This is a genomic window from Pseudomonas sp. MAG002Y, from assembly GCF_019400845.1.
GTDB lineage: Bacteria > Pseudomonadota > Gammaproteobacteria > Pseudomonadales > Pseudomonadaceae > Chryseomonas > Chryseomonas luteola.
The window spans coordinates 55,386-107,270 of the sequence record NZ_WOEJ01000018.1; the positions used below are offsets into that span (position 1 = coordinate 55,386).

At 55.4% G+C, this 51,885-nt stretch carries 49 protein-coding genes (1 of these 49 cut by a window edge); 17 read left to right on the forward strand and 32 right to left on the reverse strand.

From position 1 onward, the window contains the following. The 12 genes from GM154_RS21165 to GM154_RS21220 form a co-directional block, all read right to left on the reverse strand. Positions 1 to 1,873, reverse strand: the 5' portion of a protein-coding gene (locus GM154_RS21165; protein ID WP_219653269.1) for a hybrid sensor histidine kinase/response regulator. The gene continues 881 nt to the left of window position 1, outside the view; only the first 1,873 of its 2,754 coding nucleotides appear in the window; its start codon is at positions 1,871 to 1,873; the stop codon falls past the left edge of the window. A 93-nt stretch (positions 1,874 to 1,966) separates the two neighbouring features. Then, on the reverse strand, positions 1,967 to 3,250 hold the full coding sequence (gene purD / locus GM154_RS21170) for a phosphoribosylamine--glycine ligase (protein WP_219653270.1): 1,284 nt from the start codon (positions 3,248 to 3,250) through the stop codon (positions 1,967 to 1,969). Between the two features lie 123 nt (positions 3,251 to 3,373). Beyond that, a complete protein-coding gene (gene purH / locus GM154_RS21175; RefSeq protein ID WP_219653271.1) occupies positions 3,374 to 4,981 on the reverse strand; it encodes a bifunctional phosphoribosylaminoimidazolecarboxamide formyltransferase/IMP cyclohydrolase in 1,608 nt (535 codons plus the stop codon). 79 nt (positions 4,982 to 5,060) lie between these two features. Then, positions 5,061 to 5,381 (reverse strand): DNA-binding transcriptional regulator Fis, encoded by a 321-nt coding sequence (fis, locus tag GM154_RS21180; RefSeq protein ID WP_010795429.1) that lies wholly within the window; start codon positions 5,379 to 5,381, stop codon positions 5,061 to 5,063. Beyond that, positions 5,378 to 6,373, reverse strand: coding sequence for a tRNA dihydrouridine synthase DusB (gene dusB, locus GM154_RS21185; protein ID WP_122041869.1), 996 nt, complete (start codon positions 6,371 to 6,373; stop codon positions 5,378 to 5,380). The genes fis and dusB overlap by 4 nt, the downstream gene beginning before the upstream one ends. Before the next feature lie 178 nt (positions 6,374 to 6,551). Then, complete coding sequence (locus GM154_RS21190) at positions 6,552 to 7,829, reverse strand: DUF3426 domain-containing protein (RefSeq protein WP_219653272.1); 1,278 nt, start codon at positions 7,827 to 7,829, stop codon at positions 6,552 to 6,554. Between the two features lie 105 nt (positions 7,830 to 7,934). Continuing rightward, the gene (gene prmA / locus GM154_RS21195; protein WP_219653273.1) at positions 7,935 to 8,810 is read right to left on the reverse strand and encodes a 50S ribosomal protein L11 methyltransferase; all 876 of its coding nucleotides are present in this window, start codon (positions 8,808 to 8,810) and stop codon (positions 7,935 to 7,937) included. A gap of 80 nt (positions 8,811 to 8,890) precedes the next feature. Then, a complete protein-coding gene (gene accC / locus GM154_RS21200; RefSeq protein WP_019364327.1) occupies positions 8,891 to 10,237 on the reverse strand; it encodes an acetyl-CoA carboxylase biotin carboxylase subunit in 1,347 nt (448 codons plus the stop codon). Positions 10,238 to 10,253: 16 nt separating this feature from the next. Beyond that, positions 10,254 to 10,709, reverse strand: coding sequence for an acetyl-CoA carboxylase biotin carboxyl carrier protein (gene accB, locus GM154_RS21205; RefSeq protein WP_219653274.1), 456 nt, complete (start codon positions 10,707 to 10,709; stop codon positions 10,254 to 10,256). 87 nt (positions 10,710 to 10,796) lie between these two features. Beyond that, positions 10,797 to 11,249: a type II 3-dehydroquinate dehydratase gene (gene aroQ, locus GM154_RS21210; protein ID WP_019364328.1), complete on the reverse strand. Its 453-nt coding sequence runs from the start codon at positions 11,247 to 11,249 to the stop codon at positions 10,797 to 10,799. Between the two features lie 124 nt (positions 11,250 to 11,373). After that, complete coding sequence (locus GM154_RS21215; protein ID WP_219653275.1) at positions 11,374 to 13,155, reverse strand: protein-disulfide reductase DsbD; 1,782 nt, start codon at positions 13,153 to 13,155, stop codon at positions 11,374 to 11,376. A 90-nt stretch (positions 13,156 to 13,245) separates the two neighbouring features. Next, a complete protein-coding gene (locus GM154_RS21220) occupies positions 13,246 to 14,874 on the reverse strand; it encodes a PleD family two-component system response regulator (RefSeq protein WP_219653276.1) in 1,629 nt (542 codons plus the stop codon). Positions 14,875 to 15,082: 208 nt separating this feature from the next. Here GM154_RS21220 and GM154_RS21225 point away from each other — a divergent pair, with 208 nt between their 5' ends. The 4 genes from GM154_RS21225 (at position 15,083) to speA (ending at position 19,833) form a co-directional block, all read left to right on the forward strand. Then, the gene (locus tag GM154_RS21225; RefSeq protein WP_219653277.1) at positions 15,083 to 16,138 is read left to right on the forward strand and encodes a DUF2333 family protein; all 1,056 of its coding nucleotides are present in this window, start codon (positions 15,083 to 15,085) and stop codon (positions 16,136 to 16,138) included. A gap of 137 nt (positions 16,139 to 16,275) precedes the next feature. Continuing rightward, a complete protein-coding gene (locus tag GM154_RS21230) occupies positions 16,276 to 17,265 on the forward strand; it encodes an aldo/keto reductase (RefSeq protein ID WP_219653278.1) in 990 nt (329 codons plus the stop codon). 188 nt (positions 17,266 to 17,453) lie between these two features. Next, a complete protein-coding gene (locus GM154_RS21235; protein ID WP_010795418.1) occupies positions 17,454 to 17,825 on the forward strand; it encodes a translation initiation factor Sui1 in 372 nt (123 codons plus the stop codon). Between the two features lie 94 nt (positions 17,826 to 17,919). Then, positions 17,920 to 19,833: an arginine decarboxylase gene (gene speA / locus GM154_RS21240; RefSeq protein ID WP_010795417.1), complete on the forward strand. Its 1,914-nt coding sequence runs from the start codon at positions 17,920 to 17,922 to the stop codon at positions 19,831 to 19,833. A 35-nt stretch (positions 19,834 to 19,868) separates the two neighbouring features. Here the strand turns inward: speA and mtgA are convergent, their stop codons facing one another. Then, a complete protein-coding gene (gene mtgA / locus GM154_RS21245) occupies positions 19,869 to 20,564 on the reverse strand; it encodes a monofunctional biosynthetic peptidoglycan transglycosylase (RefSeq protein ID WP_010795416.1) in 696 nt (231 codons plus the stop codon). Between the two features lie 67 nt (positions 20,565 to 20,631). Here mtgA and GM154_RS21250 point away from each other — a divergent pair, with 67 nt between their 5' ends. From GM154_RS21250 to trmB, 4 genes are all read left to right on the forward strand, one after another. Then, complete coding sequence (locus tag GM154_RS21250; protein ID WP_010795415.1) at positions 20,632 to 21,003, forward strand: DUF423 domain-containing protein; 372 nt, start codon at positions 20,632 to 20,634, stop codon at positions 21,001 to 21,003. Between the two features lie 76 nt (positions 21,004 to 21,079). Continuing rightward, positions 21,080 to 21,280 (forward strand): sulfur carrier protein ThiS, encoded by a 201-nt coding sequence (gene thiS, locus GM154_RS21255; protein WP_219653279.1) that lies wholly within the window; start codon positions 21,080 to 21,082, stop codon positions 21,278 to 21,280. An 18-nt stretch (positions 21,281 to 21,298) separates the two neighbouring features. Continuing rightward, positions 21,299 to 22,093 (forward strand): thiazole synthase, encoded by a 795-nt coding sequence (locus tag GM154_RS21260; protein WP_219653280.1) that lies wholly within the window; start codon positions 21,299 to 21,301, stop codon positions 22,091 to 22,093. 113 nt (positions 22,094 to 22,206) lie between these two features. Beyond that, complete coding sequence (gene trmB / locus GM154_RS21265; protein WP_219653295.1) at positions 22,207 to 22,878, forward strand: tRNA (guanosine(46)-N7)-methyltransferase TrmB; 672 nt, start codon at positions 22,207 to 22,209, stop codon at positions 22,876 to 22,878. Between the two features lie 42 nt (positions 22,879 to 22,920). Here the strand turns inward: trmB and GM154_RS21270 are convergent, their stop codons facing one another. The 9 genes from GM154_RS21270 to GM154_RS21310 all read right to left on the reverse strand — a co-directional run bounded on the left by GM154_RS21270 (position 22,921) and on the right by GM154_RS21310 (position 31,282). Further along, positions 22,921 to 23,244, reverse strand: a complete 324-nt coding sequence (locus tag GM154_RS21270; RefSeq protein WP_010795411.1) for a DUF3392 family protein — start codon at positions 23,242 to 23,244, stop codon at positions 22,921 to 22,923. 13 nt (positions 23,245 to 23,257) lie between these two features. Further along, positions 23,258 to 24,415 carry a radical SAM family heme chaperone HemW gene (hemW, locus tag GM154_RS21275; RefSeq protein WP_219653281.1) on the reverse strand — a complete coding sequence of 386 codons (1,158 nt, stop codon included), beginning with the start codon at positions 24,413 to 24,415 and terminating at the stop codon, positions 23,258 to 23,260. Then, positions 24,412 to 25,005 carry an RdgB/HAM1 family non-canonical purine NTP pyrophosphatase gene (gene rdgB, locus GM154_RS21280; protein ID WP_125887769.1) on the reverse strand — a complete coding sequence of 198 codons (594 nt, stop codon included), beginning with the start codon at positions 25,003 to 25,005 and terminating at the stop codon, positions 24,412 to 24,414. Before rdgB ends, hemW begins: the two co-directional genes overlap by 4 nt. Positions 25,006 to 25,135: 130 nt before the next feature. Next, positions 25,136 to 25,735 carry a methionine biosynthesis protein MetW gene (metW, locus tag GM154_RS21285; RefSeq protein WP_219653282.1) on the reverse strand — a complete coding sequence of 200 codons (600 nt, stop codon included), beginning with the start codon at positions 25,733 to 25,735 and terminating at the stop codon, positions 25,136 to 25,138. Positions 25,736 to 25,745: 10 nt separating this feature from the next. Next, positions 25,746 to 26,885 (reverse strand): homoserine O-acetyltransferase, encoded by a 1,140-nt coding sequence (locus tag GM154_RS21290; RefSeq protein WP_219653283.1) that lies wholly within the window; start codon positions 26,883 to 26,885, stop codon positions 25,746 to 25,748. A gap of 106 nt (positions 26,886 to 26,991) precedes the next feature. Continuing rightward, the gene (locus GM154_RS21295) at positions 26,992 to 28,947 is read right to left on the reverse strand and encodes a dynamin family protein (RefSeq protein WP_219653284.1); all 1,956 of its coding nucleotides are present in this window, start codon (positions 28,945 to 28,947) and stop codon (positions 26,992 to 26,994) included. Positions 28,948 to 29,105: 158 nt separating this feature from the next. Further along, entirely contained in the window at positions 29,106 to 29,738 is a 633-nt protein-coding gene (locus GM154_RS21300) for a YggT family protein (protein WP_010795405.1), read from the reverse strand. Between the two features lie 9 nt (positions 29,739 to 29,747). Next, complete coding sequence (gene proC / locus GM154_RS21305) at positions 29,748 to 30,566, reverse strand: pyrroline-5-carboxylate reductase (RefSeq protein WP_219653285.1); 819 nt, start codon at positions 30,564 to 30,566, stop codon at positions 29,748 to 29,750. A gap of 11 nt (positions 30,567 to 30,577) precedes the next feature. Further along, the gene (locus tag GM154_RS21310; RefSeq protein WP_219653286.1) at positions 30,578 to 31,282 is read right to left on the reverse strand and encodes a YggS family pyridoxal phosphate-dependent enzyme; all 705 of its coding nucleotides are present in this window, start codon (positions 31,280 to 31,282) and stop codon (positions 30,578 to 30,580) included. Between the two features lie 73 nt (positions 31,283 to 31,355). Between GM154_RS21310 and GM154_RS21315 the strand changes: the two genes are divergently transcribed. Both GM154_RS21315 and GM154_RS21320 read left to right on the forward strand, forming a co-directional pair. After that, positions 31,356 to 32,390, forward strand: coding sequence for a type IV pilus twitching motility protein PilT (locus GM154_RS21315; protein ID WP_010795402.1), 1,035 nt, complete (start codon positions 31,356 to 31,358; stop codon positions 32,388 to 32,390). Then, positions 32,390 to 33,529 (forward strand): PilT/PilU family type 4a pilus ATPase, encoded by a 1,140-nt coding sequence (locus GM154_RS21320; protein WP_219653287.1) that lies wholly within the window; start codon positions 32,390 to 32,392, stop codon positions 33,527 to 33,529. The genes GM154_RS21315 and GM154_RS21320 overlap by 1 nt, the downstream gene beginning before the upstream one ends. Before the next feature lie 3 nt (positions 33,530 to 33,532). Here GM154_RS21320 and GM154_RS21325 read toward each other — a convergent pair whose 3' ends face one another. The 3 genes from GM154_RS21325 to GM154_RS21335 all read right to left on the reverse strand — a co-directional run bounded on the left by GM154_RS21325 (position 33,533) and on the right by GM154_RS21335 (position 36,931). Then, a complete protein-coding gene (locus tag GM154_RS21325) occupies positions 33,533 to 34,951 on the reverse strand; it encodes a UdgX family uracil-DNA binding protein (protein ID WP_219653288.1) in 1,419 nt (472 codons plus the stop codon). Between the two features lie 2 nt (positions 34,952 to 34,953). Beyond that, complete coding sequence (locus GM154_RS21330) at positions 34,954 to 36,165, reverse strand: putative DNA modification/repair radical SAM protein (RefSeq protein WP_122041883.1); 1,212 nt, start codon at positions 36,163 to 36,165, stop codon at positions 34,954 to 34,956. 97 nt (positions 36,166 to 36,262) lie between these two features. Continuing rightward, positions 36,263 to 36,931, reverse strand: a complete 669-nt coding sequence (locus GM154_RS21335; protein WP_010795398.1) for a C40 family peptidase — start codon at positions 36,929 to 36,931, stop codon at positions 36,263 to 36,265. Positions 36,932 to 37,139: 208 nt separating this feature from the next. Here GM154_RS21335 and GM154_RS21340 point away from each other — a divergent pair, with 208 nt between their 5' ends. Next, on the forward strand, positions 37,140 to 37,487 hold the full coding sequence (locus GM154_RS21340; protein WP_219653289.1) for a TM2 domain-containing protein: 348 nt from the start codon (positions 37,140 to 37,142) through the stop codon (positions 37,485 to 37,487). A 108-nt stretch (positions 37,488 to 37,595) separates the two neighbouring features. On the opposite strand, the gene GM154_RS21345 is transcribed toward GM154_RS21340, so the two are convergent. From GM154_RS21345 to gshB, 7 genes are all read right to left on the reverse strand, one after another. Further along, on the reverse strand, positions 37,596 to 38,867 hold the full coding sequence (locus GM154_RS21345) for a dihydroorotase (RefSeq protein WP_125887765.1): 1,272 nt from the start codon (positions 38,865 to 38,867) through the stop codon (positions 37,596 to 37,598). Beyond that, positions 38,868 to 39,866 carry an aspartate carbamoyltransferase catalytic subunit gene (locus tag GM154_RS21350; protein ID WP_019364347.1) on the reverse strand — a complete coding sequence of 333 codons (999 nt, stop codon included), beginning with the start codon at positions 39,864 to 39,866 and terminating at the stop codon, positions 38,868 to 38,870. A gap of 18 nt (positions 39,867 to 39,884) precedes the next feature. Next, the gene (pyrR, locus tag GM154_RS21355) at positions 39,885 to 40,397 is read right to left on the reverse strand and encodes a bifunctional pyr operon transcriptional regulator/uracil phosphoribosyltransferase PyrR (protein ID WP_010795394.1); all 513 of its coding nucleotides are present in this window, start codon (positions 40,395 to 40,397) and stop codon (positions 39,885 to 39,887) included. Further along, entirely contained in the window at positions 40,394 to 40,855 is a 462-nt protein-coding gene (ruvX, locus tag GM154_RS21360; protein ID WP_019364349.1) for a Holliday junction resolvase RuvX, read from the reverse strand. The genes pyrR and ruvX overlap by 4 nt, the downstream gene beginning before the upstream one ends. Next, on the reverse strand, positions 40,856 to 41,425 hold the full coding sequence (locus GM154_RS21365) for a YqgE/AlgH family protein (RefSeq protein ID WP_010795392.1): 570 nt from the start codon (positions 41,423 to 41,425) through the stop codon (positions 40,856 to 40,858). It abuts the gene before it with no gap. Positions 41,426 to 41,476: 51 nt separating this feature from the next. Continuing rightward, positions 41,477 to 42,370, reverse strand: a complete 894-nt coding sequence (locus GM154_RS21370; RefSeq protein ID WP_219653290.1) for an energy transducer TonB — start codon at positions 42,368 to 42,370, stop codon at positions 41,477 to 41,479. A gap of 108 nt (positions 42,371 to 42,478) precedes the next feature. Then, positions 42,479 to 43,441 carry a glutathione synthase gene (gene gshB, locus GM154_RS21375; RefSeq protein ID WP_010795390.1) on the reverse strand — a complete coding sequence of 321 codons (963 nt, stop codon included), beginning with the start codon at positions 43,439 to 43,441 and terminating at the stop codon, positions 42,479 to 42,481. Between the two features lie 229 nt (positions 43,442 to 43,670). Here gshB and pilG point away from each other — a divergent pair, with 229 nt between their 5' ends. The 6 genes from pilG to GM154_RS21405 form a co-directional block, all read left to right on the forward strand. After that, on the forward strand, positions 43,671 to 44,078 hold the full coding sequence (gene pilG / locus GM154_RS21380) for a twitching motility response regulator PilG (RefSeq protein WP_010795389.1): 408 nt from the start codon (positions 43,671 to 43,673) through the stop codon (positions 44,076 to 44,078). 39 nt (positions 44,079 to 44,117) lie between these two features. Beyond that, entirely contained in the window at positions 44,118 to 44,483 is a 366-nt protein-coding gene (gene pilH / locus GM154_RS21385; RefSeq protein ID WP_010795388.1) for a twitching motility response regulator PilH, read from the forward strand. A gap of 24 nt (positions 44,484 to 44,507) precedes the next feature. Beyond that, positions 44,508 to 45,044 carry a chemotaxis protein CheW gene (locus GM154_RS21390; RefSeq protein ID WP_074824906.1) on the forward strand — a complete coding sequence of 179 codons (537 nt, stop codon included), beginning with the start codon at positions 44,508 to 44,510 and terminating at the stop codon, positions 45,042 to 45,044. A 183-nt stretch (positions 45,045 to 45,227) separates the two neighbouring features. Then, on the forward strand, positions 45,228 to 47,258 hold the full coding sequence (locus GM154_RS21395; protein WP_010795386.1) for a methyl-accepting chemotaxis protein: 2,031 nt from the start codon (positions 45,228 to 45,230) through the stop codon (positions 47,256 to 47,258). Positions 47,259 to 47,288: 30 nt separating this feature from the next. After that, entirely contained in the window at positions 47,289 to 48,173 is an 885-nt protein-coding gene (locus tag GM154_RS21400; RefSeq protein WP_219653291.1) for a protein-glutamate O-methyltransferase CheR, read from the forward strand. A 19-nt stretch (positions 48,174 to 48,192) separates the two neighbouring features. Next, positions 48,193 to 51,885 (forward strand): Hpt domain-containing protein (locus GM154_RS21405; protein ID WP_219653292.1); only part of this gene is annotated, 3,693 nt, incomplete at its 3' end.

Here is a 51,885-nt window from a genome sequence, read left to right on the forward strand (position 1 = left end):
CTTGTGGAACGGGAAGGGTAAGCCAGACGGTCGAGCCAGCTTCAGCGCCGCTTTCAATACCCAGCTCACCCTTCATCAGCATGATCAGACGTTGCGTGATGGCAAGACCTCGATGAGCACCCGACACACCAGCTGCCAGAAATTCCCGGCTGTCCAACGTGCTGGAAACTAGTCGGTTGCGGGCCTCAGGCTCCAGGGGCGTACCGCTGTCCTGAACGGCGATACGCAGGCGAGGGTTTGGCGTTCCCTGACCTTCCAGAGCCACCACCAGCAGGATCTCGCCTATTTCAGTCCGCTGGAAGGCATTATCCAGCAGGCTTAGCAACACCTGGCGCAGACGCGTCGGGTCACCCGTCATCATGCGCGGCACCTGGGGCTGGATAAAGCTGATCAGTTCAACCTGTCGATGCTCGGCCTTGGCTCTGAAAATATCAAGGCTGTCCTCGATCAACGCATTGAAGTCGAATTGGACATCTTCCAGTTCGATCTGGCCAGACTCGAGCCTTGATATATCCAGAATTTCATTGATCAGGCTAAGCAGCTCATTACCTGCGCTGTGAATGGTCTGGACATAATCCCGCTGCTTGGGTGACATAGCGGTGCCTAAAAGCAGCTCGGTCATGCCCAATACACCGTTCATAGGGGTGCGTATTTCGTGGCTCATGCGTGCCAGGAAGTCTGCCTTGCCTTTGATTTCAGCCGTGTTGGCGGCTTGGTCACGGCTCATCAGGAAGTGCTTTTCAAGCAGATAACGCTGGCGCTCTCCTACGGCCACCGTAAACAGAAAGCCGGTAATCACGCTGACCATGACCAGTGCGCGTCCCAGCCATTCTGGTGAGGACCAGTAACCCATCATGCGGGGCAGGGCCAAACCACCCGCAATGATGGCCAGCAGATAGGCCAGTGCCAGCCAGCGTGCGGGCTTGAAGCCCTGTTGCCAGTATTTGACACTGATGGCGAAAAGGGTGAAAACGCTTAGGCCGATGAGGCTGTAAAGCACCTCGCCGATGTATACGTCCTTGGTCAGAATCAGGAACGCGGCCGCCAGTACAAGCGCGATGAACTCGACATAAAGCACCAGCTGCACGCGTAATGGCAGCTGCTGGCCGTTAAAGAAGGCGCTGGTAAAATAGAGCGCACACGCCATCGTTGCCAGGGTAGAGAGATCCATCAGCAACGGCGTCAGGTAGAGCTTTTCGACCAGAATCATGCTGGCCAGGCCGAAGATGTTAAAGGCGGCCACCATCTGCAGGCCGAGCAGAATGGTCAGGGCAATACCGGTACTGCTGCGCCGGTAGAAGAGCTGCATCATGTTGAAGATCATGAGCATGCACAGGCAGCCCAGCAGCGTGCCGAACATCAGTAGCCGGAAGGCGATGGTGATCTCGGCATTGGGCGCAATCTTTAGAAAGGCACGAATCGGACTTCGGCTTTCCATGCGGACAAAAACGTCCAGCGGGCCGGCGGTACTCGGCAGGGTAAACAGAAAGTCGCGGCTGGGCTGCTCACGGTAGTTACCGGGGCGTGCGATGCCGGTTCGATTGAGGGACAGGGTCCTGCCATCACTCAGGGCATAAAAATCGATATATGCCACGTTTGGTGCAATGGCCCGTAGAACGCGTGAGGCATCCGAGGCGGGCAGGCGGGTGTAAAGCCAGATTGCTCCCTCATCAGCGGGGCGATGGGTTTCCTGGCCTGGGAGCGATCTGAACTCAGAAAGCCGCTCACGCACATCGCTCAGCTGCAGGCTACCCTCTGGATCATCCAGGCGTGACCATGCCGCCATTTCGTCGGCAGCCACAGGAAACGAGGCATACAGGAAAGCCAGCACAACGCTGGCAAGCAAACAGATGGCGGTCCTGAGCCGGCGCACGAAAATTCCCTTCGTAAGTTGAATTCAGAGTATAGCGAGCCGACCAGCAGGGATAAATGCTGCCGGACATCTTCGTGACGTCCGGCAGTGGTATTAGCTGCGTTCGCGAGCTATCGCACGATAACCGATGTCGTTGCGGTAGAAGCAGCCGTTCCAGTTGATCTGTCTGGCTAGGGCATAGGCATTCTGCTGTGCCTGAGCCACGGAGTCACCTAGTGCCGTGGCGCACAGGACGCGGCCACCACTGGTCACGACCTGATCTTGGGCTAATGCTGTGCCAGCATGAAAGACCTTGCCGTCGGCAGTGACTGCCTGTTCCAGGCCGGAAATGACGTCTCCCTTGGCATAATCTCCAGGGTAGCCATCTGCTGCCAGTACGACACCCAGGCTGGGTCGAGGATCCCACTGGGCATCAGCCGTATCCAGCTGCTCAGCCAGCGCTGCTTCGACCAGTGCTACCAGACTGGATTGCAGGCGCAGCATGATCGGCTGCGTTTCAGGATCGCCAAAGCGGCAGTTGAACTCGATGACCTTGGGAGCGCCGTTCTTGTCGATCATCAGGCCAGCGTACAAAAAACCGGTATAGACATGACCTTCAGCAGCCATACCTTGTACGGTGGGATAGATCACTTCCTTCATGATGCGCTGGTGAATATCAGCCGTGACCACCGGAGCAGGTGAGTACGCACCCATGCCGCCGGTATTTGGGCCAGTGTCCGCATCGCCTACCCGCTTGTGATCCTGACTGGTCGCCATGGGCAGTACATTATGGCCGTCGACCATGACGATAAAGCTGGCCTCTTCGCCCTCCAGGAACTCCTCGATAACAACACGAGCACCCGCATCGCCAAAGGCATTGCCTGACAGCATGTCACGTACGGCAGCCTCAGCTTCTTCAAGCGTCATGGCGACGATCACACCTTTGCCTGCAGCAAGGCCGTCGGCCTTGACTACGATAGGTGCGCCCTTTTCACGCAGGTAGGCAAGGGCAGGCTCAATTTCAGTAAAGTTCTGGTATGCCGCTGTAGGAATCTGGTGGCGGGCCAGGAAATCCTTGGTGAAGGCCTTGGATCCTTCCAGCTGGGCAGCGCCTGCCGTAGGGCCGAAGCACTTCAGGCCACGTGAGTGAAACAGGTCTACGACGCCTTTTACCAGAGGGGCTTCTGGTCCGACGATTGTCAGGGCAACGTTTTTTTCGGCAAAGTCCGCCAGTTGCTCTAGGGCCAGAACATCAATAGCGACGTTTTCACATTTATCTTCGATGGCCGTACCCGCATTACCCGGCGCAACGAATACCTTTTCAACGCGAGGATCCTGTGCCGCCTTCCAGGCCAGCGCGTGTTCTCGTCCGCCGCTGCCAATGATCAATACATTCATGTTCGCTCCTTCTAGGGCTCATGCCGGCCAGGGCATGAGCCCGCAGTGATGCAAGATGTCCAGAGCCTCTCGTCTGCGCAGTGGCAGATCAAGGCTCCGGACAATACGGCAAAGCCGGTTTGATTAGTGACGGAAATGACGCATGCCGGTAAAGACCATGGCCATGCCTGCTTCATCGGCAGCCGCAATGACTTCCGCGTCACGCATCGAGCCGCCGGGTTGAATCACGGCGGTAATGCCGGCCTTGGCAGCATTGTCGATGCCGTCACGGAAGGGGAAGAAGGCATCGGATGCCATGACGGCTCCTTGTACGGCCAGTCCGGCATGTTCTGCCTTGATGGCAGCGATGCGGGCAGAGTTGACACGGCTCATCTGGCCAGCTCCTACGCCTACGGTCTGACGATGCTTGGCATAAACGATGGCGTTGGACTTCACAAATTTGGCGACTTTCCAGGCGAACAGCAGGTCTTGGATTTCCTGCTCACTGGGCGCGCGCTGAGTAACGATTTTGAGATCGGCCTGAGTGATCATACCGATGTCGCGGCTCTGTACCAGCAGGCCACCGTTTACTCGCTTGAAGTCCCAGCCGCCCACGCGATCGGTGCTCCATTCGCCGCATTCCAGCAGTCGAACATTGGCTTTGGCTGCGACGATCTCGCGAGCGGCAGCTGATACCTTGGGTGCAATGATGACTTCGACGAACTGGCGCTCGACAATCGCCTTGGCCGTTTCGCCATCCAGCTCGCGGTTGAAAGCGATGATGCCGCCAAAGGCAGACTCGCTATCAGTGGCATATGCCAGGTCATAGGCCTTGCGAATGCCGCCATCCTCTTCGGAGGCTACCGCAACGCCACAGGGATTGGCATGTTTGACGATAACGCAGGCTGGAGCATCAAAGCTCTTTACGCACTCCAGGGCTGCATCGGTGTCAGCCACGTTATTGAAAGAAAGCTCCTTGCCTTGAAGCTGGGTCGCCGTGGCGACACTCGCCTCCTGGGGCTTGCCTTCTACATAGAAAGCAGCGCTCTGATGCGGATTTTCGCCGTAGCGCATCTCTTGCGCCTTGATGAACTGGGTATTGAAGGTACGGGGAAAGCTGCCGCGGCCCTGGGTGGATAATACTTCAGCCGTCTGGTCAATCGTGCCCAGGTAATTGGCAATCATGCCGTCATAGGCTGATGTATGTTCGAAGGCCTTCAGGGCCAGATCGAAACGCTGAGCATAGGTCATGCCGCCATGCTTGAGGCTTTCGATGACCTGAGCGTAATCGCCGGCATTGACGACGATAGCAACGTCCTTATGATTTTTCGCGGCTGAGCGAACCATGGTCGGACCGCCAATATCGATATTCTCGATGGCAGTCGGCAGGTCGCAGTCTGGCTTGGCTACAGTTGCCTCAAAGGGATAGAGGTTAACGGCTACCAGATCAATCGGCTGGATGCCGTGCTGACCCATGACGCCATCATCCGTACCGCGGCGACCCAGGATGCCACCATGAATCTTGGGATGCAGCGTCTTGACGCGACCGTCCATCATTTCTGGAAATCCGGTGTAATCCGCCACCTCCACTGCCGGGACATTATTGTCGCGCAGCAATTTATAGGTGCCGCCAGTCGAAAGAATCTCGACACCTAATGCTGCAAGCTCTCGGGCAAAATCAACGACGCCAGTCTTGTCGGAGACGCTGATCAGCGCACGGCGAACGGGAAGGCGGGCGGTTTGGTCTGTCATCACAAAGTCCATCGGTCAGGCGAGAGGAAGGGCTGTCCAGAACCGGACCTTGCTCGACCGGCTCTGGACATCATGAGAATCAGAGCAGATCGTATTGCTTGAGCTTTTTGCGCAGGGTGCCGCGATTCAAGCCGAGCATCTCAGACGCCTTGGTCTGATTGCCCTTGACGTAATTCATTACGCTTTCCAGTAAGGGGGCTTCGACTTCACACAACACCATGTTGTAGACATCGGTAACCGGCTGGCCGTCCAGGTGAGCGAAATAGTTGCGAAGCGCCTTTTCAACGCTGTCTCGCAGGGTCTGGCCTTCCTGCAGCGGTGCCGTCAGGTGCTGCTTCAGATTGGCATTGTCGCTCACAGGCGTGATTCCAGTCATAGAGTTATCGGTCAACGAAGTCATGCCACTTCCTTCCCATCAGATGGGCACTGCGCGAAAAAGGCGCAAATGCTGGCGTGTTGTGCGTCCATATCTTGGAGACGGTTGAACTGAGCGCGAAAGTCCTGGGCGCCAGGAAGAGCTGAAAGATACCAGCCTACGTGCTTGCGAGCGATCCGTACGCCCATTTCGGGGCCGTAGAAACCATGCAACTCGGACAAATGGCCCAGCAGGATCTGTTCCACTTCGCCAAGGGTCGGTGCCGGCAGATGCTGGCCTGTACGCAGGTAATGATCGATCTCTCGGAAGATCCAGGGTCTCCCTTGCGCCGCACGGCCAATCAACAGGGCATCGGCACCGGTATGGTCCAGCACGTAGCGAGCCTTTTCCGGTGAGTCGATGTCACCGTTGGCAAAAATCGGAATGGAAACCGCCTGCTTGATTTCAGCGATGGTGTCGTATTCCGCTGTCCCGGTATACAGATCGGCCCGAGTCCGTCCGTGCACAGAGAGTGCCGCAATACCGGCCTGCTCTGCAATGCGGGCAATCGTCACGCCATTGCGGTGTTCACGGTCCCAACCTGTACGGATCTTGAGCGTGACGGGCACGTCAACGGCGGCTACGACGGCATCCAGGATATCGGCTACCAGCGCTTCATCTTTCATCAGCGCCGAACCGGCTGCCTTGTTGCAGACCTTTTTAGCCGGGCAACCCATATTGATGTCGATGATCTGTGCACCCAGCTCGACATTGCGCTGTGCCGCTTCAGCCAGCATGGCTGGATCGCCGCCGGCAATCTGCACCGAGCGCGGCTCGGCCTCACCGTCGTGAATCAGGCGTAGCCGTGACTTGCGGCTGTTATACAGACGAACGTCGCTAGTTACCATTTCCGATACGACCAGACCTGCACCAAGCTGACGACACAGCTGGCGGAATGGGCGATCAGTCACCCCGGCCATTGGCGCGAGGATCAGTGGGTTGGGCAATGTATATGGGCCGATGCGTACCATCGACATGAGTTTCCCTGGCCGAAATTACCTTATCCAATAGCAACTGCAGGCGCTTTGGAGGTACGGGTGTACTGGAAAAGGGTCGGCAATGATACCCGCTCGCCGTGTCCGGATAAAGGCTGAATTGAACAAAAACTGAACAGTTCAGCCTGGCCCGGACACCTTTGCCATATTGGAGTGTTTTTTACTCGGGCGAATGAAAGCTGAGGCTGTAATTTACAGCTCGGCTGCCTGGGTCAAGAATGTCCAGCGAGATATGGATAGGTGTCTGCGGTGGCATCTCGGTCTGTCCTTTCAATTCGCCGCCCAGGTATTCCCACGGCTTGAACCGACGGCTGGCAATGAGCTGCCCATTCAGGTCGGCAAAGCGCAGTTCCAGAAGCGGGAAGGGCTGTGAGAACGTTGCCCGGTTATACAGGATCGCATCGACCTGTAGCGCGCCTGAAAACTCTGGGTGACTGCGCACAACCAGGTTGCTGCTACGGATCTGTTTTACATCGACCTTGGACGGAACCTTGCAGTCCGCCCACGCGCAGAACTGAACAAACCAGGGACGATACTGGTCTTGACGCGCCAGCTCGTCGAAATGAAAGCCAACGTACTGAGCAAACAGACCAAACAGGGCAACCAGATTCAACAGCACCCAGCCGAGCCGCTTGGCCCACTGCTTCTTCGGCGGTTGCCAGTCGAGCTGCAATGGCTCGTCATGAAGGTCGAGCAACGTGTCGTTACGCAGAGCGGGCTCGGCACGTACAGGCGTGGCTTCCCGGTCAGAGGGCGCCGTGTCGCCCACATGAGGTTCGGCCGCTTCGATCGGCTGATCGTGATTGTCCTTTTCGTCAGCCCTCAGGGATGACTCAAGCTCGGGCTCGTCTGCCTCATGCGAGGCATGTAGCCCTAGCGAGGGCTCTTCATGAGCATGATCTTCCTCGATGGTGTCGAGCGTTAAGGTCGGTTCCTGGCGCTGCTCGTTGTCAGATTCTGCACTTTCCTCGCGCAGCAGTGCCTCAGCCCAGCTTTCATCATAAGCCGGTGTGGTTTTCGAGGCGGGTTTCTGCTGCCCAAATGTTGGCAGGGGAGGAAGGCGTTGCGCCGACTCCATGGCGTCCAACTTGGCCAGCTCTTCGTCCAGGTCAAGCCCGTCCAAATCCAGATCATCATGGATCAATAAAGTGTCCGAAGGGTACTTGGGCAGTGCTTCGGCGGCATCTGAAACATGGCTGATAGACTGGGGCTGCGTCGAAGGTGACTGAGCCATAGGGGGCGCAGGCTGAATGACGACGGCTGTCGACTCGATGACGGGCTTGAGCGGTGTCGGCAATCCTTCGAGATGCTGAGTGGCATCGAAGATTTCAAGGCAGGCGCCGCAACGCACGTTGCCTTGGGCAATCGCCAAATGCTCCTGCTTGACTCGAAAGCGAGTACTGCAATGCGGGCATTGAGTGACGTAGGTTTCAGTCATTATGGCGATCTGGTCTGGTCCTGCGGAAAAGCCGGCTAGTTTACTCTAACGCTCAAGGCTGAAAAGTGGCTCGTTGAAGCCACTTTTTGCCGCACGTCGTTCATCTTAGCGTTTTATGCCCGTAATTCTGATCCAGCCTTCGCGCTCGGCCGTAGGATCCAGCTCGAAATCGGCACTGTAGGCGGCGCGTACCTCTTCCGCCTGCTCCGCCAGAATGCCGGACAAGGCCAGTCGGCCGCCCGATTTTACCAGGCGGCTCAATTGTGGCGCGAGGCTTACAAGCGGGCCGGCCAGGATATTGGCAACAACGACATCAGCCGGTTCGTCCGGCATGTCGGCTGGCAGGTAGACCGGGAAGCGGGCTGGGTCAATGCCGTTTCGATTGGCATTGTCGCGGGAGGCCTCAAGCGCCTGTACGTCGATATCCGTTCCTACGGCACGCGTTGCGCCCAGTAGCAGTGCCGCGATGGCCAGAATGCCTGAGCCGCAGCCAAAATCGATAATCTGATAGCCTTCAAGTGGCTGTCCATCCAGCCATTCGAGGCACAGTGCAGTGGTGGGGTGCGTCCCCGTACCGAAAGCAAGCCCGGGATCCAGATGCAGGTTGACTGCACCCGGCTCGGGCGCTTCATGCCAGCTGGGTACGATCCATAGGCGCTGGCCAAAGCGCATGGGGTGGAAGTTATCCATCCAGCTGCGTTCCCAGTCCTGATCCTCGATATGCTCGATATGAAAATCAGCGTCGGTGCCTGCAATAAGTGTCAGGTGTTTCGCCAGGTCCTGCTCATCGATATCCGACTCGAATAGGGCCAGCAGATGCGTCTTGCTCCAAAGAGGCGTTGTGCCCAGGTCCGGCTCGAAAATGGGCTGGTCTTCTGCATCCATGAATGTCACGGAAACAGCACCCAGGCCGAGCAGGGCGTCTTCATAGGGCTCTGCCTGATCAGGGGTAATGGCGAGTCGGACTTGCAGCCACGGCATGGCGAAACCTTTCAAATACGTAAATGGGTAGTTTAAAAAGCAACGGGCCGCATGTGCGGCCCGGGCTTCAAGCAAGGCTATCAGTGTTTCAAGCCTAGCTTCTTCTCCAGATAATGGATATTCACACCGCCTTTGCCAAAGGCTTCATCGCGCGTAAGCATGCGATGCAGGTCAGCATTGGTTTTGATGCCATCGACAATCAGTTCATCCAGCGCGTTACGCATGCGGGCCATCGCCTCGTCACGGTCACGTCCCCAGGTGATCAGCTTGGCGATCAGCGAGTCGTAGTTCGGCGGAACCTTGTAACCGCTGTACAGGTGCGAATCGACCCGTACGCCATTGCCGCCCGGCGCGTGGAAGTGCTTGACCAGGCCAGGCGAGGGCATGAAGGTCTTGGGGTCTTCCGCGTTGATCCGGCACTCGATGGCGTGCCCGGTGATTTTGATGTCTTCCTGTTTGATCGACAGCTTATTGCCAGCAGCGATGCTCAGCATCTCCTTGACGATGTCAACACCGGTAATCATCTCGGTAACCGGGTGCTCCACCTGAACGCGCGTGTTCATTTCGATGAAGTAGAAACGGCCGTCCTCATAAAGGAACTCGAACGTACCGGCACCACGGTAACCGATCTCAACGCAGGCCTGAACGCAGCGGGCAAGTACTTCGGCACGTGCCTTTTCGTCGATCTGCGGGGCAGGTGCTTCTTCAATGACTTTCTGGTGACGACGTTGCAGCGAGCAGTCGCGGTCGAACAGGTGAACGGCATTGCCCTGGCCATCGGACAGAACCTGAACTTCCACGTGACGCGGGTTGCCCAGAAACTTTTCCAAATAAACCGTAGAGTTGCCAAACGCAGCGCCTGCTTCGGTCTGAGTCATGCTGATGGACTTGATCAGCTCGGACTCTTCGTAAACAACGCGCATGCCACGGCCACCGCCGCCGCCAGCCGCCTTGATGATGACCGGGTAGCCCACTTCGCGTGCAATACGCAGGCACTCGGCTTCGTCGGTTGGCATTGCGCCATCGGAGCCGGGAACCGTGGGTACGCCTGCCTTTTTCATCGCATCCTTCGCGGAGACCTTGTCGCCCATGAGGCGGATCACGTCTGCGGTCGGACCGACAAAGGTAAAGCCGGAGCGCTCGACCTGCTCGGCAAAGTCGGCATTTTCTGCCAGGAAGCCGTAGCCAGGGTGAATGGCAGTGGCGCCGGTAACTTCAGCTGCGCTGATAATGGCCGGGATGTTCAGGTAAGACTGAGGAGACGGGGCGGGGCCGATGCAGACCGATTCGTCGGCCAGGGACAAGTGCATCAACTCACGATCAGCGGTGGAGTGTACGGCCACCGTCTTGATGCCCAACTCCTTGCAGGCACGAACCACACGCAGGGCAATTTCCCCGCGGTTGGCGATCAGGACTTTTTCCAGCATCGCGGACTCCTGTCGATCAGACAATGGTGAACAGCGGCTGGTCAAACTCAACCGGCTGGCCGTTTTCGACCAGGACAGCGCCGATGGTACCGCTGGTTTCGGCTTCGATGTGGTTCATCATTTTCATGGCTTCAACGATGCAGACGATATCGCCTTTTTTCACGGCCTGACCTACTTCGGCGAAAGGCGCGGAGGTAGGAGAGGAGGCGCGATAGAAAGTGCCTACCATGGGCGAGCGAACCACGTTGCCTGTCAGTTGTTGCGCAGCGGGTGCTTCGGCAGCCGGGGCAGCAACCGGAGCGGGTGCAGCAGCCGGGGCGGCGACGGGCGGAGCAGCATAAACAGCAGCCTGTACAGCACGCTGACTCTGACGGCTGATGCGAACGGATTCTTCGCCTTCACGGATCTCCAATTCGTCGATTCCGGATTCTTCCAGCAGTTCGATCAGCTTCTTGACTTTACGAATGTCCATTAACGTTGGCACTCCCCTAAGGTCTGTTACGTTTAAGTTTTTGTCGGGCACATCGAGGTGTCGATTCAATGCCCGGTTATGCAGCGGCTAGGCGTTCTGTGCCTTGCCTGTCATTTCGATTGCAGCGTCAAGCGCCATGCGATAACCGCTGGCACCGAGACCGCAGATCACCCCTACGGCAACGTCTGAAAAGTAGGAGTGATGACGAAAGGGTTCTCGCTTGTGCACGTTTGAAAGATGCACCTCGATGAATGGGATGCTCACAGCCAGCAATGCGTCACGTAGCGCAACGCTGGTGTGAGTGAAGGCAGCAGGATTGATCACAATAAAATCCACGCCTTCATGACGAGCGGCATGGATTCGTTCGATCAATTGGTGCTCGGCATTGCTCTGGAAATAGTCCAGTGTATGTCCGGCCGCTTCCGCGCGACGCTTGAGATCCTGGTTGATTTCATCCAGCGTGACCGCGCCGTAGACGCCCGGCTCGCGGGTGCCCAGCAGATTCAGGTTAGGTCCATGCAGGACCAGCAGCGTAGCCATGACGACATCCCTCAACAGGCAAAGCGATGGCCGCGGACTATGCCGCATTGCTCGCTGACTGTCCAGTCGCCCGATGTTTGCTGTAAATGCCAGCACGTTGGGCGAAATTTTATCTAATTGGGGGTTATAAGGTTTCTTGAGCGCGTTCGAGGTGTTTGGCAAACGCATCCGCGCCGATTTCACCAATGACTCTCAGGTTTTGGGCTTCCTGTCCCTTGCGATCGAAAAACTGGATCGCGGGCGGTCCAAAGAGGTGGTAACGATCCAGAAGCGCACGTTGTTGTGCGTTGCTGGCCGTAATGTCGAAGCGTATCAGACGAAAGGCAGTCAGTCGGGCCATGATGGCAGGATCGTTGAACACTTCACGCTCGATTACCTTGCAGCTGATGCACCAGTCGGCATACCAGTCGAGCAGAAGGGGTTGCCCCGCATCCTTTGCGGCCTTCAAGGCGGCATCCAGTTCGGCGGGCGTACTGACCGTCTGCCAATTCGAGGCGCTGGTACTGCTAGACAGGGTGGCAGGAGATGAGGTCACTGTGAGCGGGCGAAGCGGATCTGAGCGGCCTTGCAGCGCACCAATCCATGCCGCTACGGCATAGACCAGCAAGGCCAGTCCCAGAAGCTGAGCCAGCTTTTGACGGGGAGTCTTGGGTGTCAACTCCAAGGCTCCAAGGAACAGCCCGGTTCCGCCGGCCAGCAAGCCCCATAGGGCCAATGCCACAGGGCCGGGCAGGAGGCGTTCCAGCATCCAGACGGCTACTCCAAGGAGCAGAACGCCAAAGGCGTTTCGTACACCCACCATCCACACACCGGATTTGGGTAGGAGAGCTCCACCGCCTGTAGCAAATAGAATAAGTGGAGTACCCATCCCCAAGCCCAGAGCAAACAGCTTGAGTCCACCGCCTAACGCATCACCACTGCTGCTGATGTAGAGCAATGCACCCGCCAGTGGCGCCGAGACACACGGCGATACCAACAGGCTGGAAAGAACGCCCAGCGTGGCTGCACCTAGTACGGAGCCGCCCTTCGCGCCACTGGCCAAGCGGTCGACTGGGTTTCGGATAAAGGCGGGCAGGCGAAGCTCGAACAGTCCAAACATGGCCAGTGCAAAAGCTACGAAGAATGCAGCAAAGGGAACGAGCACCCAGGCCGACTGCAGACGCGCCTGCAGATTGAGGCTTGCGCCAAAAAGCCCCATCAGCGAGCCCAGGAGCGCAAAGCACCCTGCCATGTGCACGACATACACCAGAGAAAGAAATAACCCGCGGCCTGCGGTATGAGAGCTTCTGTCCCGACCGTGAAGCAGGACTGAAGACATGATAGGCAGCATGGGCAGCACGCAAGGGGTAAAGGTCAACCCCAGGCCTGCCAGGAAAAACAGGAGCATGTCACGCCAGTGCCATGCGGTTTCGACTGTTGTTGAAGAGGGCACGGTAGCGGGTAAGGCAGAGGCATCACCCAACGCGATCTGCTTGGTTTCCGGCGGATAGCACAGACCTTTGTCAGCGCAGCCCTGGTAGGTAATGGACAATTGTCCGGATACGCCTGCCTGCGCCAGCGGGACCTCGATATCCACTACATGATGATAAACCTGTACATCACCGAACCACTCATCATGCTTGGGTTCTCCAGCCGGCAAGGCAATATCCTGTGTCAGGCCTTCAGGTTGCGTGCTGAATTGAAAGCGATGCCGATACAGGTAATAACCGTCCGCAATAATGAAGCGCAGCACCTGTTTATCAGGAGTGGATTCGAGCTGCTCCAGCCGGAACGCCTGGTCAACAGGTAGAAAGTCGCTGGCGTTACTTGAAGCGCCAAGAGTCGACGCAGGACGGTTACCGTCAAACAGGCCGGCAGAGACGGGCAGGGCGATAATCAGCAAAAGCAGAAATAACAGGCGGCGCATGACACTCTCGGCAGGTGGAACTCCCGTCCATGATACCGAAAGCGTTCGCCGCTAGCCCTCAGGAATTGTCTCCATATGCGTGATGGATTGTCAGGCTGACGGCTGGGGCTGATAGATTTCTACGCGGTTACGCCCACCGCGCTTGGCCTGATAAAGCGCCTCATCAGCCTGCCTGGCCAGGCTCTTGATGTCCTGGTCGGGCTGCAGCTGTGCAACCCCTGCGCTGAACGTGCAGAAGAGGCTTTCCTGCTGGGCTGGATAGCAAATTTCTGAAAAACGTTTGCGGATTTCATCGATCAGTCGCAGGGCATTCTGGCTATCGGTGTCCTGCAGCACCACGGCGAATTCCTCGCCACCGTAACGGCCGATATGATCGGTCTTGCGCAGGCGCTGTTTCAGAAACAGGGCCAGGCTTTTGATGACGCGATCCCCCATAGGATGGCCATATTGATCGTTCACTTTTTTGAAGTGATCGATATCGAGCATGACAAACGACAGGCTTTTGCTGCGTCGGCGAGCCAGAAAACTCGCGTCCTCCAGGAGCTGCAAAATGTGGGTATGGTTATACAGGCCTGTCAGACTGTCCTGAACGATGCGCGCTTTGAGGTTACGTGCCCTGGCGGCGCGTGTACGCACGGTGGCGATCAAGTGGCGGGGTTTGATCGGCTTGGTCAAAAAATCATCGCCGCCTTCGCTCATGGCATCCAGCTGCTTGTCCAAATCACCTTCAGCCGAAAGGTAGATAATCGGGACGCTTACATAGCGCTCATGCTGACGGATGACCTTGGCCAGCTCCGTCCCCATGCACTCCGGCATATACATGTCCAGAATGATCAGGTCCGGGTTGAACTCGGCAAGATGCGGCATCACGGCAGTCGGGTTGAGCAGGGTGCGCGTCACAATACCAGCGCTATTCAGGGACATTTCCGTGTGCATCGCTTGAGCGCGCGAGTCGTCGACGATCAGGGCGCGGATCGGGTCGTAATAGGCGACGCGGGTTAGCGTTTCGACCTTTTCAAGCAGGTGCGAGGCATCCAGGGTGCCGGTATAGAACTCGTGGCCACCCGCGCGTACGGCCGCCAGACGCATGGCGGTATCGGCTTCCTCATGGCTGAAGAACAGCACTGGCAGTTTGATAGACAGGTTTGCCTGGATTTCGGTTGTTAACTGAAGACCTGCGCCCGGGCCGTTGAAATCGACTTCCATGATGAGCACTGCCGGGTGGCGCTCGGAAATAGCCTGGCGGAATGTGACTGCATCTTCGAAGATATGAATCGTGACGCCAAAGTACTCCATTTGCAGGGCCAGGCGCTCAGAGCGCTCCCGATCCTGCAGGGCAATATAAATAGGCTTGCGCAACGGGGGCAGGTTGGTGCTTTCCAGCTGATCGCCATGGCGTAAGCCAGTGCGAGACAAGCTTTGCATGAGCTGGCTCAGTTCTGAAATCGTTGTACTGGTCAGGCGTCCCCGGTTGGCCTCGACGGCCAAAAGACAGCCAGCAATCCGTTCTGCCAGCTGGCTGTGCTCCTGCTGATCGAATCGCTGGGCATAGCGCAGGAGGCGATTGTTGGCCTCGGTCAGCTCTTCCAGGCTTGCCGTACTCCACTCCACACGATGCAGGCGTTGCCAGATTTCCAGAACATGTCTGGCCTGGGTGATGACCCTTTGGGCAAAATGGTTCTTGATACGGTCCAGTGAAGGATCGTCATGCTCGCTCATGGTAGTCCGGCTCGTCCTGAGTAAAGATCGGTGGCGATAGGCCATCACTAAAGCCTACCAGCATCGCCTTGCTAGGTCATCGGCTCAGGATCGAGCAACATTAGGACCAAGAGCTGAACGGCTTATGTACACTACCGAGCGTACTTAATCGGCAACCCCTTGTCATAGACGTGGTCGAACGCTGGAGTCGACTATAAGGAATAACATCATGCTGGACTGGAAGAATCGTACAAGCAGTTGGAGGCGGCGGACAGACGGCGCTTCGGCTGTTAGCGGCCGCCCCTGGCTGCGCGCCGTGGCTATCATCATCGGCCTTTATCTGCTCGTGATGTTTATCCTGGGTTGGTACTGGAGCCGCGAGCCGGACCGCTTTCCTGTCCAGCAGCATGCCCAGGAAGCGGCGGCTGCCGCTCAACGCAAACTAGCCTTGGGTTATACCACGGTAGAGACACTCAAGATGGTGGCGGGCACTTTGCTCGACAAGCCAGGCGGCTATCTGTCCAACGATGTTGCGCCCCCTGGTCTCTGGCTCGACAACATGCCTTCCTGGGAATACGGCGTCCTGGTGCAGGTACGTGATCTTTCCCGTGCGCTGCGCAAGGACTTTGCCCGCTCTCAGTCTCAGTCAACGGAAGATGTTGATTTGGCCAAGGCCGAGCCACACTTCAACTTTGACAACCGTAGCTGGGCGATGCCGTCTTCGGAGTCTGAATATCGTGCGGGTATTCGCTCCCTTGACCTTTACTTGGCGCGTCTGGGTGGGCAGGAGCAGCAGCGTGCGCTCTTTTACGCGCGTGCCGATAACCTGCGTAACTGGCTGGGCGACGTAGAGACTCGCCTGGGGTCTCTGTCACAACGGCTCTCCGCCAGTGTGGGTCGCTCTCGTCTGGATGCTGACATCAATCCCAATCAGGATCTGCTCCCCGGACAGGTGCCTGAAGTTCACGAGCGTATCGTCAAGACGCCCTGGCTTCAGATAGATAACGTTTTCTACGAGGCACGTGGGCAGGCCTGGGCGCTGTCTCATATCCTGCGCGCCATCGAAGTAGATTTTGCCGATGTGCTGGCCAAGAAGAACGCAACGGTAAACGTGCGCGAAATCATTCGTGAGCTGGAGGCCGCTCAGCAGCCGGTCTGGAGCCCGATGATTCTCAACGGCAGTGGCTTCGGTGTTCTGGCTAACCACTCTCTGGTGATTGCTAACTATATCTCCCGCGCCAATGCGGCGATTATCGACTTGCGCCAGCTGATGGAGCAGGGTTGATACCTCGCTTGGCTGCAGTGTTGCGCTGCAGCCAGGCAACTTTCATTGAACGGCCTGTTCAGTACCTCTCCATACGCATGTCTTGCGCTTATCAGGCGTTATCAGCCTATCCACCCCTGAGCCATACAGGAGGTCTCATGTCAGTTGAAACATTGACTATTCAAGGTATATCCCGTCCCGTCAGCCGCATCGCCCTGGGTACCTGGGCGATTGGCGGCTGGATGTGGGGCGGTAGTGATGAATCCAAGGCCATCGCCACGATCCGCAGTGCAGTAGAGCGTGGTATCAATCTGATTGATACTGCGCCCGTCTACGGTTTCGGCAATTCCGAAGAGATCGTGGGCAAGGCGCTGGAAGGAATACGCGATAAAGCAGTGATTGCTACCAAGGTTGCACTGGACTGGAATGATGACGGCCCATTCCGTAACGCTACTCCGGCCCGTATCCGTCAGGAAATCGAAGACTCCCTGCGTCGTCTCAAGACCGATCACATCGACCTTTACCAGGTACATTGGCCAGACCCCATGACGCCCATTGACGAGACTGCCCGCGAGTTGGAAAAGCTGCGCCAGGAAGGAAAAGTGCTGGCCCTGGGCGTCAGCAACTTCTCGCCTGAGCAGATGGATGCCTTTCGCGATGTAGCCCCTCTGGCAACGGTACAGCCTCCCTATAACCTGTTCGAGCGCGATATCGAAAAGGACGTACTGCCTTATGCCAAGGATCACGGGCTGGCGGTGTTGGCTTACGGCGCACTGTGCCGCGGCCTGCTGGCCGGTAAAATGTCACCCTCGACACGGTTTGATGGGGACGATTTGCGCAAGGTCGACCCAAAGTTTCAGTCACCGCGTTTTGAGCAGTACCTTGCAGCAGTGGCCGCACTGGAGGATTACGCCCGTGCTCGCCATGACAAGACGGTCCTGGCGCTGGCTATCCGCTGGATTCTTGATAAGGGCCCAACGATTGCGCTGTGGGGCGCACGAAAGCCCGAGCAGATCGAGGGAGTAGACGAGGCATTCGGCTGGTCCCTGAGCCAGGAGGAGCTAGACGAAATCGATAAAATTCTGACCCGACATGTGACTGATCCGGTAGGGCCGGAATTCATGGCGCCACCGACACGAAAAGGGTAATGAGCCCAGCAGCAGATTTTCTGTGAGCCTGTCATGAAAATATCCAGCATTGACGCAAATTTGTACTTAGCATTTGCGTTCAATGCTGGTAAATTGCGCGACCTTTTGATGCGCAGCCCCTGCCAGAGTGGGGCGCTCTTGGTTGGTTCTCCAGCCTGTCGCTATCCTGACCCTGTGAGGAATGCCCGGTGGTCAAGAAAGCCTCTTCCTTTGCCGGTCTCGGCGGCCTGGTGTATTCCACCGATAGTGGTCGTCATTGCCCGGCTTGTAACAAACCTCTCGCTGACTGCCTCTGTAAGCAGGCCCCCGTGCAGGCTGGAGACGGTATTGCACGTGTTCGCCGCGAAACCAAAGGTCGTGGCGGCAAGACCGTGACCACGGTCAGTGGTGTGCCTGTGACGGCCGATGAATTGAAAGAATTGGCGAGCACACTGAAGCGGCGGTGCGGTACTGGTGGTGCGTTGAAGGATGGCGTCATCGAGATTCAGGGCGATCATGTCGACCTACTGATTGACGAGCTGACCAAACGCGGTTTCAAAGCCAAGAAGTCCGGCGGTTAAACGAACGGTTCCACGTTCAGGCCATATCTATACAAACTTACCGCAGCGATCTGCGGTCAACACCTTATTACCTTTCAACAGGAGAATCTGGCGGATGTCCCCACGACGTACGCGCAAAGATGACGGCAGCCAATGGACCGTAGCCGATAGCCGTAGTGTGTACGGCATTCGCCACTGGGGCGCTGGCTACTTCGCTATCAATGACATCGGCAATGTCGAAGTCCGTCCTCATGGTCCCGATGGAGAGCCCATCGACCTTCATCTACTGGTGGGGCAACTGTGCGAGGCGGGTCTTTCGCTGCCTCTACTGGTGCGCTTCCCTGACATTCTGCAAGGTCGCGTGCGGGCACTGACCGGTGCGTTCGATGCCAATATCGAGCGAATGGAATATGGTGGTCAGTACACGGCCCTGTATCCGATCAAGGTCAATCAGCAGGAAGCGGTCGTCGAGAACATTATTGCCACGCGTAATGTGTCGATCGGGCTCGAGGCTGGCTCCAAACCTGAGCTGATGGCTGTGCTGGCGCTGGCGCCCAAGGGGGGCACCATCGTTTGCAACGGTTACAAGGATCGCGAATTCATACGTCTAGCCCTGATGGGGCTCAAGCTTGGTCACAACGTCTTCATCGTGATCGAGAAGGAGTCCGAAGTCCCGCTGGTGATTGAAGAGGCGGCCGATCTCAAGGTGACTCCGCAGGTAGGTCTCCGCGTTCGCCTGTCATCGCTGGCTTCCAGCAAATGGGCCGATACCGGGGGCGAAAAGTCCAAGTTTGGCCTGTCGGCGGCACAGCTGCTGTCCGTGATCGAGCGTTTCCGCAAGGCAGGACTCGAGCAGGGGGTTCGCCTGCTGCATTTCCATATGGGTTCGCAGATTGCCAATTTGGCTGATTATCGTCAGGGTTTCCGTGAGGCCATTCGGTATTACGCCGAACTGCGCGCGCTTGGATTGCCGGTTGATCATGTCGATGTGGGCGGTGGCCTGGGTGTGGACTACGACGGTACGCACTCGCGTAACGCCAGTTCCATCAATTACGACATGGATGACTATGCCGCGACGGTCGTGGGGATGCTCAAGGAGTTCTGCGATCGTCAGGGCCTCCCACATCCAAACATCTTCTCGGAAAGTGGCCGTGCCATGACTGCGCACCATGCCGTGCTGGTCATGCAGGTAACCGATGTCGAGCGCAACAACGACGCCATGCCTGATATCGAGAATTTCTCCGACAAGCCTGAAGTCGTGCAGTGGCTGGTTGAGTTGCTGGGTGATACCGATCCGGAAATGGTGACCGAGACCTACTGGCGTGCAACCCAGTACGTGAGCGAAGCCTCTGCGCAGTATGCGTCAGGTCGCCTGAGCCTGAGTGACAAGGCGCTTGCAGAGCAATGCTACTTTGCGATCTGCCGTCGACTCTACAATCAGCTCAAGGCACGCCAGCGTTCGCATCGCCAGGTGCTGGACGAACTGAACGACAAGCTGGCCGACAAGTACATCTGCAATTTCTCGGTTTTCCAGAGCTTGCCGGATACCTGGGCGATAGGGCAGATCCTGCCTATCGTGCCGCTAACGCGCCTGGATGAAGAGCCGATGCGCCGCGCGGTGTTACAGGATCTGACCTGCGACTCGGACGGCAAAATCAACCATTACGTAGATGAGCAGAGTATCGAGACCAGTTTGCCGGTTCACGATGTGCGTCCGAATGAAGATTACATGTTGGGTGTATTCCTGGTAGGTGCCTATCAGGAAATCCTGGGCGATATGCATAACCTGTTTGGCGATACGGACTCGGTCAACGTCTATCAGGATGCGGATGGCACTGTGCGTCATGGTGGCATCGAGACTCATGACACCATTGAAGACATGCTTCGCTATGTGCACCTCTCGCCAGAGGAGCTGATGACCTACTACCGCGACAAGGTAGCCGGAGCAAAGCTCACTGCACGCGAGCGTACGCAGTATCTGGATGCCTTGCGTCTGGGATTGACCCGCTCGTCCTATCTCGCAGGTTGATCAAAAAAAGGCCCTGGTTATTACCAAGGCCTTTTTTATTTCATGTGCAACAGGTAGTCACTACCGCCCAACTGCCGGACCTGCTGCCGTATCCAGTTGGCACGACGGCTAACGTAAGCGCTAGGATGACTTGGACTCCATTCCCTAGGGTTGGGCAGGATGGCAGCCAGCAGGCTGGCCTGTCGATCCGACAAGTACGGTGCGCCAATACCGAAATGGTGCTGCGCAGCGGCTTCAGCGCCGAAGATGCCAGAATCCCATTCAACGCTGTTGAGGTAAACTTCCAGGATGCGTTGCTTGGGCCAAAGGGTTTCAATCAGCACGGTAAACCAGGCTTCCAGGCCTTTACGTACCCAGCTACGGCCCGTCCAGAGAAATAGATTCTTGGCAACCTGCTGACTGATCGTGCTAGCTCCGCGTAGGGAACCACCGGCTTCGTTATGGCTGAAGGCCTGACGAATGGCGTCCATGTCGAAGCCCCAGTGCTCACTAAAGTGTTGATCCTCTCCTGCCACCACCGACATCTTCAGGTTGTCTGGTAGTTCACGCCATGGCCGCCATTCCCGATACAGATCGATGGGCTTGCCATCGATCCAGGATTCTATCTTTCGTTCGACCATGACCATCGAGCCGGGTGGGGGCACCCAGCGAAAGAGCAACACGAGCAGTACGCTCGCAGCCATGGAGATGAGTGTGTAGCGAAATAGACGGCGTAGAAGAGAGCGCACCATGCGACTTGGTCTTTAGTTATGAGCGGTCCATTATAACGATCGCTTCGATTCTGTCTGGGAGTTATCCATGCTTCGTACGTTTCTCATGCTGGCCGCCGTGTTTGGCTTTACTGGCGTCGGCCTTGGTGCATTCGCCGCCCATGGTTTGAAAGGGCGACTGTCGCCGGAGCACCTGGCTGTATTCCAGACCGGCGTGTTATATCAGCTCATACATGCCCTGGCATTGCTGGGCGTTGCCCTGCTGGCGACGCATCTGCAGGGACGTCTGGTCAGCTTGGCCGGCGCCTTCTTCGCCATAGGGATTATTCTGTTCTCTGGCAGCCTTTATGTTCTGACATTGTCCGGTATCAGCAAGCTGGGCATCATCACGCCTTTTGGCGGGCTCGCCTTCCTGGCAGGGTGGGTTTGTCTTGGATTGGTGGCCTGGCGTCTGGCCTAGATGACGATACAACGTTGGTCATCGTGGCAGAAGGGGCTAGAATGCAGCCCTTCATACATTTCAGACCGCTTCTGCCATGCGCATTCAATTGAACGGCGAATCTTTCGAACTTCCTGACGGTGCCACCGTGGCGGACTTGCTCGTCCGGCTTGAACTGACCGGAAAACGGGTAGCCGTGGAGCGAAACCTCGATATCGTACCCCGCAGCCAGCACGCCGATACCATGCTTGTGGACGGCGATCAGCTGGAAGTGGTTCATGCTATTGGTGGCGGCTAGACCGCCGGAGAATCTGCCATGAACAGCAATCGTCAAGATACACCGCTTACCCTGGCCGGACGCACTTACCAGTCGCGTCTGCTGGTGGGCACCGGTAAATACAAGGACCTGGAAGAAACCCGTCTGGCCATCGAGGCGTCGGGGGCCGAAATCGTGACCGTTGCGGTTCGCCGGACCAATATCGGTCAGAATCCCGGTGAGCCTAATCTGTTGGACGTCATTCCACCGGATCGCTATACCATTCTGCCCAACACGGCTGGCTGCTATGACGCTGTTGAAGCTGTGCGTACCTGCCGTCTGGCGCGCGAGCTTCTTGATGGGCGCTCACTGGTCAAGCTTGAGGTACTGGCGGATCAGAAAACGTTGTTCCCAAACGTCATCGAAACCTTGAAGGCCGCCGATACCTTGGTAAAGGATGGGTTCGATGTCATGGTGTATACCAGTGATGACCCTATCATTGCCCGTCAGTTGGCGGAGATTGGCTGTATTGCGGTTATGCCGCTGGCCGGTCTGATCGGTTCCGGTCTGGGTATCTGCAATCCGTACAACCTGCGCATCATTCTGGAAGAGGCCAAGGTGCCGGTTCTGGTCGATGCCGGTGTAGGTACTGCTTCGGATGCCACCATTGCAATGGAGCTGGGATGTGATGCCGTCCTGATGAACACCGCCATTGCCCACGCCAAGGATCCTGTCCTGATGGGCGAAGCCATGAAGCACGCCATCCTGGCAGGGCGCATGGCTTATCTGGCAGGTCGGATGCCACGCAAGCTATATGCCTCCGCCTCGTCACCTCTGGAAGGTCTGATCAGCTGATCTCGACGTTTCATTCCATCTTAACCTTAACGACCCGGCCTCCAGGCCGGGTCGTGCTGTCTTTGTGAATAGCCATGAGCGATCAGGAATTCGATAACGCACCCGCACGCCCAATGCGTACCATCAAAAGTTTTGTCATGCGTGCGGGACGTATGACGGAAGGTCAAAAAAAGGGGCTTGACCAAGGCTGGCCCCGCTTCGGTCTCGACCTGGATGCGGGGCTACAGGATTTCGACGCTGTGTTTGGTCGCCAAGCGCCTCGTACCTTTGAAATCGGCTTTGGTATGGGACACTCTCTACTGGAAATGGCAGCCGCAGCGCCGGAGCAGGACTTCATTGGTGTTGAGGTCCACCGTCCTGGGGTCGGCGCGTTGCTGAATGGTCTTCTGACCCAGCAATTGTCCAATGTGCGTGTCTATAGCTGCGATGCCTTGGAAGTGCTTCGCCAGTGCGTGGCTGATGCAAGCCTGGATCGGGTCCTACTGTTTTTCCCGGACCCATGGCACAAGGCCCGCCACCATAAGCGTCGTATCGTTCAGCCTGAGTTTGCCGAGCTGATTCGTAGCAAGCTCAAGGTTGGTGGGGTGCTGCATATGGCAACCGACTGGGAGCCCTATGCGGAATACATGCTGGAAGTCATGAGTGTCGCGCCGGGGTATCGGAATCAGGCTTCAGATGAGCGCTATGTTCCGCGTCCCGAAGAGCGACCCATCACTAAGTTCGAGCGTAGAGGTGAGCGACTTGGGCACGGTGTCTGGGATCTGAAGTTCGAGCGTACCGAATAATAAAAAAGGCCTGACAGATGTCAGGCCTTTTTTCTGCGTATCTCAGCGTCGCTCGGCTAGAACACCCAGCAGACAAGCACCGACCAGCAAGGCGGGTGCCAGGCTGTAATTGTTGAACTGTCCTAAGCCTTTCACAACCCAGGGGGTCAGGTGGGTAGTTGCTGCGCCGTAAAGACTTACTGAAGCCGAAGCCAGAACCGGAACCCGTACAAAGGTAGGCAAATTGCCCAGGCGCTGCTTCATCCAGTTGTTGATTTCAGTGCCGAACATTACCAGCAGGGTTGAAATCAGAGCCAGGGCGATCTCGGCCAGATGACCGCGGCACCAGCGAGAAGCCTCTGCAATAAGGCTAAGTAGGTAGTCCAAGCGTCATGTCTCCTTAGTCAGACAGAAAATGCTGCAGCACATCATTCAAAAAAAGCTGCCCTCGGGACGTAGGGGCCAACCTGGTCGAATCCTTCTCAAGCAGACCTTTGCCGCGTAGCGCTTCCAGTGCCCCAGATAGGCTTTCCAGGGGCTGGCCGGTTCGCTGTGGATACTGCTCACTTGAAACGCCTTCTACCAGGCGAAGGGCATTCATCATGAATTCAAAGGGCAGCTCTGCTGGCGTCAGTACACGCTCACCGGCCTGGAAATGCTTGGCAGAATCCAGATAGTCCTTGGGAAGGCGCGTCTTCCAGGTGCGAATAATCTGACCATCAGGTGCGCTCAGCTTGGCGTGGGCGCCCGCGCCAATTCCAAGGAAGTCACCGAATGTCCAGTAATTCAGGTTGTGACGTGCCTGGCGTCCAGGCTGGGCATAGGCCGAGGTCTCGTATTGCCGATAACCCATTTCGGCAAGTCGAGCCTGTCCCGCTTCCTGTATATCCCAGAGGGTATCGTCTTCAGGTAGCTCAGGCGGCTGGCTCCAAAAGACGGTATTGGGCTCCATGGTGAGCTGATACCAGGAAATATGCGTAGGCGCGAGGGCAATCGCCTGTTCAAGATCTGCCATCGCATCGGCAACGCTCTGGTCTGGCAGGCCGTGCATGAGGTCCAGATTGAAGTTATCGAACCCTGCCCGACGTGCCATCTCGGCGGCTCGAACCGCTTCGTCCTGCCCGTGGATCCGGCCCAAGGCTTTTAACTTGGCATCTTGAAAACTCTGGATGCCAATTGAAAGCCGGTTGATGCCGAGCTGCCGGTAGGCGGCAAACTTGTCCTGTTCGAATGTCCCTGGGTTAGCCTCAAGGGTAATTTCGATATTGGAAGCAAAGGCAACGCGGCGTTCGACGCCTTCAAGCAAGCGCCCCAGCGCCCTGGCTGAAAACAGACTGGGAGTACCACCTCCAAAAAAGATGGAGGTCAGTGGTCGGCCATGCACATGGACAAGGTCCGCATCCAAGTCTGCCAGCAAGGCATCGACATAGGCCTCTTCAGGTAGCTCGGGTCCTGCTGCATGCGAGTTGAAGTCGCAATAAGGACATTTACGCACGCACCACGGAATATGGATATAGGCCGACAGGGGCGGCAGTTCGAACGAGGCTGATCGAATCAAAGTCCGAGCCGCTCACGAAGAATAGCCATGGCACGGGCACGGTGGCTGATACGGTTCTTTTCCTCAGGTGCCAGCTCTGCGCTCGAGCAGTCCCGCTCGGGCACCCAGAAAAGAGGGTCATACCCAAAGCCATGCTCACCTCGGGCTTCGAAGAGGATGCGCCCTTCCCAGATCCCTTCACAAACGATAGGAAGCGGGTCATCAGCGTGGCGAACCAGGGCCAGCACACTGACAAACTGAGCGCCACGCTCGGCTTCAGGAGTGCTTTCAAGAGCCTTGAGCAGCTTTGCATTGTTCGCGGCATCGCCGCGTCCTTCTGCATAGCGTGCCGAGTAGATACCGGGCGCGCCACCCAAGGCGTCGACAGCAAGGCCGGAGTCATCGGCCAGGGCGGGCAGGCCGGATACACGCGCTGCATTACGCGCTTTGAGAATGGCGTTTTCAATAAAGGAAAGTCCAGTCTCTTCCGGTTCGACCTGACTGAATTCACCGACGGAGCGCACCTTGACGGCATCACCCAGCATGGCTTGAAGTTCTTTGAGCTTACCGGCGTTGTGGCTGGCCAGCACCAGCTCGGACAATTGAATCATGTCGTGTCATCTCTGGTTTAAGGCGGAGACAGGCGAATGTCTGCTCGCATGATATGAAATCTGGAAAGTCGATGTACGTGATTCAGATGGCGGGTCATGACGTCATCTGAGTCAGCGTGACGAACCTGTCTTACAACAACTGGCCCGTCACGCGATAAATACCGATCTCGCCCAGGAGGTTGGGCCACAGGCGGCTACCAATGCCGTGGCGGTGCTGACGGTCAACGGCCAGCCGGTCAAGCACCTTGACCTTGAGTTCGTGGCACAGACGCTCGAAATCCTCAAACGTACAGAAGTGGATGTTCGGCGTGTTGTACCAGGTATAAGGCAAGAACTCCGATACCGGCATTCGCCCGTTACGGGCCAGATACCAGCGGCAGCGCCAGTGACCAAAGTTCGGGAAGGTAATGATGCATTCTCTGCCTACGCGCAGCATTTCCTCAAGAATACGATCAGGATAATGCACCGCTTGCAGGGCCTGGCTCATGACAACAATGTCAAAGCTGTTGCTGGCAAAATTCCCCAGCCCCTTATCCAAGTCCTGCTCAAGGACGTTTACACCTCTGCGAATGCACTGCTTGATGTTTTCGTCGTTGATCTCAAGGCCATAGCCGGTGACCTGCTTGTTTGTCTGCAGATAGGCAAGCAGCTCGCCATTACCACATCCCAGGTCAAGGACCCGGCTACCGGCGGGAATCCAGTCTTTGATGATATCCAGATCGGCACGCACGTTCAGGCCCTCATACAGCAATGCGATTCATATAACTAACGAAGGCTTCCAGGTACCGGGGGATCGGTAGAAGAAAAGCGTCATGCCCTTGTGGCGCGTCGATGTCGAGATAGCTGACATTCTTTTTCGCTGCAATCAAGGCATCCACGATCTCGCGTGAGCGGGCCGGTGAGAAGCGCCAGTCTGTCGTAAAGGACATGATGCAGAAATCAGCCTTAGCATCTGCAAACGTTCTGACTAGATCACCATCGTGTGCACTGGCGGGATCAAAGTAATCCAGCGCTTTGGTCATCAGCAGGTAGGTATTGGCATCGAAGCGGCCTGAAAATTCTTCGCCCTGATAGCGCAGGTAGCTTTCGACTTGAAATTCCACACTGTGGAAGTCGTAGTTCAACTTGTCTGTCTTGAGTTCGCGGCCAAACTTCTGCCCCATTGCGTCATCGGACAGATAGGTGATGTGACCTACCATGCGGGCCAGCATGAGTCCTCGCTTGGGTACGACGTTCTGCTCATAGAAGCGACCCCCATGAAATTCTTCATCAGTCAGAATGGCTTGGCGTGCCACTTCATTAAACGCAATGTTCTGAGCTGACAGTTTGGGCGCCGAGGCGATAGCCATGCAGTGACGTACACGATCAGGGTAGCTGATGGTCCATTGCAGGGCCTGCATGCCTCCCATGCTGCCGCCTACGACGGCCGCCCATTGTTGAATGCCTAGCGCATCAGCCAGACGTGCCTGGCTATTGACCCAGTCTTCCACGGTAATGACGGGAAAGTCGGCGCCGTAGGGCTTTCCTGTAGCAGGATTGGCGCTGCCTGGGCCTGTTGATCCGTTACAGCCGCCCAGGTTGTTCAGTGCGACGACAAAGAACCGGCGGGTATCGATGGGCTTTCCTGGACCGATACAGCTGTCCCACCAGCCCGGCTTGCGATCCTCCATGCTGTGGTAGCCCGCCGCATGGTGATGGCCGGACAGGGCATGGCAAATGAGCACGGCATTGCTACGGTTTTCGTTGAGCTCTCCATACGTCTCGATGACCAGATCGTACTCGGCCAAAGACCTGCCGCAAGCCAAGGGGAGCGGCTCGGAGAAGTGAAGGACCTGAGGCGTAACCAGGCCTACGGAATCAGGGGGTATGACGCTGGGCATTTAAGGCTCTTATACGTGAGAGGGCGCCAGTCTAAAGAGCGCCATCGCAAGCGGCAAGCATCCTGCAAGCAGGGTGCTTGCCGCATCGGATAAAGGCCCGATGTGGCTAGGCGACACTTACCCCGGGGAGAGCGACGACCTTGGCATGGCGTTGGGCCGGAGCAGGGCGGCGCAACTGTCGCAAGATATCGTTGGCCTCATCAAGCTGACCTGCCAGTGTTTCGCAGTAGGTTTGCAGACGACTCTTCTGTTGCTGGGTATCCAGCGCCTGCTGGGTCAGCGCCTTGAGCTCCAGCATATTGGATTCCAGCAACTGCTTGTGCTCGCGAGTAAACTGAATGAGAGGCAGCAGGGCAACCTCGTTCCAGCGTTTGGCTTCCCGACAGGCCTGCTCATGCACGAAGACCGCTTCCTTTACCAGCGTTGCAAAGAACCGGCGAGTCAGCACACGCTGTTCAGTAAACAGCGTTTTCATCTGACGACGGAAACGATCCGACTTCTGCTGTAGCTGGCGAAGCGCACGAATCTGCGCTTTGACACGCAAACGGGGAGCATCCAGGCGATGGCCAGGATTTTCTTCGTTGTGACGCTGGTAAATCGACTGAAGAACCTTGTTCGCACGTTCACCCTCGTAGTAAAGGGATAACATGTCGTGTTCGACGCTTTGGAAGAAGCGATGGATCGCTTCGCTGATGCCTAGTGTGGTCCAGCTTCCTGCAAGGTTATTGCGTACGTCGGTCAGGTGCCTTTCAAGGCGTGCCGGGTTCAGGGCATCGTTAAGTAGGACGGCCTGCCCCTGAAGCATCCGCTGTGTGGTGCGCAGGTTAAGTAGCCGCTTGTGATAAAGCGCATGCTCCTCACGTGTTTTTTCTATCTGCTCTGCCAGCGTCGAGCCGGTAGCGGCATTTTCCAGTAATGCATGTTGCCGCTTCATATCCTCGAAGCGTTCGCCCAGAAGCGCATGGCTGCTCGCCAGAAGTGAAATCACCTGATTGACCACTCGGCTTTGTAGCAAACGCTCTCTGTGCCCAACGATACGGTCACAGAGCAGGCGTTCGAGGGCGGCCAACTGGCTGCGCTCAAGCAGCGCTGTGTCATGGCGTACCTTGGCAAGCAAGGCTTGCTTGGCAGACAAGGGCAGTACATCCGTCATGGGAATGCCCAGATGACGAGCGCTGACCTCACGAATGCGCTGGATGGACTGATCGACGGATTCGTCACCATTCAGGTCGCCCCAGAGGGTATCGATCTTGTTGAGTACCGCGAACAGCGAGCCTTCCGCGTCGTCACTGGTTGGCTTGATGTGATGCTCCCACAGCTGAAGGTCGGAGGCTGTAACCCCCGTATCGGCCGCGAGCAGAAACAGTACGGCCTGAGCGGCTGGAAGCATCGAAAGTGTCAGTTCAGGCTCACTGCCAAGCGCGTTGAGGCCTGGCGTATCAAGTATGCGCAGGCCCTGACGCAGCAAGGGATGATCGAAGTTGATGATCGCATGGCGCCAGGTCGGGATTTCGACCATTCCGTCCTTGCTGGGCTTGTCCAGTTGCTCGGCATCGAATCCAAGGGATATGGCCTGCTCAACCGGCACTAGGCGCGTTTCGGCGACCTTTCCGAGCGCAGCTGCCACGAGGTCCGGCTGTTCGTAATCCAGTGCAATCTGTTGCCAACGGGCCGTATCGCTTCTCAGATCTGCAATACTGAGGTCATCCAGCCGTGATTCGATAGGTAGAAGCCGAATATACGGGGCTTCTGCCTTGACATCATAGAAGAGCTCGGTAGGGCACATGGTTGTTCTGCCAGCCTGGGACGGCAGCATGCGTTGCCCATAGTCGGCAAAGAACAAGGCATTGATCAGTTCGGTTTTTCCACGCGAAAACTCGCCAGCGAAAGCCAGCGTAATGTGATCGTCGCGCAGGATCTGAACACAGCGTGCCAGGGTTTCATCAAGGCTTTGCGAATTGAGGCGATTACGAACAAGCCAGCCGCTGTAGCGATTGATCTGCTGTATGAGTTCAAGCTTCCAAGTCGCGTAGGCATCGACTTGCTGAGACAGACGCTCCATACCCCATCCCTGTCATCATCATGAGCGTAATAAAGGGCGGTACGGTGCCGTAAGGCGGGTCTTGCGTCAATCAAGACCCGACGGGATTCTCTAGGCGGTCACGCAAAGTGTGTGAATGGTTAACGATAAAGGCCCCACCGAACAGATGGGGCCATCGCTTACAGGAACGGTGCGAGGACCGACGGCATACCTGACATCATGGCCAGGTTGTTGATGACCAGCATGTCGATCAATTTGATTGCAATAAACGCGAAAATGGGCGAGATATCCAGCCCGCCCAGGTTGGGCAGAAGGCGACGGAAAGGTGCCAGAACAGGTTCGCAGATCTGGTTTACAAGCTGGGCGCTGGGGTTGTAACTGCCCGGCGCGACCCAGGAGAGAATCACGCTGATGATCATGGCGAAGAAAAAGACCTTGAGAAACAGGGACGCCACGGCAATCAACGACCAGATGAACAGATGGGCAATTGCTCCGCCGACGCCATATTGCATGGTGATCAGGGTGAGGCCGTTTATGCCTTCAACGTTGGTCAGGAGGAGCAGCAGAACCATGAGAACCAGCTGTACCAGTACCGCAAGCGCCAGCGATGCCAGATCGATGCCGCCAAAGCCTGGAATGACTCTGCGTAGCGGGCGCAGCAAGGGTTGTGTGGCTTTGACGATGAATTGACTCAGGGGATTATAAAAATCTGCCTTCACGAGTTGTAGAATGAAGCGCAGCAAAACAATGAGCAGATAAAGACTGCCAAGCGTTTGCAGAATAAGAATCAGGGCGGTATTCAATCCGTACATGACTACTCCTTATTTACCGAGCTCTTCCGCCAGCTCGGCCGAGCGGCGTGCAGCCGCTGAAAGTGCTTGTTGAACGAGGGCCTCGAAGCCGCCCTCCTGAAAGATCTTGATGGCCTGTTCGGTAGTGCCGCCAGGTGAAGTGACGCGGCGGCGCAGTTCGGCCGGTGACGCCTCGCTGTTCAAGGCCATCTGGGCAGCGCCAAGGGCTGTCTGCAGGGTCAGCCGTGCTGATGTCTCCCTGTCCAGGCCAAGTGCTTCACCGGCCTGGGTCATGGCTTCCATCATCAGGAAGAAATACGCTGGGCCGCTGCCTGATACTGCCGTTACGGCATCCAGTTGCTTTTCGTCTTCTACCCAGACGGTAAGGCCTACGGCAGACAGTAACTGCTCAGCCTGATCGCGCTGGGTTGATGACACATGCTCGTTGGCATACAGGCCGCTGGCACCCTGGCGAAGCAGTGCCGGGGTGTTGGGCATGCAGCGCACCAGGGCACGCTCGCCTAGCCATTGAGTCAGGCTGGCACAGGTGATTCCAGCTGCAACAGAAACGATCAGCTGAGTGCCGGTAAGTGCGCTGGAGAGCTCCTCACAGACGCTTTTCATGACCTGTGGCTTGACCGACAGGACAATTACATCAGCCTGTTGGGCAGCCTCAAGGTTAGACGTGAATGTCTGAATCCCATGGTCAGACTCAAGCGCTGAGCGTTGTGCAGCGTCAGGATTGCTTGCAGTAATGCAGCTGGCTGGCAGTCCCTGTGCGAGAAGACCTCCAATCAGACTGGCCGCCATATTTCCGGCGCCGATAAAGGCGATGCGGGTATCGCTCATAGGTAAATTCCTTAATGAGAAGCAGGCGAAGGGGTTGCGCTGTAATGTCTGGCACCAAACAGTGCTGTACCGATTCGAACCCAGGTCGCGCCCTCGGCAATCGCTGCTTCCAGGTCGTGGCTCATGCCCATGGACAGGGTATCAAGATTCAGGTTCAGCGCCTCGCTGAGTTTTCGTAGGGATGAAAAGGCAGCATGCTGCGCCTCAGGTTCCGTAGCGGCTTCTGGTATAGCCATCAGCCCACGTAAGACGAGGTTGGGCAGCTGAGCAACGGCACGGGCCAGCTCAGGCAGTTCTTCTGGCAAACATCCTGACTTGCTGGCCTCACCACTGATATTGACCTGTAGGCAAATATTGAGCGGGAGCATGTTCTCTGGGCGTTGCTCGGAAAGCCGCTGGGCGATTTTCAGGCGATCAACGGAATGCACCCAATCGAAATGGCTAGCGACCGAGCGTGTCTTATTGGATTGAATCGGGCCGATGAAATGCCAGATCAAGGGCAGATCTTTCAGCATCTCCTGCTTCTGGATCGCTTCTTGCAGGTAGTTCTCGCCAAAATGTTGTAACCCGCAGTTGTACGCTTCGCGTAGATCCGATGCCGGTTTGGTCTTGCTGACGGCAAGTAGACCAACGGTCTCGGGATCACGACCACAAGCCTGCGCTGCGGCTTGGATACGGGTGCGTACTGTTGCGATATTTTCAGCTATCGTTGACATTCAACCTCGTTCTCTAAATACCGCTGCTGATAAGGCGGCATTCTACCTGCTTGTTTGTATTAAGGGAGTCTTCATGGATATCACGGAACTGCTGGCGTTTTGTGCCAGACAGGGTGCATCCGACCTACACCTGTCCTCCGGTTTGCCACCCATGATCCGTGTCGACGGCGATGTTCGACGCATCAACCTGCCCGCTTTCAACGACAAGCAGGTGCATGCGCTCATCTACGACATCATGAATGACAAGCAGCGCAAGGATTATGAAGAATTCCTTGAAACCGACTTTTCGTTCGAGGTGCCAGGCATTGCACGCTTCCGTGTCAATGCCTTCAACCAGAACCGTGGGCCGGGTGCCGTATTCCGTACTATTCCCTCTAAAGTGCTTTCGATGGAAGAGCTGGGAATGGGCGATGTGTTTCGCAAGATAACCGATGTTCCTCGCGGTCTGGTGTTGGTCACCGGTCCTACAGGCTCCGGCAAGTCAACGACGCTGGCGGCCATGCTGGATTACCTGAATAACACCAAGTATCACCATATCCTGACCATCGAAGACCCGATCGAATTCGTTCACGAGTCCAAGAAATGCCTGGTCAACCAGCGGGAAGTGCACCGCGATACTCTAGGCTTCTCGGAGGCATTGCGCTCTGCGCTGCGTGAGGACCCGGATATCATTCTGGTCGGTGAGCTGCGTGACCTTGAAACGATACGGCTGGCGTTGACCGCTGCGGAAACCGGACACTTGGTATTTGGTACGCTGCACACCACATCGGCCGCCAAAACGATCGACCGTATCGTGGATGTTTTCCCGGCCGAAGAAAAATCCATGGTTCGCTCGATGTTGTCCGAGTCCCTGCAGGCCGTTATCTCTCAGACCCTTGTCAAGAAGGTCGGCGGGGGCCGTGTGGCTGCCCATGAAATCATGATTGGGACGCCTGCGATCCGCAACCTCATTCGTGAAGACAAAGTGGCGCAGATGTACTCTGCCATCCAGACAGGTGGTGGTCTTGGAATGCAAACGCTGGATATGTGCCTGAAAAACCTGCTGGCGAAGGGGCTGATCAGTCGCGACAGCGCTCGTGAGAAAGCCAAGATTCCGGAGAACTTCTGATGGAATTCGAAAAGCTGCTGCGGCTGATGGTCGAAAAGGGCGGCTCCGATCTGTTCATTACGACTGGTGTTCCACCGTCCATGAAGGTGAACGGTCGTGTTCTGCCGGTAACCAAGGAGCCGCTTTCGCCTGATCAGGCTCGGGAAGTGGTCCTTGGCGTCATGAATGAACAGCAGAGAGCGGAGTTCGCCGAAAAGCATGAATGTAATTTTGCGATCAGCTCTAGAGGCGTGGGGCGTTTTCGGGTAAGTGCGTTCTATCAGCGTAACCTGGTGGGCATGGTGCTTCGGCGTATCGAGGTAAACATCCCTACGCTTGATCAGTTGCGTCTGCCCGAGGCATTGAAAAAACTGTCCATGACCAAGCGTGGCCTAGTGCTGTTCGTCGGGGCAACCGGCACGGGCAAATCCACGTCGCTAGCTGCCATGATTGGTCACCGCAACAAGAACTCCACTGGCCATATCATCTCGATCGAAGACCCTATCGAATACATTCACCAGCACCAGAACTGCATTGTGACGCAGCGGGAAGTAGGCCTGGATACGGAGTCTTTTGAGGTCGCGCTGAAGAACACGCTTCGTCAGGCACCTGATGTCATCATGATCGGCGAGGTACGTACTCGGGAAACCATGGAGTATGCGGTGGCATTCGCCGAGACCGGCCACCTGTGTTTGGCAACGTTACACGCTAACAATGCGAACCAGGCGTTGGAGCGGATCATCCACTTTTTTCCGGCTGATCGGCATCAGCAGATATGGATGGACCTTTCGCTTAACCTCAAGGCCATTGTTGCACAGCAGCTGGTACCAACGGTTGACGGAAAGGGGCGTAGGGCGGTTATTGAAGTACTGATCAATACACCGCTGGCGGCAGATCTGATTCGAAAAGGGGAGGTTCATGAGCTCAAGCCGCTTATGAAGCGCTCAACAGAATTAGGTATGCAGACCTTCGACCAAGCGCTTTACCAGCTTTATCGAGACGGTGAGATCACTTACGAGGATGCTTTAGCGCATGCAGACTCTGCCAATGATCTGCGCTTGATGATCAAGCTGGGCTCCGAAACCGATGCGGATCATTTGACGAACATTACTCAAGGACTCTCCCTGGATATGGGTGAGGACAGCAAGCGTTTCCGATAACCTTTAAGGCTCAAGTAGCTGCCTGGCCTGTACCAAGGCTGCGGTAAGCGCTGCTTGGGCCTGTCTCTGCCTGGCTTCCTCGGGTACGCGCAGAACATAGGATGGGTGATACGTGACGATCAGCCACCGCCCCTGCCACTGTGTAACACGACCCATATACTCACTCAATGAGCCTGGTTTTCTGTGCATCAGGGACTCCAGTGCGGTAGCCCCTAATGCAACAATGACGTCCGGCTTGATGGTATCCAGCTCGTTCTCGAGCCAATGGCGGCACGGGGCGATCTCAACGGTAGGGGTAACGTGTTTGCGTCGACGTCCCTGTTGCGTCCACTTGAAATGCTTGACGGCATTGGTCAGATAGAGCGATTCCCGCTGTAGGCCTGCCTCTCGAATAGCTCGATCAAGCACCTGCCCAGCCGGCCCTATGAAAGGGCGGCCTTGCAGATCTTCCTGATCGCCGGGCTGCTCGCCTATCAGGAAAAGCCTCGCATTGAGAGGCCCCTCGCCTGGAACGGCTTGAGTGGCGCGCTGCCAGAGCGGGCAGCGACGGCAGGTTTCCAGGGTGCTTGGTTGTTCGCGTACCGGTAATACCTTAGCAGCTGATACGGGTACCGTTTTTCCTGTCTGTTCGCTTACGCTTTTCGCTTGGGCCGTTCGCTGCGTACCGGTGCGCGCCTCGCTAAGCAGTGTGGGGATCAACGGTCCCTCCGGCAGGTCTTTCCAGAATCGCCTGGGCATATGTCCCGTCATGACCTTGGGGTTGGCGCGGGCGGGATTGAATGTGCTTGCGTAATAAGCCATCCAGAGGCGCTCGCCATCATCACGTTGCTGTTTAGCAAGCGCTTCCAGTCCTGTGGGGCAGGGGGCCTCGAGCGTTAATGTCTTTCCATCCCATAATGCGGCTGCCTCCGGTGTGGCGATCAGCCAGGAGGTATTCCCCATCCGGTTGCAGAAATGTGGAGCGGCCAGCGCCAACACATCATGAGCCGGTTCATGCCACGCAACGTAGTGGGGGTTACCCGCATGCTCGCTCCGCTGTTTAAAGCGTAGGAAGGCATGTAAATGATGAATTTCTCGTCTGACTGCCTTGGCCCAACGGTGCAATTCACTGCCGTCCTCGTCACCGGCCAGCATCGCCGCTTGATCACCTCGTACGACTCGCCACAGGACACGGTATAGCAGTGCCCAACGCTGGGGATGTCGATAACAGGCTGCTAAGTTCAATAAGTCTGCAAGTTGTCTGGGTACTCGGATAGTTGATGAGGCCCTTTCCAATGGCTGTGCATCTGCGATAGCAAACAAATCATTTGATAGAGGCTCGGTTTGCCAACTGATTTCATGGGGCGCTATGTCCTGCTCTAGCAACTGTCTGGCTACGCGCTGCCAACCTGCAAACGAGCCGTCAAAGGAAACAGTGCGCATGGTCACCAGAGCGCCAATTGGGCAGGCTTTTCACTGAGTTGGGTACGAAGGTGCAAGGATTCCGCAAGCATGGAGCTGGGACGATAATCGTGAACAATGATGAATGGCTTGGCTTTTTCCAGGCTGCAACGAAGACGAATGAGATCTGCATAGCGGATACGCCGTTGCTGTCTTAAGGTCACGAGGCGCTTGGCTGACAGCATCCCAATGCCTGGAACCCGAGCAATTAACGCAGGCTCCGCCTGATTGAGATCGAGGGGAAAAGTGTCACGGTTACTCAGAGCCCAAGCAAGCTTAGGATCAATATCCAGCGGGAGATTTCCACCTTCCGTTGGTAATTCCGTGGCCGTAAAACCGTAACCTCTAATAAGAAAATCTGCTTGATAAAGTCGATGTTCGCGCAATAAAGGCGGAGGTATGAGAGGTACGGAGTTCGGACTATCCGGGATGGGGCTGAACGCCGAATAGTACACGCGTTTCAGCTGGTAGGCGCCGTACAGGGTTTGCGCGGTATCCAGTATGGTCCGGTCATCAGTAGCATCAGCGCCTACGATCATCTGCGTACTCTGCCCAGCCGGTGCAAAGCGTGGCGCATTCTTTTCAGCGGCGGTTTCCTCCAGACCAAGACGGATCGTGCCCATGGCTTTTTTGATGCTGCGAACCTCCTTTTCAGGAGCAAGACGTGTCAGGCCCGATTCGGTAGGCAGTTCGATATTGACTGAAAGACGATCGGCATAAAGCCCTGCCTTGGCGATTAGTAAGGGATCTGCATCAGGAATGGTCTTTAGATGAATATAACCTCGAAACTGATGCTCCTCGCGCAGTAACTGAGCCACTCGGATCAGCTGCTCCATCGTATAGTCTGCCGAGCGGATAATTCCTGAGCTCAAGAAGAGACCGCTGATGGTATTGCGCCGATAAAAATCGAGCGTAAGTTTTACAACTTCTTCCGGCGTGAAACGGGCGCGGGGGACATTGCTGGACCTACGATTGACACAGTATTGGCAGTCGTAGAGGCAAAAGTTGGTCAGTAAGATTTTAAGCAGGGAGACGCAACGGCCATCGGGCGTAAAGCTGTGGCAAATACCCATGCCATCTGTGGCGCCTAGACCATCCTTACCCTTGGATGAGCGCTTGGGTGCTCCACTACTGGCACATGACACGTCATATTTGGCGGCGTCAGCCAAAACGATGAGTTTGTCGGTCAACTCCATGAAGCAGCCCTTTATACTGTATATGTGCACAGTATAAAGGGCTACAGAAAGTCTTCAACCGCTTCTGCTCAACGGTGGGCTTACGGTAGCGCTATCGTTAGGACTTGTGGGGATTAGGCGCACTACGTGGGCGGACCTGCTGTTCACTCGTGGCGACCATCTGGGGAAGAACACGCTTGGCTGAGGCGAAACGCGTTTTCCAATAGGGGCGGCTGAGATGATCAATTCGTACGCTTTCTCCACGACGTGGTGCATGGATAAAGCGGTCATGGCCCATATAAATCGCAACATGGTCAACATTGCGGCCATGTATCTTGAAAAAGATCAAATCGCCAGGTTTTAGATCCTTTTTTCCAACCTTCATGCCATCCATGCGAGCCAGCTCCTGAGAGGTACGAGGTAGCTCAAGATTCTGGACGTCACGGTATACATAATTCACGAGTCCGCTGCAGTCAAAACCATGCTTAGGTGTTGTGCCGCCCCAACGGTAGGGTGTCCCTAGTACATCGATTGCGCGGTTGACTACTTTGGTGCTTTCCTTGGCCGCAGCATGCTGAGCGGCAGCATGTGCTTGCACAATGGTTCCCGCCTTGGGCTTGGCAGGAGCATAAACATGTTGTGTACGTGCCTTGGGTTTATTGGCACGTGGTGCTGACTTGGCATGAGCCGGAGCGGCAGCGCGAGCACTAACGGCTTCTTTGGCCTGGACTGCCGTCACAGGCAGTACCAAACAGGCTGATAGCCAGGTAATGAGTAAAGAGCGCATTGTCGACGGACCTGATAATCAAAATCGCGCAACTTTATATCAGATCGATAGTTTTATTTCCGCTCCGCCGGTCGAGATATTTATCAAAAATCAGCGGTTCATGTCGCAAAAGGTTTCTATACCAGTTGGAATCACTGGCAGAATGACCAGTGAAATCAAAAAATCTTGCTTATGAAGCAGACATTACCGCTCTGTGACTGAGGTTGTCATGAAGTACCAAAACGATACGCATAGCAAAGTACTTGGATACCTGTTGTGGATTTTTGGCTTTCTGGGTGCTCATCGCTTTTATTACGGAAAGCCGGTTACCGGCACCATTTGGTTTTTTACGCTAGGCCTTCTAGGGGTTGGCTGGCTGATCGACCTGTTCCTGATCCCCAGCATGGATCGTGAGGCAGATATGCGGTTCCAGGGCGGTCGCGTCAATTACAGCATTGCGTGGATACTGTTGACGTTTCTGGGCATTTTTGGCGTCCATCGGTTGTACATGGGTAAATGGATCACGGCCATTCTGTACTTCTTTACCGGTGGATTTTTCCTGTTGGGTGTGCTGTAAGATTTCTGGACGCTGAACGATCAGGTCTCCATCGAGAATCGGCAGAAAGGAGGCGGTATTCTAGGGTAGGGATGAGCGAACCCGCTGTACACAGCGGGTTCGCTGGTTTCAGGCCTGATACGTTGTCTTGCCTGCAACCAGTGTGTGGCGAACCCTTCCTGGCAGCTCTACGTCCATGAATGGCGTATTGCGCCCGCGTGAAAGCCAGGGCTTGCCTACGGTGGTACGCTCTTCGAGCGAGAAGAGGACGATATCGGCTGGGGTACCTACTGATAACTGACCGGCAGGCAGATCCAATACAGAGGCAGGGCCACTTGTTAGCCTGTGAAGGGCAGTCGATAAATCCAGTAACCCTTCTTCTACAAGCTTCAGGGTCAGAGGTAACAACAGTTCTGCACTGCTGATACCGGGCTCGGTGGCTGCGAAAGGCGCAAGCTTCGCATCTTCTTCATGCGGCTGGTGATGACTGGCAATGGCCTGTACTACGCCGCTTCGTACTGCTTCACGCAACGCCTGCCTGTCTCGCTCAGTGCGAAGAGGCGGCTGCACATGGTAAAAACTGGAAAACCCTTCAAGCCGTTCATCAGTAAGGAACAGTTGATACAACGCTACATCGGCGGTGACAGGGAGCCCCCGTGCCTGCGCTTCAGCGATCATCTCGATTCCACGGGCGCTGGTCAGCTGGCTAAAGTGTGCTCGTACGCCGCTTTGCTCAACCAGAAGAAGGTTTTGGGATAGGGCAACGGTTTCAGCTGTCTCTGGGATGCCAGCAAGACCTAGGAAGCTAGCGGTAGGGCCCTCATGAGCCAGCCCGCCTTCTGCTAGATCAGCATCCTGAGACGTAAAGATAACCTTCAAATCAAAGGTCGCTGCGTACTCCAGTGCTCGCCGAAGCGTGCGCATGCCTGCCATGGGAGCCAGCCCATTGGTAAAGGCTACACAGCCTGCACTGTGCAATGTAACGAGTTCGGCAAGTTGCTCTCCGGCCAACCCTTTTGTCAGGGCACCAACAGGAAAGACACGCGCTTTACCTGCCGCTTGCGCACGATCCAGAATGAGTTCGGTGACCGCAGTAGTATCCAGTACGGGCTTGGTAGAAGGCGGACAACACAGGCTGGTTGTACCACCTGCTGCCGCTGCCTGCGTTTCGCTTTCTATAGTGCCTTTTCGGGTATGGCCTGGTTCGCGGAGCGACACATTCAGATCAACAAGGCCGGGAGCTGCTATCAGTCCAGAGGCATCAATTACAGTTTCTGCCTTGAAACCAACAGGGGCTTCACCCAAGGCAATGATATTGCCTTGGGAAACGTGAATATCGGTTATTTGATCGAGGCGGGTGGCGGGATCTATTACTCGCGCCTTGATAATGCTCAGAGTCACTTAGATATTCTCCTGCTCAAGTTGACGCTGGGCCGTTTGCCCGCTCATTGCCATGGATAGAACAGCCATACGTACGGCAATGCCGTAGGTCACCTGATTAAGAATCACAGATTGACTCCCGTCAGCGACGGCCGACTCTATTTCCACTCCACGGTTGATCGGTCCGGGGTGCATGACAATTGCGTCTGGTTTAGCCTGAGCCAGGCGTTGTGTGGTCAGTCCGAACAGCTTGTAATACTCGCCTTCGCTGGGCAGTAGCCCACCCTGCATCCGTTCGCGTTGAAGACGCAGCATGATGACTACATCCACATCTTTCAGTCCGGCCGTCATGTCCGTAAACGTTTTTACGCCATAACTATCTTCAAGGCCGATGGGCAGGAGCGTGCGTGGTGCGACGACGCGAATGTCCTGGCATCCCAGAGTCCGTAGCGCCAGCATATTCGAGCGCGCCACGCGGGAGTGCAGGATGTCCCCAACAATCGCTACAGACAGTTTTTCGAAATCACCTTTGTGACGGCGAATGGTGAGCATATCGAGCATGCCCTGTGTGGGGTGTGCATGACGGCCGTCACCGCCATTGATGATTGCTACCTGTGGACAAACATGCTCAGCAATAAAATGTGCAGCGCCGGAGTCGGCATGTCTGACTACGAACATGTCCGCCGCCATAGCTTCCAGGTTTCGTAAGGTATCGAACAGTGTTTCGCCTTTGCTGGTCGAGGAAGTCGAAACGTTCAGTGTGATGACATCGGCAGAAAGCCGCTTGGCCGCCAGCTCGAAAGTGGTTCGAGTCCGGGTTGAGTTTTCAAAGAAAACATTGCATACCGTTTTGCCGCGCAACAAGGGTACTTTCTTGACTGCGCGTGCGCCTACCTCAAGAAAGGAGTCTGCCGTATCAAGCAGTTCGGTCAGCAGAGGGCGAGGTAAGTCATCCAGGGAAAGAAAATGGCGCAACTGACCATTGGCATTCAGTTGCAAGGAACGCGTAGCGTTGGTCATGGCGGTAAGCCTTGAGTGTCAAATAGCAGAAGAAAGGGCTTTTCGTTCAAAGGCCAGGGGAGTAGGCCCTGTCAGCTTGATGCGCTCATCCGGACCCAAGGGAAGCGTTTGACCAACGATGTCGGGGCGAATAGGAAGTTCGCGCGCCTCCAGATCCAATAGGCAGACGAGGGTCACGCTGGCTGGGCGGCCATAATCGAACAATTCATTTAATGCCGCACGAATGGTGCGCCCGGTCATAAGCACATCGTCAACCAGAACAAGGTGCCTGCCTTCTATTTCAAAGGGGAGGGCAGAGGGTTGTACCTGTGGATGCAACCCATTCTGAGTAAAGTCATCCCGATAGAATGAAACATCCAGGGTGCCTAGAGGCCATTCATTCTGAAGAGCATCCAGTAGCGCTTGAGCAACCCAGACACCTCCGGTTCGGATTCCCACCAAGCAGGGTTCGCTAATACCCTTGCGCTCAAGGTGGCGAGTCAATTGATCCGCCATTTGCGGAATTAGATCGGTAGGATTCGGGGTGCTCATGCATTCTCCTGCGGAGGCTCGGGTTTGACCGTCTCGGCTTGGGCAGTAAGCCAGCCTTCAAGGAGCATGGCAGCGGCCAAGGCGTCGACAGGGCGTTCACGGTAACCATCACGCTGGCCTTGGGCAAGACGTACACCCTTGGCTTCGTATGTGGTCAGGCGCTCATCGTGGGTGTAAACAGGTAGATTGAATCGACCATTGAGGCGTCGTGCGAATTTCTCCGCACGTGTACTCATCTCGCTAGACGTACCGTCCATATTTAATGGAAGGCCCACTACCAGCGCATCGGGTTGCCACTCTTTAAGCAGGCTCTCAACCTTCGACCAGTCCGGCACACCATTTTGTGCTTTGAGAATGCATAGCTCTCGAGCTTGGCCTGTTACAGGCTGGCCCACCGCAACGCCTATCTGGCGCGTGCCGTAGTCAAATCCCAGTACCAGCTTAAATGAGGAAATCATTCAGGCATGACCCGATTGGCTGGTCAATAAGGATAGGTTGATACCTAACTGGGCCGCTGCTGCTTTCAAACGAAGCTCACTGGGAACATCGAACAGAATGGATGGATCGGCCTCGCAGGTAAGCCAGGCATTTTCAGCCAGCTCGACTTCAAGCTGGCCTGCTTCCCACCCGGCGTAGCCCAAGGCAATCAGGTGCTGCTCGGGCCCGTGGCCATCGGCTATGGAAAACAAGATGTCCTGAGAGGTGGAAAGTGCCAGCTCACCCAGCTCCAGTGTTGCCTGGAATTGCGGGCCGGATGGATGAAGAACAAAGCCGCGCTCGACTTGCACTGGTCCGCCGTTATAAATGGCAGTGCTTCTCGAGGAAAGCGGTGGCGCTTCATCAGGGCGCAGCTGTTCCAGAACATCTTCCAGATTTAATGCGCTTGGCTTGTTGATGATAATGCCCATGGCACCATCCTCGCCGTGCTCAACCAGATAGATGAGCGTCTGGGCAAAGTTGGAGTCCGCCATGTGCGGCATGGCGATCAAAAGATGGTTTTTGAGGTATTGCGGAGTGCTAGCGTTCATGCTGCTAGTTTCTAGCTTCATGTAGGAAGCTTCAAGCCTAACTCAACAACATTATTGGCTGGCGAGTCGGTCTCCACGCTCAAAGCGCCATGTCCTTATGATTTCAAGCCTGTCGATATCGCTGAGGTCTCCGCTAAACGGTGCAAATGGCGCAGCCAGGCGCACAATACGCAGGGCGGCTTGATCAAGCACGGTCTGTCCAGAGGATTCGAGGATTTGAACCTCGTAAAGCGAGCCGTCTCGGTTGATAGAGACCAGCAGGCGAAGACTTCCGTAAAGTCGTTCGCGGCGGGCTTGCTCTGGATAGTTCAGGTTGCCGACTCGTTCGATCTTCTTGCGCCAGTCTTCCTTGTACCAGGCGCCTTTGTCCTTCATGGTAGAGGCTGCATTGATCCGGTAGATCTTTGGCCGCTTGGCATACTGCTGACGCTCCTGGGAGAGCTGGGCCTCAAGGCTGGCTATTTCGCTTGAGATCTGAGAATTATCAAAGTGAGGTGTTTCTCGGGCGACAGCTTCAGGCTCGGGTTTTTCTTTCCGGGTAGGTGCCTTGTCCTGGCGTGCCGACTTGGTCGTGACGGCGGCCTTGGGGGTCTTGGATTCAGTGGTTTGCCGAGGGGAGGTCGGCTTGACGGCAGGCTTTATCTCGCTGTCTTTGAATGGCACCTCTTCTGTAGTGCTGGGTGCCAGTGCCTTATCAAGCGTGCCGCTGCCCTGCTGATTTTCCTGGGCCAGAAAATCCGCTTTCTCCGGCGCCTTGTCGCTCTTGAATGAAGCGAGTGTAATCTCAAGGGACTTGCTGACTTCACTAGGTTCCGGCATGGAAAAGCCCAAGCCCAAAATCAGAACGACATGAACCAGTGCCGCTATAAAGAGGGTAAAGCCAAGACGGTCTGCAGGGCGAACGGCAGAGGCGGCAGGCAGCGTATTTGGGATAGCGGCATTCATGATGAGTAGTTGAGATTACGCTATGAGAAAACTGCTAACCGGCAGGACGATCCTGTCGTGCCGGTTGATGACTATTTGAGGAAGTCTGAAGAGAGTTGGGACAAATGTCTATCGTCCAGGTCTCATCGCCACCTTCTTTTCGATGACATCCATCAGCCGCTCAGCGATGCGGGTATCGTAGGCGTTATCAATTTCCCGAATACAGGTAGGGCTGGTCACGTTGATTTCCGTCAGATGCTCGCCAATTACATCCAGTCCTACAAATAGTAGGCCACGCTTGCGAAGCTCAGGTCCTACCTTAGCCGCGATCTCTCTGTCCCTGTCAGACAAGGGTTGCGCGACACCCCGGCCACCCGCCGCCAGATTGCCTCGGGTTTCGCCTTGAGCCGGTATTCTGGCAAGGCAGTACTCCACGGGTTCGCCATCGATCATGAGTACACGCTTGTCGCCACTCTTGATAGCCGGTAGGTAGCGCTGCGCAATGATCTGTTGTGTTCCGTGCTGTGTCAGCGTTTCCAGTATGACTGACAGGTTCGGGTCGCCTTCGCGGTGTCTGAAGATGGACGAGCCACCCATTCCATCGAGCGGCTTGAGGATGACGTCCTGATGGGTTTGGGCAAATTCCCGAATCAAGTCGGCACGGCGACTGACCAGTGTAGGGGGTGTCAATTCTGGGAATAAAGTGGCAAAAAATTTCTCATTGCAGTCGCGAAGGCTGGAGGGCTTGTTAACAATCAACGATCCTTCCCGCTCTGCCTGTTCCAACATATAAGTAGCATAGACATACTCATTGTCGAAGGGTGGATCCTTGCGCATCAGAATGACGTCTAAGTCTGCAAGAGGAATGTCCAGCTCGTCATGCAGGTCGTACCAGTGTTCAGAATTTTGATGTACCTTCAATAAACGGCAGCGCGCACGAGATTTGCCGTCAAGGTGGTACAGGTCCTGCATCTCCATGTAATGTAGTGTCCATCCACGCGCCTGAGCAGCCCACAACATGGCAAGGGAACTGTCTTTTTTGTAGGCAATATGGGCAATGGGATCCATAACTATCCCGATGCGTATGCTCATTGATCGATTCTCCAAAGCAAACGGTTTGACGGCTCTGATCGGCCGACACTGATGAATGCTCAGAGTGGCGATAGCGCGCTTAGTTATCAAGAAAAACCGGTAGTCCGGTGGTTAATAGATAGACCCTGTAGACTGTGCTAAAAAGATTCGATTTCCAGCCGATAGCTTAAAAGGGCTGGAATGCATTGATAAAGGCGTCATAACTCGCCTATGTGGTGGTAAAGCAAACATGGAACAGTACTCCGAAGGTCTGAAGGTAATGGTAATCGATGATTCGAAAACGATTCGTCGAACCGCCGAGACGCTTCTCAAGAAAGTAGGCTGCGAAGTTATTACTGCCGTCGATGGATTCGATGCGCTCGCAAAAATTGCGGATAACCATCCCAACATCATTTTCGTTGATATCATGATGCCTCGTTTGGACGGTTATCAGACCTGTGCGCTTATCAAGAACAATAGCGCATTCAAATCGACGCCGGTCATCATGCTTTCTTCGCGTGACGGCCTCTTTGACAAGGCTAAGGGTCGGATCGTTGGGTCCGATCAATACCTGACCAAACCGTTCAGCAAAGAAGAGCTGATCGGCGCAATAAAAAACCATGTGCCTAATTTTACCCCAGTCGAGCATACGTCCTGAGGCGTCTGGTTCGTGGTACTGACCAAGTAGGATTCGAAAATGGCTAGAATTTTGATAGTCGATGATTCACCGACTGAAATGTACAAGCTGACCGCCATGCTGGAAAAGCACGGCCATCAGGTTCTCAAGGCTGAAAACGGTGCTGATGGCGTTGCCTTGGCTCGTCAGGAAAAGCCCGATGTCGTTCTGATGGACATCGTGATGCCCGGTCTGAACGGTTTTCAGGCAACCCGTCAGTTAACCAAAGACAGCGAAACCAGCCAGATCCCTGTCGTTATCGTGACGACCAAGGATCAGGAGACCGACAAGGTCTGGGGCAAGCGTCAAGGTGCGCGTGATTATCTGACGAAGCCGATTGATGAAGACACATTGTTGAAAACCTTGGCTGGTGTACTCAGCGCTTAAGGTCATTCAAGGCAGGATCTTCATATGAATGGAAGCCATACTCCTTATACCCTTTTCGCTCAGATCGATCAGCGATGCCGGGACTTGGCGGCGGGATTGCCTGCTCAGCAGGAGGTGGTGCGCTCATGGAGCGGGGTCGGGTTCCGTATGGGAGGCCGTCTGTTTGTTGCTCCAATGGGGGAGGTGAGCGAAATTCTCCATGAGCCTCGTTATACCCTTTTACCTGGCGTAAAAAGCTGGGTGAAGGGTGTAGCCAATGTTCGCGGACGCTTGCTTCCCTTGATGGATCTCAATGGATTTCTGGGCGGCGAGTCATCGTCTGTTCGTGCTCAGCGCCGTGTTCTGGTTGTTGATCACCAGGACATTTATGCTGGACTGATCGTCGATGAAGTGTTTGGTATGCAACATTTTTCAATCACTTCCTTCAGTGAAAAGTCCGCTGCGCCGATAGAAAAGCTAGAGGCTTTCATTCACGGGGTTTTTATCCGGGAATCGGAGTGGTTGGTTTTCAGTCCACACGCACTGGTTCAACACCAGCAGTTTTTAAACGTTGCCGCTTAGCGCACAACGTAACATCAGTATCGCCACGCTTCTCTGTATAAGACATGCAGGCGGACACATCCATGCTGAACGAGAGCCAGTCAAGCTGGCCATCTAATTGCATGGGCAATGGATTGTGGGGCCAAATGAATTGGCTTTATCACAAAGGAATATGCAATAAACCGGTCCAGGCGGGGGCCAGCAATGAAGAAAACGAGTACGGGGAAAACGAGTCCTTTGGTCGCCGGCCTTTTTGTCGCGCTGATCATTTCAATTGTTCTGCTTTTCGCAAACTTCGCGTATCTCAGTACGCAAGCCAACCACGATAAGCAATATCTTGAGCATGCGGGTGAGTTGCGTGTTCTCTCACAGCGTATTTCCACCAACGCGAGTGAGGCTGCAACAGGTAAGCCCGAGGCATTCAATCAGCTTAAGGCGGCTCGTAACGAGTTCGAAAGACGCTGGGATATCTTGCGTAACGGTAATGAGCTAGCAGGTTTGCCGCCTTCTTCATTGTCTGTTGCCCCACAAATGGAAGCGGTACAGGCTGAATGGGATCGTGTCCGGAAAAGTGCGGATGACATTACGGCCAGTGAGCAGACCGTACTATCATTGCATCAGCTTGCGACTACGCTTGCCCAGACGATTCCCCAGTTGCAGGTGGAGTACGATGAGATCGTTAACATCCTGCTGGAGCGTAAGGCACCCGCTGAACAAGTAGCGGTCGCGCAACGTCAGTCACTCCTGGCTGAGCGTATTCTGGGTTCGGTTAACAAGGTGCTGGCTGGCGATCAGTCTGCTGTTCAGGCCGCCGATAGTTTCGGTCGTGATGCCAGTATGTTTGGCCGTGTCTTGAACGCGATGCTTGAAGGCAACGCTTCGATGAACATCGCAAAAGTGACTGACCCTGAGGCTGTTAGCCGTTTGAATGAGGTTAACGAGCTGTTTGAATTCGTTTCCGGCAACGTGGACGAAATTCTCGGTACGTCTTCTGAGCTGCTTGTCGTGCGTGAAGCAGCCAACCAGATTTTTGCCAGTTCACAGCAGCTTTTGACCAAAGCGTCGGATCTGGCGCAAGGTTATGGCAACGTAACGGCTGAGCGACGTATCAACGTCCTCGGTAACTACGTTCTGGGCCTTATCGCGTTGGTATCGATTATTTCAATCGGTCTTATCATTGTAAAAGAAGCACGTCAGCGTCTGGCTGAAACCAATGAAAAGAACCAGCGTAACCAAGCTGCGATTCTTCGCTTGCTTGACGAAATTGCAGACCTTGCCGACGGTGACCTGACCGTAGAGGCAACCGTTACCGAAGACTTTACAGGGGCGATTGCTGACTCGATCAACTACTCGATCGACCAGTTGCGTGACCTGGTTAAAACCATTAACCAGACAGCGGTTCAGGTATCGGCAGCTGCTCAGGAAACTCAGTCAACCGCTATTCATCTGGCGGAGGCTTCCGAGCACCAGGCGCAGGAAATCGCCGGGGCTTCTGCCGCTGTTAACGAAATGGCAGTTTCTATTGACCAGGTATCGGCCAACGCCTCCGAGTCGACTGCGGTAGCAGAGCGCTCTGTATCCATTGCAAACAAGGGCAACCAGGTCGTACATAATACGATCGTGGGCATGGATAACATCCGTGAGCAGATTCAGGACACTTCCAAGCGGATCAAGCGACTGGGTGAATCCTCCCAAGAGATCGGTGACATCGTTAGCTTGATTAACGACATTGCCGACCAGACAAACATTCTGGCCCTTAATGCGGCCATCCAGGCTTCGATGGCCGGTGATGCGGGTCGCGGCTTCGCCGTGGTAGCCGATGAAGTTCAACGTCTTGCTGAGCGTTCCTCTGGCGCAACCAAGCAGATCGAAGCCCTTGTAAAAGCGATTCAGACCGATACCAACGAAGCTGTTATTTCCATGGAGCAAACGACCTCCGAAGTAGTTCGTGGTGCCTCTCTGGCCCAGGACGCGGGTGTGGCGCTCGAGGAAATTGAAAAGGTTTCCAGAGCGTTGGCAGGTCTGATCCAGAACATTTCCAATGCTGCGCGTCAGCAGGCGTCGTCTGCAGGTCACATCTCGAACACCATGAACGTCATTCAGGAAATTACTTCGCAAACCTCTGCCGGTACTACCGCTACCGCTCGTAGCATTGGAGACCTGGCGAAGATGGCGAATGAAATGAGACGTTCGGTTTCGGGCTTCAAGCTGCCAGAAGATCAGTCTCCTAGCTAAGTGCATAGCTCGTACGGAGCGGCGAGAGGTATGGACACTATCGCAACGAATGTCGAGCATCCCCAGGGCTGGAGTTTCCAGCCCTCAATGGAAATGCTGCCAAGCGAATTCATCGCTTGGCAGCATTTGCTTGAGAGTCGTGTTGGGATTGTTATCGATATCGCGAGGCGCCCATTTTTTCAGACCCATTTGACGAGCCGTATGCGAGCGCTGGGTATCAACGATTACGCAGACTACTATCGATATGTAACACGGGGAGTGACGGGCGCAAGGGAATGGACTGATCTGCTGAATCACTTAACCACGCAGTTCACTCAGTTTTTTCGCCACCTTCCTTCCTTCGAGACGTTGGAGGCTTATTTGAGTCAGCGTATCCAATTGGACAGCGAGGCAACCTTGTCTTTGTGGAGTGTGGGTTGCTCCAGTGGAGAAGAAGCTTACTCAATGGCAATAACGGCCTCAGAGACCTTCCGCAAGGCGGGTTTATCCGAGCGCTACGGTGTCTTTGCTACAGACATTAGTTCACATGCCTTGAGCAACGCTCGTCTTGGAATATATGCCTCTGAGAAAGTTAAGCATTTAGATAGTTCGCTGCTTGATCGCTATTTTTCAAATCATGCAGATGGAACGTTTTCCATAGCTTCCGCTTTGAAAGCTCGCCTGTGTTGCGCGCGATTGAATGTGCTCGAGCTTGGTAGAACACCCATATCTGGCATGGATGTCATTTTCTGTCAAAACCTGCTCATTTATTTTCGTCGGTGGCTTCGTAAGGACATTCTCAATCAGCTTGTCAGCAAGCTGAACCCCGGCGGACTTTTAGTAATTGGCGTGGGAGAGGTCACTGGCTGGAGTCATCCAGACCTGATCCCGGTCGCTGATGAGCGTGTTTTGGCTTTTACCCGCAGGGTAGCTTAACGGTATGAATGGAGTGAATATGGCAGATCGGCACGATTATGTCGCTCTGGAGTGGGTGAAGGGTGAGATTGCCGAAACGCTGAAGCAAGCCCAGCATGCACTTGAAGCTTTCGTTGAGAATCCTCAGGACACTACCCGGATTCGCTTCTGCCTGACCTACATTCACCAGGTCCACGGCACCCTGCAGATGGTCGAGTTCTATGGCGCGGCGCTGCTTGCCGAAGAAATGGAGCGGCTGGCCGAGGTGCTTCAGAACGATCCGGTAGCAGCCCAGAGTGATGCGCTTGAAGTTCTGATGCGAGCCATCTTGCAACTTCCATCCTATCTGGATCGCATTCTCGGTGCCCGTCGCGACCTGCCGATGATGGTGCTGCCGCTTCTGAATGAACTGCGTGCAGTCAGAGGCGAGAAGCCTTTATCCGAGGTTAACTTCTTCTCGCCAGCTTCTCCGCCTCTTGTGCCGCTTCTCGAGCCTGAAGAGCTGGCTCGCAGACAAGCAACCGATTGGCCGGTAGTCGTACGCAAACTCCGTCAGGTTTTACAGGTTGCACAAGTCAGCCTGTTCCGTAACCAAGGTGTTGCCAGTCACCTCAATTATCTGACGAAGGTGTTCGAGCGTCTTGAGCATTTATGCGCAGGCAGTCCGCTTGGCGAGTTGTGGCCGATGGCTTCTGCTCTGATTGAAGGACTCAGCGCTGGCGTCTTCGAGAACGATAGCCGCGTACGTGTATTTCTGCGTCGCATCGATAATGAGCTCAAGCGGCTGCTGGCAAGCGGAACAGCGGCACTCAATGTGCCAGCTTCTTATGATCTGACACGCGATCTGCTTTTCTATCTGGGCCAAGCTACAAGCGATACGCCCCGAATAAAGGAAATAAAGGCTCTCTACAAGCTCGAAGAAGCGCTGCAGATTTCAGGGCAGGGTGATACTGGAAACAATGGAAGCATTGGTCCGGATCGCGATGCGATGCGCTCTGTGGTAACAGCGCTATGCGAAGAGCTGGTGCGCATCAAGGACAGCCTTGATTTGTATGTACGTAGCGACCGTCAGCAGTCTAGCGAGCTGGGCGCACTGCTGCTTCCCTTGAAGCAAATTGCAGACACGTTGGCTGTCCTGGGCTTTGGCCAGCCGCGTCGCGTCATTCTAGATCAGATCGATCAGGTCTCGGCGCTGGCCGCTGGGGATGTGCCCGGCACCGATTCTGCGCTTATGGATATCGCAGGTGCGTTGCTTTATGTCGAGGCAACACTGGCGGGCATGATTGGCGTGACGGATCATGGCGATGATGAGGAGTCTCATCTTCCCACGACAGACGTTGCCCAGGTACATCAGCTTGTCATTAGAGAGGCGCGTAATGGTCTTGAGCAGACCAAAGATGCCATTATCGAATTCATAGCCTCTCAATGGAATCATGAGCATTTGTTGCCGATTCCCCAGTTGCTGACCCAGGTTCGAGGCGGCCTGGGCATGATTCCTCTGGAGCGTGCAGCAGGCCTGGTTGAGGCATGTAATCGCTATATTCAGCAAGAGCTCCTGGCTCGCCAGGTCGTTCCAGACTGGCAGAGCTTGGACACGCTGGCAGATGCTATTACCAGTGTCGAATATTACCTTGAACGTCTCGCTGACGACTCCAATGCACAGCAGGAGCTGATTCTTGATGTAGCAGAGGAGAGCATGGAAACCTTGGGCTATCCCTTGGTATCCAGTTCGACTGATGTGCCTCTGGTTATAGAGGAAATCGCTACAGAGCCGACGCCGGACGCAAGCGCTGACAGCGCTATGAGCGATGCTGATGCAGAGGTTGAAGAGCTTGTCCATGTTGAAGCGGTTGATTCGCTCGAAAGCAGCTCTCCTGAAGCCAGCACCGCTTCTGGTGTTGACGGCCAACAGCAGGACGCCACATCACTTGAGCCGATGGCGGAGGAGGCGCTTTCTCACGAGCCCTCGACAGAGCCAGAACTGCCTGCCGACGCAGCTGCCGGTGCCTTGGAAGCCAGTGATGACGCGCAGGGGGCCACTGCGTGTCTGGATGCAACGCAGCCGACTGAGACTGAGGCGTTACCTGAACACGTCGATACAGTAGCTGACGCCTCTCTCCCCAGTCATGGCGAAGAGACAGATATGGATCTGGGGGATGTCATGGCCTCCCCTGTGCAGGCTATCAATCCGCCTGCAAAAGAAGCTCCTCCCTCTATTCTTCCTCCTCCTGTTGAGGAGGAGCCTGTCGATGAAGATTTGAGAGAAGTCTTCATCGAAGAGGCAGAAGAAGTACTCGAAACGCTTAACACGTATATTCCCCGCTGGCTAACTAATGCCTCGGATCGTGAAGCGTTATCTGAGAGCCGTCGAGCCTTCCATACTTTGAAAGGCAGTGGGCGCATGGTGCGCGCCTTGATCATTGGCGAGCTCTCATGGGCAGTTGAAAATCTTCTCAACCGTGTCATCGACCACAGTGTAGAAACCTCTGCCGATATTCAGCATGTAGTAAACGAGGTCGTACAGCTACTGCCGCAGCTGATTGATGAATACGAGCTGAATGCTCAGCGTCAGCGTAACGATGTCGATTACCTTGCAGCGGCGGCTCATGCGCTGGCCCGTGGGCTTCCCATCCCAGACGCGTTTGAGTCTTCTGAACAGGTAGAGCCTGCTTCTGAGGATGAAAATGCTGACGTCGAGGCTCCGGTTACGGCTGTAGACCATGCTGAAGAGCCAGAGCCAGAGCCAGAGCCAGAGCCAGAGCTTAGCCTTGAAGCTGATGACGAAAAGTCGCTGGATGCACAGGTTACAAGCGAGCCTGTGTTTGAAGAGCTGCCTGAGCGTGAAAATGTTGATCCGTTGCTATTGGATATCTTCCGTAATGAGGCGGAGGCTCATCTTGCAACAATTGCGGAATACCTCGAACAGGCGGACCCTGAGGTACCTCAACAGGTTACTGATAATCTGCTGCGTGCCTTGCATACCCTCAAGGGTAGCGCTCATATGGCAGGTATTTCAGCGATTGCTGACCTTGCTTCGTTGTTGGAGCGTGTTGTTAAGGAATACAAGGCAAGCCATACACCGTTTGGCTCTGAAGAGCAGCAGGTGCTGGCGGATGCAGCGTATTCGATAGAGGACGGCCTCAGACAATTGAGTGACGACCATATCGATATTCAGCTTATCGATAATGATGCCTTGTTGGCTCGATTGCAGGATCTGCTGGAGCAAAGATCCGAGCAGACCGCTTCGATCGATGCGGCAGAGTCGAATACGCATCACAATCGTCAACGCCTCTCCGATTTTCTTATCGAGAGCATGGATATCCTGCTCAAGGCCGATGGGCTGCTAGAGGCCTGGCAAGCAACGGGTGATGATGCTCATCATGCTGCCTCGCTGTCCGCTGAGTTCACCCATTTCTCTGATCGGGCCGCTAACGCGGGGCTTTCAGACGTGGAGGCATTGAGTTCAGCTCTTTGCGAGGTCTATCAATCCTGCATTAGTGCGCATATTCCTCATCGTGACGTGTTCTTTGAGGAAGTGCTGGCTTCCCAGGAAGCCTTGGTCAGCATGCTTAACCAACTGGCCGTGGGGCTTAGAGCCACACCTCAGGGTGAGCGCATCAATGCCTTGCAATTGCTTCTTGCTGAACTGGATGATCCTGAGACTGAGACTGAGACTGAGACTGAGACTGAGACTGAGACTGAGACTGAGACTGAGACTGAGACTGAGACTGAG

Excerpts from the sequence above, each read along its gene's own strand:
- accC (WP_019364327.1), bottom strand. The coding sequence starts at position 10,237 with ATGCTGGAAAAAGTCCTGATCGCCAACCGCGGGGAAATTGCCCTGCGT.
- ruvX (WP_019364349.1), bottom strand. The coding sequence starts at position 40,855 with ATGATTTCCTCATTTAAGCTGGTACTGGGATTTGACTACGGCACGCGC.
- thiS (WP_219653279.1), top strand. The coding sequence starts at position 21,080 with ATGCGCATTCAATTGAACGGCGAATCTTTCGAACTTCCTGACGGTGCC.
- GM154_RS21330 (WP_122041883.1), bottom strand. The coding sequence starts at position 36,165 with ATGGAGTTGACCGACAAACTCATCGTTTTGGCTGACGCCGCCAAATAT.
- GM154_RS21320 (WP_219653287.1), top strand. The coding sequence starts at position 32,390 with ATGGAATTCGAAAAGCTGCTGCGGCTGATGGTCGAAAAGGGCGGCTCC.
- purD (WP_219653270.1), bottom strand. The coding sequence starts at position 3,250 with ATGAATGTATTGATCATTGGCAGCGGCGGACGAGAACACGCGCTGGCC.
- GM154_RS21315 (WP_010795402.1), top strand. The coding sequence starts at position 31,356 with ATGGATATCACGGAACTGCTGGCGTTTTGTGCCAGACAGGGTGCATCC.
- GM154_RS21230 (WP_219653278.1), top strand. The coding sequence starts at position 16,276 with ATGTCAGTTGAAACATTGACTATTCAAGGTATATCCCGTCCCGTCAGC.
- GM154_RS21290 (WP_219653283.1), bottom strand. The coding sequence starts at position 26,885 with ATGCCCAGCGTCATACCCCCTGATTCCGTAGGCCTGGTTACGCCTCAG.
- rdgB (WP_125887769.1), bottom strand. The coding sequence starts at position 25,005 with ATGATTCAATTGTCCGAGCTGGTGCTGGCCAGCCACAACGCCGGTAAG.
- GM154_RS21215 (WP_219653275.1), bottom strand. The coding sequence starts at position 13,155 with ATGCGCCGCCTGTTATTTCTGCTTTTGCTGATTATCGCCCTGCCCGTC.
- GM154_RS21260 (WP_219653280.1), top strand. The coding sequence starts at position 21,299 with ATGAACAGCAATCGTCAAGATACACCGCTTACCCTGGCCGGACGCACT.
- GM154_RS21310 (WP_219653286.1), bottom strand. The coding sequence starts at position 31,282 with ATGTCAACGATAGCTGAAAATATCGCAACAGTACGCACCCGTATCCAA.
- GM154_RS21325 (WP_219653288.1), bottom strand. The coding sequence starts at position 34,951 with ATGCGCACTGTTTCCTTTGACGGCTCGTTTGCAGGTTGGCAGCGCGTA.
- aroQ (WP_019364328.1), bottom strand. The coding sequence starts at position 11,249 with ATGGCTACGCTGCTGGTCCTGCATGGACCTAACCTGAATCTGCTGGGC.
- pyrR (WP_010795394.1), bottom strand. The coding sequence starts at position 40,397 with ATGAGCACCCCGAATCCTACCGATCTAATTCCGCAAATGGCGGATCAA.
- GM154_RS21335 (WP_010795398.1), bottom strand. The coding sequence starts at position 36,931 with ATGCGCTCTTTACTCATTACCTGGCTATCAGCCTGTTTGGTACTGCCT.
- pilG (WP_010795389.1), top strand. The coding sequence starts at position 43,671 with ATGGAACAGTACTCCGAAGGTCTGAAGGTAATGGTAATCGATGATTCG.
- mtgA (WP_010795416.1), bottom strand. The coding sequence starts at position 20,564 with ATGGTGCGCTCTCTTCTACGCCGTCTATTTCGCTACACACTCATCTCC.
- pilH (WP_010795388.1), top strand. The coding sequence starts at position 44,118 with ATGGCTAGAATTTTGATAGTCGATGATTCACCGACTGAAATGTACAAG.
- GM154_RS21225 (WP_219653277.1), top strand. The coding sequence starts at position 15,083 with ATGCTGGACTGGAAGAATCGTACAAGCAGTTGGAGGCGGCGGACAGAC.
- GM154_RS21300 (WP_010795405.1), bottom strand. The coding sequence starts at position 29,738 with ATGTACGGATTGAATACCGCCCTGATTCTTATTCTGCAAACGCTTGGC.
- fis (WP_010795429.1), bottom strand. The coding sequence starts at position 5,381 with ATGACTTCGTTGACCGATAACTCTATGACTGGAATCACGCCTGTGAGC.
- purH (WP_219653271.1), bottom strand. The coding sequence starts at position 4,981 with ATGACAGACCAAACCGCCCGCCTTCCCGTTCGCCGTGCGCTGATCAGC.
- GM154_RS21390 (WP_074824906.1), top strand. The coding sequence starts at position 44,508 with ATGAATGGAAGCCATACTCCTTATACCCTTTTCGCTCAGATCGATCAG.
- speA (WP_010795417.1), top strand. The coding sequence starts at position 17,920 with ATGTCCCCACGACGTACGCGCAAAGATGACGGCAGCCAATGGACCGTA.
- dusB (WP_122041869.1), bottom strand. The coding sequence starts at position 6,373 with ATGTCGATGGTACGCATCGGCCCATATACATTGCCCAACCCACTGATC.
- GM154_RS21365 (WP_010795392.1), bottom strand. The coding sequence starts at position 41,425 with ATGAACGCTAGCACTCCGCAATACCTCAAAAACCATCTTTTGATCGCC.
- gshB (WP_010795390.1), bottom strand. The coding sequence starts at position 43,441 with ATGAGCATACGCATCGGGATAGTTATGGATCCCATTGCCCATATTGCC.
- trmB (WP_219653295.1), top strand. The coding sequence starts at position 22,207 with ATGCGTACCATCAAAAGTTTTGTCATGCGTGCGGGACGTATGACGGAA.
- GM154_RS21350 (WP_019364347.1), bottom strand. The coding sequence starts at position 39,866 with ATGACCAACGCTACGCGTTCCTTGCAACTGAATGCCAATGGTCAGTTG.
- GM154_RS21190 (WP_219653272.1), bottom strand. The coding sequence starts at position 7,829 with ATGACTGAAACCTACGTCACTCAATGCCCGCATTGCAGTACTCGCTTT.
- proC (WP_219653285.1), bottom strand. The coding sequence starts at position 30,566 with ATGAGCGATACCCGCATCGCCTTTATCGGCGCCGGAAATATGGCGGCC.
- GM154_RS21295 (WP_219653284.1), bottom strand. The coding sequence starts at position 28,947 with ATGGAGCGTCTGTCTCAGCAAGTCGATGCCTACGCGACTTGGAAGCTT.
- GM154_RS21220 (WP_219653276.1), bottom strand. The coding sequence starts at position 14,874 with ATGAGCGAGCATGACGATCCTTCACTGGACCGTATCAAGAACCATTTT.
- GM154_RS21250 (WP_010795415.1), top strand. The coding sequence starts at position 20,632 with ATGCTTCGTACGTTTCTCATGCTGGCCGCCGTGTTTGGCTTTACTGGC.
- prmA (WP_219653273.1), bottom strand. The coding sequence starts at position 8,810 with ATGCCGTGGCTGCAAGTCCGACTCGCCATTACCCCTGATCAGGCAGAG.
- GM154_RS21340 (WP_219653289.1), top strand. The coding sequence starts at position 37,140 with ATGAAGTACCAAAACGATACGCATAGCAAAGTACTTGGATACCTGTTG.
- GM154_RS21400 (WP_219653291.1), top strand. The coding sequence starts at position 47,289 with ATGGACACTATCGCAACGAATGTCGAGCATCCCCAGGGCTGGAGTTTC.
- accB (WP_219653274.1), bottom strand. The coding sequence starts at position 10,709 with ATGGACATTCGTAAAGTCAAGAAGCTGATCGAACTGCTGGAAGAATCC.
- GM154_RS21395 (WP_010795386.1), top strand. The coding sequence starts at position 45,228 with ATGAAGAAAACGAGTACGGGGAAAACGAGTCCTTTGGTCGCCGGCCTT.
- GM154_RS21370 (WP_219653290.1), bottom strand. The coding sequence starts at position 42,370 with ATGAATGCCGCTATCCCAAATACGCTGCCTGCCGCCTCTGCCGTTCGC.